Raw genomic sequence first — 57,671 nt, 5'->3', positions numbered from 1 at the left:
GCGTGATCGTGGCGATCAGGTTGCCGTGGTCGTCGTACTGGTAGTTGGTCGCGAACCCGCGCGCGTCCGACGAGCTGATCTTGTTGCCGTGGTCGTCGTAGGCGAAGGTCTGGAGATTGCCCAGCGGATCGGTGACCGACGTGACGCCCAGCGTGACCGGGTCGTAGGTGTAGGTCCAGGTGCCGGCGTCGGCGCTGCCGTAGCCCTTGGTCTCGCTCATCAGCAGGCCGTTGGCGTAGCTCTGCAGATCCTGGTGCCCGGCCGGATCGGTGACCAGCACCTGCCCCGCCGCCAGACCGCCGTTGGGGCCGTAGGTGAACGACGTGGTGTGGCCCATCGGGTCGGTCTGGGTCAGCACCCGCTCGCTGCCGTCGTAGGTCATCGACGTGACCGGCGCGGGATTCGTGGTGACACCGAAGTTCTTCGGCGTGCGCATGGACGTCATCAGATGCGTGCCGGCCTGGTAGCCGTACTGCATGTGGTCGTCGTCCTTGAGCGACGGCGTCCGGGTGGTGCCCACCCCGTAGACGTCGGTGAGGTTGCCGCCGGCGTCGTAGGCGTAGCTGACCTGACGGCCGGCCGTGTCCGAGAGACCGGTGATGTGGTTGCCGGTCCACGTCAGCGTGTACCGGCGGGAGGCCGGGTCGGTGATCGTGGTCAGGTGCCCCGCGCCGTCGTAGCCGAAGGTCAGCGCGTACGGGGGAGAGGCCTTGCTGCCGGCGATGTCGGTTTGCGACTGCATGCGCCCGGAAGCGACGTCGTAGGTGAAGATGTCGCTGCCGCGCCGGGTGTAGGTGTAGGTCGTGCCGTTGCGGGCCAGCGTGGCGTCGTACCGCGGTGCGGACGGGGCGTAGCCGCCGCCGGTCTGCGGCAGGAAGGTGACGGTCGAGCCGTCCTCCTGAGTGATCGTCACATTGCCGGTGGTCGCGTCGGTGGTCGCCGCCGAGTTGTAGTTGAACGTCCAGCCGTAGCCGAACGGCCCGTCGACGGCCAGCTTTCCGTTGGGGCCGGCCGGATCGGCGATCGACTCCGCGTAGGAGCGGGTCAGCGACAGCGGCAGGCGGCCGGTGGTGGACAGGTCGGTGAACGTGTCGCCGAAGTAGCCGGTCGAGGTGTCCACGGGGTCGCCGGCCGTGCGGCGCACGCAGCCGCAGTTGACGAAGGCGGGGTTGCTGCCGCGCGGCGCGTCGATCACGGTCGGCGGGCCGCCGACGACCGCGCCCGCTCCCATCGGGATGAAGGCGATGGCGTCGAACGCGACGTCGAAGTCGGAGTAGTCGATCGCGTTGGTGCCGCCGGTGGTCGGCGACGCGTTGGTCAGCTGGACGTACCCGCCGGGCTGCATGGCGACCGTGGCGATGGTCACCCACTGCTCGGACTGCCAGTCCTGGTTCACCCGGTACTGCCACGGGGCCACGCCGCCGCCCGGATAGATCTTGTAGACCACGTTGGTCGCGGTGGCCCCGATCGACGGGATGTGCAGCTTGATCTTGTAGTTCTGGGCCGAGCCGGACAGGTTCGGCGTCCAGGTGCCGGTGTTGATCAGCGTCTGGTCCGAGCCGGTCTCGGTGTGCGTGAACAGCGAGTGCCCGCCGAGGCCTGCGCCCAGCTGGTGGGTGTCGATCGCGCCGATCGGGTCGCCCTTGGCGTTCGTGCCGTAGCTGTAGGCGAAAGTGCCGCCCTGGGACCAGTTCGGGTTCGAGCAGCCCTGGAGGTTCAGGTCCGGATAGGACTGGGCCTCGTCGACGATGATCGGCGTGCCCCCGCCGCCGAGCTTGGAGAAGTCGACCTGGCAGGACGGCGGCCACGGGTCGGACACCGCGGGCTCGTGGCCGCCGGACGTGCCGTAGTCGCTGGTCGCGCAGGTCTGGGCGCAGTTGGCGATCCACGTCTTCGGCGCGTGCCACCAGCATTCGTAGTCCGACAGCGTGCAGGAGCCGGCGTCAGGCGGGTTCGGGTTGGTCCAACCCGGCTGGCACTTGTTGTCGGCCGGCGTGCAGAAGGTGGCGAAGGCCGGCAACTGCGGCCAGGTGCTGCCGCCGTGATAGCTGGGCTTGGCGTAGGCCGGGTTGCCGCCGCGCAGCAGCGGCGACGCCATCCAGCCCATGATCCGTTCCTGGTACGGCCAGCTGCCGGGATGGGCCGCGTCGGCGTAGGTCAGCTTCAGGTACGGGGCGCGGTTGGGCGGATACACCGGGTTCAGCGGGTTGTTGGCCCAGCCCAGGCCCCAGGTGCCGTCGGGGCCGGTGCAGGTCGGGCTCGGCGTGCAACCGGTGGTGTTGCCGTAGGAGGCGTCCCGCGGCTGGATGCCCGAGTTGTAGGCCCACGCCGCGAAGTACCAGTTCTCCAGGTAGCGCGGGCTGCCGTCGTTGGGGATGATGCCGGCGGCGTAGAGCTTGTTCCAGGTGGTTTGCAGGATCTGCAACGCGTAGGCGATGTTCTCCTGATAGTCCACGGCGACCTTGGTCTGGCCGTTGACGCTGAGGATCTGCCCGGTCGAGGCGGCGTCCATGCCGGTGGTGGCCTGGCCGACGCCGTAGCCGCAGTCCGCGCCGGCGTAGTTGATCGACTTGATGTCGCCGCCGGCGCCGTAGTAATCGGCGATCAGCGGGTCCGAGGCCATGCCCGGCAGGGCGTGCCAGGAGGCCTGGTTCCAGTTGGACTCCTGGGCCATGATCGCCGCGAACACCGAGCGCGGCACCGTGTCCCAGCTGTCCGAGGCCGGGTGGGACAGCGCGATCTTGGGGAAGTTGTCGTTCGGCGCGTACGCGGCCAGGCCGAGGTTGTCGAAGCCGGCTGGGCGGGAGTAGCCGTTGGCGGCGGTCAGCAGGTTCTGCTCGGCCATCTGCGCGGCCCAGTCGATCTGCGCCGGGGACGGTTGCAGGACCTGACGGTTCTCGGCCAGCCTGGGCACGGCGCACTTCGGCGTCTGGGCCGCGGTGGCGTTGGGGGAGGCGGTTTTCGGCGAGGCCTGTGGGGAGGCGGCGGCGTCGCCCTTGGGCTGCGGCTGGCCGGCCGACGCCTGGGTGGACTGCTCAGTGGCCACGCCGTCGGGCTGGAATGCCGACACGGCCGAGGTTTCCGTGCCGCCGGAGGTGGCCCGGTCCCGGGCGACGACCTTGCCGGTACGGGTGGACAGCAGTGTCGGAGTGTCCTTTGTGGCGTCCGCCGCCGCGCCGATCAGGGCATCGCCGTCGAGCGAAGCGCCGGTCGCGCCGCGCGGCAGGGCCTTGGGGTCGGCGAGCACCCGGCCGTCGGCGTGGCTGCCGTTGGCGGCCCCGACGATCACCGTGTGGCCGGCGCGGCCGGGGAAGACCTGGAGCGTGCCGCGGTCGCCGTGCGCGATCTCCGTCAGGGCGCCGGAACGCTCGTGCATCGCCCGGGCCTGCACGTTGTGGTCGGCCGGCAGGTCGACGAGATCGACGCCGCCGTCGGCGGCTGCCCGGACCTCGAACGGCGTGCCGCCGACCGACGCCAGCTTCGAAACCTTGCCGTCCTGGCCGACCTTCACCAGCGCGGAGCCGAGGACGCCGACGACGCCGGCCTCCGCCGGCACCGCCGAGGTCAGCTGGCCGTCGACCTTCGCGGTGCGCAACACCTTGCCCACGGCCAGATCGACCGTGACGACATCGGTCTTCTCCTCGTTGGCGCCGAGCGCCGCGGTGAACGTCGCCTCGTCGCCGACGCCGCATCCCGGGGAGTGGTACTGCGACGCCACCCCGCTGGCCAGCGGGGTCACCTTGCCGCTGCCGAGGTCCACGCCGAACGCGTACGCGCCGTGATCACGAGCAGTAGTCAGGTTCACCGCCGAGATCGGCAGAACCGTGACAGCGGCATACTTTCCGTCACCCGAGACGCACTGGTAGCCGGTCCACGACCGGTCGTCCAGGCCCGCCGGCTTGAGCACGGCGACCTGACGCCAGGCGAAGCCGGTCTTCTCCGTGCCGACCTGGAGGTGATAACCCGACCCGTCGCCGAACCCGTCCAGCAGGACATCGCCCGACTTCGCCGCGTCCGGCCCGAAGTCGCTCGCGCCTCCCGATGCCACCTGCGGCGTCGGCGCTTCGGCCGCCACCGCCTGGACACCCTGCACGTTGCCGACCGCCATGACGGCCGCCAACCCGGCCGCGACGGCCGACCGACCACGCCACCCCGTGAACGATCTCCAGGGTCTGCCGGCACCACGCATCGATCGCGCTCCTCGTCGTCCCGAGGCAGCACGAGCCAGGCCGCCTCATCCCCCCGCTCGGCAGCCCGAGACGGCGAGCAAACGATAAGCGAGCGCCTCACGCCGGGATATACGCCGTCCGGCCCGCTACGAAGGTCGTGAGCCGGACACTTGGCACCACAACGCCCATTCGCGGCAGTCGGTCAGTCCTGCCACCACGACAGAAGAATCGGCCACCGGGACCCCGGCGGTCATCAGCCCGTGCAGCAGGCTCGCGGTCCACGAGGTCCCGACCGGCCCGCCGCCGCCCACAACCAGTGCGGTCATCACAACATTCCTTTCCCCCGCAACACGGGAATCGACGGGATCTCCGGTGCGGCGGCGATGTCCTCCGGCGTCATCCGGAAGCTCTCCGGAAAGGCGTCCCGCTCGGTCCGCCGGGCCGGTTCACTGGTCCGCCAGCTGTACTGGCAGCGTTGGCACAGCAGCACTTCCCACGCCCCGGGGACCGGTGAGGTGTGCAGCGACTCGATGACGTCGTGGGCGCAGCGTGGACACATGGACGGCATCCTCCTGGGATGTCAGCGGCCGGCGGCCAGGTGCCGCAGGCGGGTCAGCCACGCGGCCGTCTCCGGCAGGTCGTGCACCTGGTTGCCGTAGTTGCCCCGGTCGTCGGGGGACACCGGCGTGGTCGCGTCGATGATCAGCTTGTCGACCACGCCGGGGACATCGGCCTGCGGCGCGAGTTCCATCACCGGCGAGTTCGGGATGACGACCAGGTCGTGGGCGGGATTCATCTTGGTCGACAGCGCCCACATCACCTGCGGCAGGGTGAACGGGTCCACGTCCTCGTCCACGACGATCACGGTCGTCGCGTAGCCCAGGCCGTGCGGGGTGGTCAGCACGCGCAGCCCCACCGACCGGGCGAAACCGCCGTACCGCTTGGCCGTCGACACGATCACCACCAAACCGTGGGTGCACATGGCGTTGACCGCCCGCACCTCCGGGAAGTCGGCCTTGAGCTGCCGGTACAGCGGGGCGCAGGTGTTGGCGGCGATCAAGTAGTCGATCTCCGTCGGCGGCATCCCCAGATAGAGGTGCTCGAAGATCGGGTTGTCACGGTAGGAGATCCGATCGACGCGGATCACCGGCATCCGCCGCCCGCCCGAGTAATGCCCGGTGAACTCGCCGAACGGACCCTCGATCTCCCGCCGCCGTCCCTCGATCACACCTTCGATCACGACCTCGCTGCCCCACGGCACCGGCAGGCCGGTCAACGGGGCGGCCACCACCGGCGCCGGTTCCCCGCGCAGCGCGCCGGCCAGCTCGTACTCGTTCTCGTCGTAGCGCATCGGCGTGGCCGCGACGATCGGGATCACCGGCTCGTTGCCGATCGCGATCGCCACCGGCAGGTCCTCGCCCCGCGCCTCGGCCTTGCTCAGGTGCAGGGCGATGTCGTGCACCGGCACGGGTTGCAGCGCCATCTTGGCCCGGCCCTTGACCTGGATCCGGTAGATGCCGACGTTCTGCTTGCCGCTGTGGTCCGGGTCGTCGGGATCCTTGGACACGACCGCGGCCTTGTCGAGGTAGAACCCCGCGTCGCCCTCGTTGAGGCGAACCAGCGGCAGCACCCGGAACAGGTCGACATCCGCCCCGCTGAGGGTGTTGCGCGCCCAGGGCGGGTCGTCGCGCCACTGCGGCTTGACCGGGAACTCGTCCCAGCGCCGCACGAACTCGCGGATCTGCTGCTCGACCCCGGTCTGCTTGGGCAGTCCCAGCGCCAGCGCGTGATTCGCCCACGAGCCGTGCACGTTCATGGCGATCCGGGCGTTGGTGAATCCGTGGACGTTGTCGAAGTACAGCGCGGGCGCGGCGTCCCCCATGCGGCCGGCCGCGTTGGCCGCGGCGGCGATGTCGGGTTCGGGCCGCACCGGCTCGGTGATGCGCAGCAGCTGCCCCTCGTCGTCGAGGGCACGCAGGAAACCGCGCAGATCGTCGTAGGCCATGGTGATTCCTCCGGTTCAGGCGCTCGACGCCCGGGCGGCGTGCATGCCCTGCCAGCGCCTGGCCGCCGGCGCCGGCAGGTCGAACTGGTCGAGCACGCGGGTGACGATGTGGTCCACGATCTCGTCCACTGTGGACGGACGGTGGTAGAAGGCCGGCATCGGCGGCACGATGCGCACGCCCATCCGGGCCAGGGCCAGCATGTTGTCCAGGTGGATCTCGCTCAGCGGGGTCTCCCTGGGCACCAGCGCCAGCGGCTTGTGCTCCTTGAGCACCACGTCCGCGGCCCGGGTGACCAGGGTGTGGCCGTATCCGGCGCGGACGGCGGCCAGCGTCTTCATCGAGCACGGCACGATCACCATGCCGTCGACCCGGAACGAGCCGGACGAGATCGCCGCGGCCTGGTCGTCAGGGCCGTACACCACGTCGGCCAGCGCGCCGATCTCCCGCACCGAGCGGCCGGTCTCCAGTTCGAGGGTGGCGCGAGCCCAGCGGGAGACCACCAGATGGGTTTCCACCTCTGGCATCGCGGCCAGCTGTTCCAGCAGGCGCACGCCCAGCACCGCCCCGGTCGCCCCGGTCATGCCCACGATGAGTCGCACCATCAGCTCCTAGACTTTTTCGGTCGAACCCAGTCGAGGCTATGGTGATCAAGGCGGACTCAACTGGGCAGTCGGAGACACAACATGGTGAAAAACGGTCAACCCGAGATCGCCTCGCTGCCCTACCGGGCCGGCGTCGGGGCCCCGCCGGGCGTGGAGGTGGTGGACTTCGCCGGGCTGGCCGCCCGGGCCGCCGGGCACGGCGTCGACCCCTGGAGCCTGCAACGGCCGGAGTTCCACAAGCTGATCGCGGTCCGGTCCGGGACCCTGCGCTGCTCGCTGGACTTCACCGAGCACGAGCTGCGCCCCGGCAGCTGGCTGTGGGTCCGCCCCGGGCAGGTGCACCGGTACGACTCGGACCTTCGCCGCGCCAAGGGGCGGGTCGTGCTGTTCCTGTCCGGCTTCCTGGACGGCGCCACAGCCGAGATCGCCGGCGTCGACCGCGTGCCGGCCTTGCCGTCCGTGGAGGTCGGGGACGACAGCGCGTGGCCCGTGCTCGACCTGGTGGACGCCGCGTATGTGGAGTGGGCCGAGCGGCCGGCGGAGATCCAGGTCGAGTTGCTACGGCATCTCCTGGCCGTTCTCGTGCTCCGGCTGGCCTTGGCGTCCGGCGACGTCCCCCGGCCGGTCGACGACGCCTTTCGGCGCTTCCACGCCGCCGTCGAACGGGACTTCACCCGCACCCACCGTGTCGCCGACTATGCCGCCGAACTCGGCTACAGCGTGCGCACTCTGACTCGGGCCACTCAGGCCGCCGTGGGCTGCGGCGCCAAGCGCTTCATCGAGGAGCGGGTCCTGCTGGAGGCCAAGCGCCTACTCACCCACACCGACCTGCCCGCCGCGGCCGTCGGTCAGCGGGTCGGTTTCCCCGATGCCACGGCGTTCACGAAGTTCTTCCGTCAGCACGCCGACCAGACGCCGTCGGATTTTCGCCGCCATGGCTCGTGAAGAGCGTCAACGCCGTGTGGCGTTGACGCGTTCCTCATCCGGTCGTGATGTCCGGATACTGCTCACGCCGGGCGGCGGTCAGAGGAAGGTGAACAGCCGGTCGGCGTCGAACCGTGAGATCGGGTTGGTGTAGACCCGTGCCGGGTCGGGATAGCCCAGCGCCAGCAGCACCGTCGTGCTGTGGCCGGCCTCGCGGATCTTGAACGCCTTGTCCACGCTGGTCGGGTCGAATCCCTCCAGCGGCGTGGCCTCGACGCCGAGCTCGGCGGCCGCCATCATGGTCAGGCCCACCGCCATGTAGGTCTGCTTCTCCATCCAGTGGTTGAGGTCCTTGTAGCCGTAGGCCCGCAAGCTGAGGAAGTCTCGGGTCATCGACTCCCAGCGCTGCTGCTTGGCCGGGTCGGGGAACCGGCCGTCGGCCCGCTCCTGGGCGAACACCGCGTCGAGGTGGCTGTCGGGCACGTCGGCCCGGGTGGTCAGGATGATGGTGTGCGAGGCGTTGAGGACCTTCTCGGCGTTGTCCTGGAACCGTTCGCCCAGGTTGTCGGCCAGCCGCTGCTTGCCCTCGGGCGTGGCCAGCACGTAGAAGTGGTTGGGCTGCACGTTCACCGAGGTCGGGGTGGAGCGCAGGAACCCGAGCAGCTGCCGCAGGGTCTGCTCGGGAATGGTCCGGCCGGCGTCGAAGTACCTGGTGAGGTGCTTGGTCATGAGCCTGTCGAGGTTCACCTGAATCTGCCTTGTTCCTTGTGATGGGTGGTCACGGACGGACGCGGATGACGGTCTTGCCCCTGACCCGCATGGCCGGGTCGAACGCGGCGACCGCGTCGTCGAGGGTGGCGACGGCGCCGATGTTCGGCCGCACGCGTCCATCCCGCACCCGCTGGGCGATCTCACCCAGCTGGGCGCGGTCGGGCACGACGACGAAGTCGATCGCCACGCCGTCGGCCGGCCGCGCCTCGGGCGGACCGGTGACGGTGACCAGGGTTCCGCCGGCCCGGATCAGCGCCGCCGAGCGCTTCTGGACTTCGCCGCCGAGTACGTCGAACACGAGGTCGACGCCGCCGATGTCCTCCAGCGAATCACGTTGCAGGTCAACGAATTCATGCGCGCCGAAGTCGAGCGCGGCCGGCCGGCCGGCCGCGCGTCCGGTGCCGATGACGTGCGCGCCGGCCGCACGCGCGAGCTGGGCCGCCATCGATCCGACCGCGCCGGCCGCGCCGTGCACCAGGACGCTCTGCCCGGTCCGAAGGCGGCCGTGGTCGAACAGGCCTTGCCACGCGGTCAGACCCGACATCACGACGCCGGCGCCGTCGGTGAAGTCGACATCGCCCGGCAGGGGCGCGAGGTTGCGCGCCTCCACGACCGTGTACTCGGCCAGCGTGCCGTCGCGGGTCCAGTCCGTGAGGCCGAAAACCCGCTGCCCCACCGACAATCCGGTGGTGCCGTAACCGAGAGCGGTGACGACGCCGGCCAGCTCGTGCCCGGGAATCGACGGCGTCCGATCACGGCCGAGACGGTCGGTCCAGGTCGAGGGCCACTCCAGCTCGTCCCCGGTGAAGCCCGAGGCGTGCACCTCGACCACGACGTCGCCGTAGCTCGCGCCCTCGAGGCCGGCCAGCTTCACCGCATCCGGCTCGGGCCGCTCCACCAGGCTCATGCCGGCCGTCCCGGCCGCCCGGTCCGTCACCACGATCGCCTTCATCTGAACTCCTCACGGACGGACGCGGATGATCGTCTTGCCCTTGACCCGCTCGGTCGGGTTGAACGCGGCGACCGCGTCGTCAAGGGACGCGACGTCGCCGATGAGGGTGCGCAGCCGTCCGTCCCGAACCCGCTGGGCGATCTCACCCAGCTGGGCGCGGTCGGCCTCGACGACGAAGTCGATCGCCACGCCGTCGGCCGGCCGTGCCTCGGGCGGGCCGGCGATGGTTACCAACGTTCGGCCGGCCCGGACCAGGCCCGCCGAGCGCTTCTGGATCTCGCCGCCGAAGATGTCGAACACGAGGTCGACGCCGCCGACATCCTCCAACGAATCGTTCTCGAGGTCGACGAACTCGTGTGCGCCGAAGTCGAGGGCGGTCGGCCGGTCGGCGGCGCGTCCGGCGCCGATGACGTGCGCGCCGGCCTCGCGGGCCAACTGCGTCACCACCGAACCGACTCCGCCGGCCGCGCCGTGCACCAGCACGCTCTGGCCCACCTGGACGCGGCCGTGCACGAACAGCCCCTGCCACGCGGTCAGGCCCGAGATCGGCAGGCTGGCGCCGACCGTGAAGTCGATGTCGCCCGGCAGCGGCGCGAGGTTGCGCGCCTCGACGGCCACGTACTCGGCCAGCGTGCCGTCGCGGGTCCAGTCCGTGAGGCCGAAAACCCGCTGCCCCACCGACAATCCGGTGGTGCCATAACCGAGAGCGCTGACCACGCCGGCCAGCTCGTGCCCGGGGACCGACGGCGTCCGATCACGGTCGAGGCGGTCGGTCCAGGTCGTGCTCCAGACCAGCTCGCCCGGCGTGAACCCGGACGCGTGCACCTCGACCAGCACGTCGTTGCCCGCCGCCGCGGGCCGCGGCCGATCCGCCAGCGTCATCCCGGCCGTTCCCGCGGCCTGATCCGACACCACAATCGCCTTCATCCGAACCCTTCCCGTGTCGATGACCGGCGGCCACCCGATGTGGACCATGTCGTCCGCAATGCTGCTCAGCACAGTCATGCCCAGCCATGTGTCTCGGCCGTGTTGGACCTGATGGTCCAGTTCGTCGAGGCTAGCCCGGGACCGGCCCGGAACCTGGGACCACTTGGCCCCCGCGAACGGGGACCAGTCGGCCGGTCAGCGAAGGGCGCGGACCAGCGCGTCGAGCGCGCCCGACCAGGCGCTGGGGGAGGAGGCGGCGAAGCCGACGGCCACGCCGTCACGGTCCGAAGTGGACCCGGGATGCCGGAAGAACTCCAGGGGCTCGATCGTCACCTGTTCACGGGCCGCGCGCCGCACCAGCTGGGCGCCGGTCCGACCGGGCCGGTGCAGGACGATGTGCAGCCCGGCGGACATCCCGGTCACCCGCGTGGCGGGCGCGTGCCGGCCGAGCAGGTCGACCAGCTGCTGGCGCCGCCGGCGGTACTGCGAGCGCATCGCCCGGATGTGCCGATCGTACGCCCCCGACTCGATGAAGTCGGTCATGGCCAGCTGGTTGACGAACCCGACGGTCTCCTCGGTCTCGCCCTTCTCCGCGGCGATCGGGGCGACCAGGTGGTCGGGCAGGACGAGCCAGCCCAGGCGCAGCCCGGGCGCCAGCGACTTGCTCGCCGTGCCCAGGTAGATCACGTGGTCGTGTTCCAGTCCCTGCAACGCGCCCACGGGCGAGCGGTCGTAGCGGAACTCCCCGTCGTAGTCGTCCTCGATGATCAGCGTGCCCCGACGCCGTGCCCAGTCCACGACCGCCGCCCGCCGGTCGGGATGCAGCGCCACCCCCAATGGGAACTGGTGTGACGGCGTGAGCAGAACCGCGCCCAGATTCGGCATGTCGTCGAGCATCGACACGTCGGCCCCGTCGGCATCCACCGGGATCGGAACGGCATCGATCCCGGCTTTGACCAACGCCTCGCGCTGGGTCTGTAGACCGAACTCCTCGACGCCGACGGTCGTGACCCCGGCCTTCACCAGCGCGGCGGCCACCAGCCGCAGGCCTTCGGCGGCCCCGCTGCACACGACGACGTTGTCCGCCCGCGCCCGCAGCCCCCGGGCCCGAGCCAGATACCGGGCGACGACCTCGCGCAGTTCACGCCGGCCATGCGGATCGGTGTACCCAAACGCCTCGAACGGGGCCGTGCTCACCGTCCGCTTCACCGCCCGGATCCACTCGTCCCGGGGGAACGACGACAGATCCGGTTGCCCGGGACGGAGATTGTGCGCCAGCTGCGGGTGGGCCGCGGGCGGGCGCGGCCGTTCCCGTTCGCCCGCCGACTCGGCCGAGCGCCGCGCCACTTCGGTGCCGGAGCCGTGCACCCCGGTGAGCCAGCCTTCGTTGATCAGCTCCGAGTACACCCGGACCACGGTGTTGCGGCCCAGCCCGAGGTCGGCGGCCAGCGCCCGGCTGGAGGGCAGCCGCGTCCCCGGCGCCAGCCGCCCGCTGCGGATCGCCTCTCGGAAGGCGTCCATGAGCCCCGCTCGCACATTACGGCCGAGGTGGCCGACATGCAGGTCGAGGCCGGACGCTCGTTCGGTCATGTCGGACAACGATACGACTCACGAGTGGGGATCGTTGGCCTGGAGCTGGTCCCCGGTGGTGGAGACGTAGACGACCAGCAGCTTGGCCCGTTCGGTCGTGCTGGCGTTGGCGGCCACGACGTGGTGGGCGCCCGGCTGCTCCGACCAGTTCTGGCCTTGGTGGAAGGTCGTCACCGGCTGGTCGTCGACCTGGCTCCGCACGTCGCCTTGCAGCACGTAGGCGTACACAAAAGCCTGGCCGTGCCGGTGCGGCGGCGCGGCCGCGCCGGGCGGGAAGTCCACGATCTGCGAGGTGAACGTCTTGCCCTCGGCGTTGGGAAGGGCCTGCTGGAGCAGAACATTCACCTCCGGCGGCGACGAGGGGGCCGTGCTGGCTGCGGGCATGCTCCCGTTGGCGGAGCCGCAGGCTGCCGCCCCGGCCAGCACGGCAACGGCCAGCAGCGGACCGGCGATACGCGATGGAACCATGAGTGCTCCCACTAGCGGTTGGTCGACGAAGTAGCGGCAGAATGGACGATTCGGTCCACACTGAGGGGGAACTCGCCCACGGGCGCGAGGGCCAGCAGCAGGGCGGCGGCCGCGGCGGCGAAGACGGAGTTGCTCAGCGGGGCTTCCCAGCCCAGGAACAGCCCCATCGACAGCGCGAATCCGAGCAGCAGCGCCGCCGAGGCCCCGGCCGCAAGGCGCACGAGGACGCCGAGCAGCAAGGCCAGGCCCAGCACCGATTCCGCGGCGGTCGCGCCCCATGCGGCGGCGCTTTGGAGCCCGTCCGGCACGTACGGCGAGAGGGTATGCGTGTAGGCGGTGTACGCGGCGAAATCGCCCCACCCGACCGACGCGGTGTTCGGCGGGCCCCACCAGCCGAACCGATCGGCGACGGCCGAGAGGAACCCGGCGGCCAACGTCAGCCGCGTCACCACCGTCGCGGCCGACCACACGCGTTCCCGTGGGGCGATGGACGGCAAGGATTGCTCACTCGACAACACGACTCCGAAACTAATCCGTTTTCGACCCGGAACCTGGGACCACTTGGCCCCCGTGAACGGGAACCACTCGGGGGGACCGGGTGGTCCACTTCCGCGGCGGCCGTGATCAAACGGGGTAGCCTTGGGCGGGTGAGCAGGCCGGAGAACGCGCGGAGGCTGACGCCACGGGGCGCCGCCACCCGCGCGCGCATCGTGGCCGCCGCGGCCGAGCTGATGTACGTGAAGGGCGTGAACGCGACCACGCTCGACGATGTCCGGGCCGCCAGCAACACCAGCAAGTCCCAGCTCTACAACCACTTCCAGGACAAGGCGGAACTGGTCCGCGCCGTCGTCGCGGCGCGGACCGCGCAGGTCCTCGACCGTGAACGCGGCCACCTCCAGCGCTTGAAGTCGTTGCGTGGCCTGGTCCGCTGGCGCGACGCGCTGGTGCGGCACAACGCGTTGCGCAGCGGCGCCTACGGCTGCGCGCTCGGCTCGATGGCCAGCGAGCTCGCCGACCAGGACGACCAGGCCCGGGCCACGCTCGCCGCGTCTTTCGCCGAGTGGGAAGGGCTGCTCGCCGCCGGCCTGCGGCGGATGCGGGACGGCGGTGTCCTCAGGCCCGACGCCGATCCCGAGCGGCTGGCCACCGGTCTGATGGCCGCATTGCAGGGCGGGTACCTTCTCGCCGAGACCGCACAGGACGTCAGGCCCATGGAGATCGCCCTCGACATGGCGCTCGACCACGTGCGGTCGTTCCGCACGGCGTAGTGGTTCCCGTTCCCGGACGCCAAGTGGGCCCAGGATCCGGGCCGCACCCGGGTTAGCGTCAGCCAACTGGACCATCTCGTCCAGGCAGGCCACGCGAACCACCACAGTGGAGTGATCACCATGTCGGCACGTACAGCCCTGATCACCGGCGGCACCAGCGGTATCGGGAAGGCGACCGCCGAGATTCTGCGCAAGCGCGGCTACCGCGTCGCCGTCACCGGGCAACGCCCCGAGAGCGTCGCCCAGGCCCGGGCCGAGCTGCCCGACGAGGTCCTGGTCCTCCAGGCCGACGCCCGCTCACTGGCCGACACCGACCAGGTCGTGGCCGACGTCGGCGCCCGATTCGGCAGCCTCACCACCCTGTTCCTCAACGCCGGCGTCAGCCGTCCCATGACGCTGGAGACCTACGACGAGGCCGCCTACGACGACGTCTTCGCCGTCAACACCAAGGGCCAGTTCCACACCCTCGTCAAGGCCCTGCCCCTGCTCTCCGACGGCGCCTCCGTCATCGTCACCGTCGGCATCGGGGCCACTCGCAGCCTCACCGGCAACAGCGTCACCGCCGGCTCCCACGGGGCGTTCCTGGCCATGATCCCCACCCTCGCCCTCGAACTCGCCCCCCGCCGCATCCGGATCAACGCCGTCAGCCCCGGCTTCACCGACACCCCCATGACCCGCGCTTCCCTCCGCACGCTCTCCGGCGACGCCGCCGCGGCGATGAGGGCCCTGGCCGAGAAGAACCCGCTCGGCCGCCTCGCCACCCCCGAGGACATCGCCGGCACCGTCGCGTTCCTGGCTTCGGACGACGCCGCCTACGTCACCGGGCAGGAGATCCTCGTCTCCGGCGGCGCCGGCCTGGCCGTCTGACCGCCCTCGGGGCCGGTCCCGACGACCGTTGACCATGCCGCCCCGGCGGGTTCTTCTCAGCGTGCGGGAACCTCAAGGTGCAACGCGGTCTGTAGTCGCTTGTACACGGCTTGGATCCGCGCCTCGTCCACGAAGATCAGCTGGGTGCCGGGCGGCGCCTCCGTCGCGAGCCAGGCCGTCAGGCGGGCCCGGGTGGGCGCGTTCAGCTGGGAGGTGACGCCCAGGAAGGGAGCTCGGCCACCACGGGCCGCCGCCGCGTCGGCGAGCTGGCGTCCGATGCCGGCCAGATTGCGCAGGAATCCCCGCTCGGTGTTGGTCAGGTCGGTGGCGGCCCGGCGATCCCACGCGTTCATTAGCTCGCGCCAGCGGTTCAGGTTGTGCCCCTTGACCTCGAACCCCCGGGTCTGCCCGGTGCGACCGGTCGGCGCGACCTCGAAGTCGATGATCGAGTCGCCCATCTCCACCTGCTTGCCGGAGATGCGATGGCCCGGCACGATGCCGCCGGCGGCCTCCTGTTCGTCCACCGCGAGCTCGGCGGCGATCCCTCGGGTCTTGGTCAACGCCCTGATCACCAGTTCCCGCCGGTCCGCCAGCGGAATCGACAGGTCGGCGGCGGCCAGGGCGGCCCGCCGGAACTCGTTCCACTTGGTGATCGGGTCGGCGCCGAGACGACTGATGTCCTGCGGGGTCAACCCGGTGGTGCGCAACCAGGCCAGGTCGACGGCGTACCGGGTGGGGGCCTTCTGCGCGAACACCCGGACCGCGTCGTCGGAGATGGCGTGCTGCGACACGAGCCACCGCACGTCGGCGAGGTAGGCGATCGGGTTGCCCTCCCGGGTGGCGGCACGCAGGAAGCCGGTGAGCTCGGCCTCCAACGCCGGCCGGGCCCGCAGCACCTGCTCGATCGCCGACAAGAAGGCGTCGACGGAGGCCGGGGCCAGCTCGGCCGCGGCGCGCAGCACGGCCGTGACGTGCTTGGCGGCCTGCGCGTCCCTGGCGGCGATCTGTTGCAGCAGGGGCACCACCCGCTCGGCGGCCGCGGTCCGCTGCCCGGCCGCGGTGAGCGTGGACAATAGGCGGGAACCGGCGACCTCGGCCCGCGCCTGCATGTAAAGGGCGGTGAACCGCTGCGGATCGCGTGGCTGGAGCGCACGCGTTCCATCGGCGAGCGCGACCTCGACCAGCTCGCCCGGGCGTAACCGGCCCCATGCCAGGGTCAGGGCCTCGAACTCCTGGACAGCCCGGCCGAGGGCGCGCGCGCCGGCTTGCCCCACCGCCGCGACGGCCAGCCGGCCGAGCCGACCGACCTCGGTGAGCAGACCCGAGGACAGCAGCCGGTACACATCGCGCGCGACCAGCACGCCCATCGCGATGTCATAGGCGGCAAGGAAATCCCGACCGGCCGCGGTCTGCCCCAGTTCCTGGCGGTAGGCGTCGACCACCTGCATGCTGCCCAGCAGCGCGGCCTGGAAGGCGAACTGGCGGAGGGCGACGCGTCCGCCCTGGGTGGCCGCTTCGGCTCCGAGGGCGGCCAGCCCGGCACGGAACCCGCCCTGCGCGAGTCCCGAGGCGAGCGCGGGGCCGAAGGCTCGCGCCAGCCCGGTTCCGGCCTGCGCCCACATCAGCACCTGCTGGTACTGGGTGATACGGCGGACGGCGATCGCCGTGGCGCCGCCGCCGAGCAGCCCGGCTGCCTCCAGAGCGGTCACGATCTGCGTCTGGGGGCGTGCGCCGACGACCTCGATGCGCACCAGTTCGGTCGGCCGGAACGGGCGTGAGCGGCGTTGCTCACGCAACGGATCCGTCATGCTGTGGCTGACCAGGACCTGGAAGACGATCGCGTTCCGGCCGTCCTGCGCGGGGACGGGCACACCGAAGGCCGCGTGGATGACGCCGGCCGAGTCCTCCCCGAGCTGAAAGGTCTCGATCCGCTGCAACCCGGCCGCGTCGTAGGTCATCGCGCCCAGCGCCCGCACCGTGAACAGCCGGCCGAACACCGCGATGTCGGCGATCGGCATGGACAGCAGGAGGTTCAACAGCGGACCGGCGGAGATACGCTGCTCCAGCCGCGGGAAATCCGCGCTCGACGTCGTGGACAGCACGCGTGCGACCAGCCCGGCGGCGGCGTCAGCGGCCGGCGTGCGGACCGCGATGTCGATCAATGCCACCCGCTGCTCCACCGTGGCCTGCGCGAGCACGTCGAAGTCCAGTCCGAGCACGGCCTGCGCGCGCCGAGGCTCCGGAGTGGACAGTGCCGCGGCCAGGATCTGGCCGCGGTGCGCGGCGTCGCCGGCCGGGAAGTCCGGGCGGAACTCGTTGGCCCTGATGAACACCGTGCCGGGGTGGTACCAGTAGAAGTGGCCGCCCGCGTCGTCCTCGGGCGGGACGATCAACGGGTCGAGTGTCGGGTAGAAGAGGCGGTAGCCGTAGAAACGGCCGTTGCCGCCGGGCACGACGATGCGCAGGCCGAGGTACGGAGCGTTGCGCGTGGCGGTCTCGGCCCGCTCCAGCGTCGGCTCGTCGGCGATGGTGCCGGCGACTCTGAGCTGGAGTCCGCTGCCCGACGCCCAGTAGAACCGTCCGACCACGTCGCCCACGGCGAACTCGGGCCGGGTGTCCGTCACGGTGTAGCCGGCCGACCTGCTCGACCGCAGCTGCATCGCCTTGCGGATCTGCTCTGCCTTCGAGCCGGTCTCGATGAGCAGCCACTCCAGCGCGGTGTGGGTGGTGTTCGAGAACAGGCCCGGTGAGGTGAGACTGCGGCCGGACAGCGCGTCGAGGTAGCGGTCGAAGTACTGCCTGCCCGCCGTGTCGTACAAGGCGGACCGCTGCGACCAGCGCAGGCAGCGTTCGACCAGGTTCCACTCGTCGCTGTCGTTGATGAACCGCTGGGACAGCGTGAGCACCGTCCAGTCCACGTCCGCGGTCAGCGCCGACTCCAGCGCCGACCTGAGCTGGGTGGCCGGACCCGGGGCCAGCCCGCGGCCGTCGCGGATGCGGATCGCCTGTTCCTGCACGCCTTGCGCGGCGTGGGTCTGGGTAGAGGGCACGACGTCGAAGTCCGCCTGCCGTGCCGGCGTGCCGAACAGGCGGTTCGCGATCTGGACGCGGGTGGCGAGCCCGGGGACGACCAGTTGGTCCGGCTCGGCCGCGGCGATGCGGATCGGGAAGTCGGCCGGCACGCCGGTGTCGGCCAGCGGGCCGTCGTCGGGATCGCCGGCGGTGGTGGTCTGCCTGGATCCGGGCGCCGGAATGTCCGGTGAGTCCTCGTCTTCGTCCTGGTCCTGCACGGGCGAGCCGGCGTGGGCGCGGATCCCGGGTAACGGCCGTCCCGCCGCCAGCGCCTCGGTGACCGAACGGGCTTCGTCCTCGGCGGCGACACCCGTGCCCCCGTCAGCAGTTGCCCTGCGCTGTTGCACGACGTGGGTCAGCTCGTGGGCGAGCAGGCCGCGCCCTTTCGGCGTGTCCGGCGCGAATCGGCCCCGGGCGAAGAACATCCCGCCGCCGGTGGTGAACGCCGCGGCATGGCGCTGCTGAGCGGCGGCCGCCGCGTCCGGGCCGTCGTGCACGTGGACGTCGGACAGATCCTCGCCGGTGCCGGCCTCGAAGGCCCGCACCAGCGCGCCGAAAGGAGTCTGTTCGGATTTCGCCGGCTCCTCGTGCGCGTGCACGTCAACCCTCGGTCGTCCAGTCCGGGCGCGGGAGCCGCACTCCGAGGCCCTCCGCGAAGTCGTACGGGTCGCCGGCCCGGATCCCGGTGGGCCGCCCGTCCCGGAACTCGTCGATTCCCTCGACCGCGTCCTCGTAGACGTCGTGCGGCCGCAGGGCGTACACCGGCTTCCGGTAGCCGGCCGACAACCACACGCCCAGCTCGTGGTCGGCCTCGGTCAACATCGGGTCCATTGTGGACACCGCCGAGTACCCGCCCGAGCCTGCGTGGAAGGCCAGCACACCCTCCGCCGGCGGATCGGCGTCATCCGCCGTCCACATGCCCAGCACGGCGGGCCGAGCGAGCTCCGGCGGCGCCGGAACCAGCACGATCCAGATCGGCAGGCGACTCGACATGGCCGCAGCGTAGGACCGCCTCCGTCGCCCGGCCGTCACCGGCCGGTCACCCTCGGCCGTTCGGGTGAACCGAGCCTCCGCCTGAAATGCCGCCGGCATGACCGGGAGCCTTCCACTGCCTGCCGGGGCACTGCACGACGGCGCGCGATCGGCCCCGGATGATGCGGGCGATGATCCGCGCGAGCGCTGTTTCGCTGCTTTTCCGGTATGGCGGGGCATCTGGCTCGTCCGCGGCCGCCCAGAGAGCCCGTGGCGGGCCATCTCCTCGCGCGACGGCGCGGTGCTGGTCCGCCGGCGAACGTCCACCTGAAGCCGAAGTCGTGGCCGCTGGGTTCAGCAGCAGTCCTCGCCGCGCCAGGCCTCGACGCCTTCGCGGACGGCCAGTGCGGCGATGCCCAGGGCGATTGCCGGGTCCAGCCACCACAGGCCGAACAGGGTGTTGGCGAGCAGGCCGACCAGGACGCCGGCGGCGAGGTAGGCGCAGAGCAGGTTCTGCGTGCCCTCGCCGGCGGTGGCGGCGGAGTCGAGGCGGACGGCGAGGCGTTTCTTGGCCAGGCCGAGTAGGGGCATGACGATGAGGCTGGCGATCGACAGGGCGATGCCGAGGAGGCTGGTGGCGGCGGCCCGGCCGGCCAGGAGGGTGGTGATCGCGTCATAGGCGATGTAGGGGGCCAGCAGGAAGAAGGTGACGGCGACGGCCTTGTGCGCGCGGGCCTCGGCGGTCGCGGAGAGGGTGCGGGCGCCGGTGAAGCGCCAGACGACGATCACGCTGGCCAGGCCTTCGATGACGGAGTCGAGGCCGAAGCCCAGCAGGGCGGCGGAGCCGGCGATGATCGCGGCGGTGATGGCGATCGCGCCCTCGGCGGCCATGTAGGCCAGCGACAACCAGGACAGCAGGCGGGCGTGCCCGGCGGCGCGATGCCAGTCGGAGTCCCGTTCGACCGGGGCGCAGCAGGTGTCGTGCGCCTGCTCCGTCATGACGGGTCCTCCGTGCAGGTGCCGTAGTTGGGGCAGAGCGCGACCGCATTGCCGGTCGCGGCCAGCACGGTCTCGGCGGCGGCGAACATCTCGATCAGCGCCGGCTGGGTGAGCCGGAACAGCGAGGCGCGGCCGACGGGCTCGGAGTCGACCAGGCCGCAGTCGCGCAGGCAGGCCAGGTGCTTGGACACGGTCGACTGGGCCAGCCCGAGCACGTCGACGAGGTCCACCACCCGGGCCGGCCCGACGGCCAGCCGGCGCAGGATCGACAGTCGGCCCGGGTCGCCCAACGACCGGAACAGGGCGGCGGCGGGCGCGAGCCCTGCCCGCTCCACCTCGGCATCCGTAGCTATTATCGACACGAGACGATGATAGCGGCAGAAGGTGCGTGGCTTGACCTTCGAGTCGAGTCGAAGGTCTACCGTGCCGGCATGGACAGCCTCCGGATCTCCCAGCTGGCCGAACGGGTCGGGGTGCGGCCGACGACGCTGCGGTTCTACGAGCAGGCCGGCCTGCTGCCGGCGCGCCGGTCGGAGTCGGGGTATCGGCTCTACGGCGAGGACGCGGTGGAGCGACTGGGGTTCATCGGCGCGGGCAAGCGGCTCGGCCTGCCGCTGGAGGAGATCCGCGAGCTGTTGCGGGTCTGGGAGGAAGGTCTGTGCGTGGACGTGCGGGCAAGCCTGCGGCCGATGGTGCTGGCCCGGATCGCCGACGCCGAGCAGCGGGCCGCCGAGTCGGCGGCGTTCACCGGGCGGCTGCGGGCGGCGCTGGCCGAGATCGACGGGCCACCCCGGCCCGGCCGCTGCGAGCCGGGGTGCGGGTACCTGGGTGATCGCGACGACGTCACACCGATCGCGTGCACGCTCACCGGCGGGGACAGGGCCGAGCGGTTGGAGCGGTGGCGACGGGTGCTGAGCAATGCGCATGGCCGAGAGGTGATTGCCGGCGGTTTGCGGATCCAGTTGCCGGCCACGCTGGCCAGTGAGGTCGCGGAGCTGGCCGCGGCCGAGCAGCGATGCTGTGCCTTTTTCGACATGTCCCTGCATTTCGTCGACGGACAGCTTCGGCTGGAGGTCCGTGCGCCGGCGGAGGCCGCGCCGTTGGTGGCCGAGGTGTTCGGGCGGCCTGTGTTCCAGGCAGAAGGAATGAGAGGAGTCGTCATGTAGGCCGCCCTACGGCGTGACCACCGGGCGGCCGTCGTGAGTTCAGGGGAAAACCCTGATGGCGTAGTGCCCGGCGGCAGGCATGCTGGAGGGGTCAAGGGGACAGCCACAGTTCGAGGAGAGTCATGAGCGAATCCAAGTCCGAGCACGCCCGCACCACCGTCGACTCGGTGGTCGACGCCGTTCGCGGGCTGGTCAGCGAGGGCATCAACCGTCGCGTGGTCGTGCGGAACAACAAGGACGACGTGGTGCTGGAGGTGCCGGCGGCGCTCGGACTGGTCGCGGCCCTGGTCGCCCCGGTGGCGACCACGGTCGGCGCCGGCGTCGCCCTGGTCGGCAAGTGCGACATCAAGATCGAGGACCGCCGGAAGGCCGGCGCCCAGCCCGCGACGACGGTCGACGCCGAGCGGGCGTAACGGCCGGCGCCGGCCACTGGGGGCCTCGCTGGATCTGTGGGCGCCTTTCCGGCCGCTCCCGAGGTCGATCTCGGGAGCGGCCGGCGACACTGCCCGGGACAGCGAGTGATGGCTGTCACGAGCGCCGGGTGGGCGGGGACACGAGGTGCTGGGTCTGCTGCTGTTCGTCGTCGCGGATCTCTTCGGCGATCGGGAGGACACGCCGGAGATCCGCGGTGGGCACGAACAGCACGCCGTCGTCGTCGGCCAGCACGGTGTCCTGGCGGCTGACGGTGTGCGCGCCGACCACGGCCGAGGAGAGCGGGTCGGGGTGATCGACGACGGCGCGCTGGGCCCGGCAGGGGATGGAGCCGAGGCTGAAGACCGGCAGACCGATCTCCCGGACCTCGGTGGTGTCCCGGTGCAGGCCCCACACGACGATGCCGGCCAGCCCGGCGCCCAGAGCGTGGGCCGCCATCAGGTCGCCGACGCACGCCTCGTCGAGCCGGCCGCCGTTGTCCACCACCAGCACGTCGCCGGGGGCGGCGGCGTCGATGGCGGAGCGCAGCAGCCGGGCGCTGCCGCCGAACCGGATCGGGGCGACGGGGCCGGCGAGCCGGGTGCCGGGCCGCACCGGATGGGTTCCGGTCGGGCCGAACCGCGGTGGCACCCCGGCCCGGACGCAGGCGTCGGCCACGTGCGCGGTGGTGACGCCGGCCAGTCGGTCCACAATGGACTGATCAGCGGGTGCGGACATGGTGCAACCACCCGTCCACGTCGGCCGAGCGGCCCTGCTGCACGTCCATCAGGGCCCGGCGCAACCGCGCCGTCACCGGACCCATCCCGCCGTCGCCGACGGCGAAGTCGCCGTCGCGGTCGCGAACCGCGCCGACCGGGGTAACCACGGCCGCGGTGCCGCAGGCGAACACCTCGCTGATCGCCCCGGACGCACAGTCGGCGCGCCACTGGTCCACCGACAGTTTGGTCTCGGCCACCCCGTATCCGAGGCGCGCGGCGATGCGCAGCAGCGAGTCGCGGGTGACGCCGGGAAGGAGGGTGCCGGTGAGCGGACTGGTGAGGATGGTGTTGCCCCGTACGAAGAACAGGTTCATCCCACCCATCTCCTCGATCCAGCGGTGCTCCGCCGAGTCGAGCCACACCACCTGGGCGCAGCCGGCCTCCTGGGCGGCGCGCTGCGCCACGAACGACGGCCCGTAGTTGGCGGCGCACTTCACGTCGCCGGTGCCGCCGGGCATGGCGCGGGTGTGCTCGCGGGAGACCAGCACCGACACCGCCTCGACCTTGTCGCCGAAGAAGCCGCCGGCGACGAACGCCATCACCAGGAACCGGTAGTTCTCCGACGGGCGCAGCATCAGGTTGACGTCGGTGCCGAACATCAGCGGCCGCAGGTAGATGCTGTGGTCGGGGTCGTCGGACAGCTCGCCCTGGTCGGCGGCGACGACCTGGTCCACGCCGTCGAGGTAAAGCTGTTCGGGCAGCGCCGGCATGGCCAGGCGGGCGGCGGACCGGTTGAAGCGGCGGGCGTTGTCCAGCGGACGGAACACCGCGACGCCGCCGTCGGGCTGGCGGAACGCCTTCATCCCCTCGAAGATCACCTGGGCGTAGTGCAGGCCGATGGTCGCCGGGTGCAGGGAAAGATCGGCCAGCGGCAGCAGCTGGCCGTCGTGCCAGCCGCGGTCGGGGGAGTAGCTCAGTGAGTACATGCTCGGGGTGAAAGCGGCGCCGTGGCCGGGGCTGGTCTTGGCAGTGGGTTCGAGCAGGGCGGTCATCGCGGGGTCCCTTCCAGTTGCGGAAACGTCGGTTCAGAAGCGTTGGGGTGCCACAGGTCCTCGGCGTCGAGCTCGGCGGGCCGGTACTTGCCCATGGCGCTGACCAGCAGCCGCAGCTCCAGGGCCAGCGCCTCGACCAGCCGAACAAGGCCCCGCGAGGGGTCCTCGTGCACGGCGATCAGCGCGGCCCGGCCCAGGCCGGTGGCCCGGGCCCCGGCGGCCAGGCACTTGGCGGCGCGCAGGCCCTCCCAGACCCGCCCGGTCACGAGCAGACAGCCGGCCGGCACGCCGATTCGGCGCAGGCACTCGGCCAGCGGCAGGCCGACCCCGCCGAGGAACGCGGTCGGGGCCCAGCCGGTGCCGCCCTCGGCGCCGTCCACGGTGACGGCGTCCGCGCCGGCGGCCCAGGCCACCGCGGCGGCGTGGGCGATGTCGCGGCCGGGGTGCAGCTTCACCCAGGCCTTGGCCCGGGGGAAGTTGTTGCGCATCAAGCGGATCTGCTGGCGGAGGATCTCATCGGTGAAGGTGCCGGGGCTCGCGCAGCGCAGCACCCGGTCGGCGTCCGCGCCGAACACCGGCTCCAGGGCGAACTGCTCGGCCAACCGGTCGGCGGCCTCGGCGGCGACCACGGTCATCCCGCCCAGCCCCGGCTTGGCGCCCTGGCCGACCTTCAGCTCGAACGCGAGCCGGCCGGACTCCAGCAGCGGCAGCGCCGACGGGTCGCTGTAGACGAGGTTCCACACCTCGGCGTCGGCGTCCTCGGTGCTCTGCTGCACGGCGACCCCGCCCACCCCGTCGGCGACGCTGTCGGCGTAGGCGGCGATCCGGTCCCGCAGCCCGCGGCCGCCGGCGTCGTCGAGCCGGCCATAACCGTTGACCGGCACCACGTTCTCCCCGACGACCATCGGGATGCCCAGTTCGCCGGCCTGCCGGGCGGCGGCCGTGCCCAGGTTGACGCTGGCGACCTGGGTGGAGCCGAACGCCGACAGGTACAGCGGCAGGGCGGCGCGGAACCCCCCGACCTCGGTGGCGAGGTCCACGTCGGAGTGCAGCGGCTCCCGGGCCAGGTCGATCAGCTTCTCCAGCCGGCGTGGCATGAACACCGGTGGCACCATCCGGGCGGCGTCCAGCGCGTCCGGCGGGGCCGACTCGGGGCTGGCCCCGAGCAGCGCGTGCCCGTAGTCGGCCTGATCGGGGAAGACGGCCGCGCCGCCGCGGCGGGCCCGGTCGCGCACCAGGTCCTCGGGAAAACCGCCCGCGTGCAGGGTGCTCACGGCGCCACCACTCCCGGCACCTTCGGGAAGGCCACGGTCTGCCAGGCGTGGTCGACACCGGCGATGTAGCGGGTGACCCGTTGCAGACCGAGGCCGAACCCGGCCGACGCGGGGATGCCCTCGCGGACCATGTCCAGGTACCAGCGGTACTTCGACGGGTTCTCGCCGGTCTCCCGCATCCGGGCGATGATCGCGCCGTAGTCGTGCTCGCGCTCGCCGCCGCTGGCCAGCTCGCCGTAGCCCTCCGGGGCCAGCAGGTCGAAGTTGCGCAGGTAGCCGGGCTGCTCCGGGTTCTCGCGGTCGTAGAAGCCGCGCGATCCCTTGGGATAGTCGGTGACGAAGAACGGCCGGCTGGACTTGGCCGACAGCAGCGCCTCGCCCTGCCAGTCGATCTCGGCGTCCGGGTTCTGCCGGTGCCCGATCTCGGCCAGGTCGCTGATCGCCTGGGCGTGCGTGCGGGACTCGAAGCGCTCGGCCAGCAGGTCGGCGAACGCGTCCGGGTCCCGGCCGAGCAGATCGAGCTCGGCGCGCGCGGTCTCGATCACCCGGCGCACCATGGCCCGCACCGCCCCCTCGGCCACGGCCATCGCCTCGGTGCGCGACGCGCCGGACAGCTCGACGTCGATCTGGTGGAACTCGGCCAGGTGCCGGCTGGTGTTGGCGGTCTCCAGCGGTTCCAGGCGCACGTTGGGCGCGATGCAGAAGATCCGGTCGAACGTGGTCAGCGCGGCCTGCTTGTAGAGGATCGCGCTGGTCATCATCTTGTACCGGTGGCCGTAGTAGTCGACGTCGACCTGCTTGGCCCCGCGGGCGCCGGGATCGGTGACCGGGCCGATGATCGGCAGCAGCACCTCGGTGCAGCCCTGCTCGGTCAGGTACGCGCGGGCCGCGTCCAGCATGACGTGCTGGACGCGCAGCGCCGCCCGGGTGGTCTCGGCGGTGAGGTGCTCACGCGGGCTGCCGGGCAGCTCGGGGGCGGAGTCGGTGCGCATCAGATCCATGACGGGGATTCCTTGTCTGGTAGGCGATTCAGGTGAGCACGCACTCGCGCTCCAGCGCGGCGTCGTCGAACTTGCGTTCCAAATAGGACAGTGCTTGCAGCAGTTGGCCGGAGGTGTTGGGCTCGCCGCCGGTCTCGGCCAGCCCGCGCAGCGGCAGGCCGCCGATGCGGGTCCATTGCAAGCGGCCGGCGCCGTCCACTGTGGCCCGGGTCCGGCCGGCGTTGTCCGGGTGCAGGCAGTACGGCACGTCCAGCAGCCCGGTGGTCACCGCCCGGGCCAGGCCGGCCCCGAGGTCGGCATCCAACTCCAGCACCGCTTCCACGATCGCCGTGGCCTGCGCGGCGATTCCGGTGTCCTCGGGCGTTGTCCGTGTCGAGGGCTGCGCGGCCGCGGCGGCCGCGGCAATCCTCAGCGCATCGACGTTTTCCTCGACGGTGGGGATGCGATGGGCTTCGGCGACGGTCTTGACGATCAGCCGTTCGGCCCCGCCCCGCACGCTCATCCGCGCCGCCTCGGCCAGCAGAGCCGCGGCCCCGCCCGGCGTCCGGGGGAACGACCCCATGAAGGTGTAGACCACGACGTGCCAGTCGGTGTCGGGCAGGAACCGCGCGGCCAGCTCCCGCAGGGCCCGCAGCGCCTCGGCGTCCTGGCCGGGGTGGGTCTGCTGGGCGTAGCTCAGCGACACGCTGTCCACCCCGAGCCGACGGAAGAACACCGCCTCCAGCAGGCTGATCGCCACCAGCAGCGCCGGCGGGCACAGCTGGGCCATCATGCAGCCGCCGAACGTCTCCAGGTGCGGGCGCCGGCCGGTGGACCGCAACTCGGCCAGCATCCGGGTGGACTCGGTCCAGGCCCGCACCGACTCCTCGACCGGCACCCGGCTGTAGGGCAGGCAGTAGGAGATCGGGCCGCCCTCGGTGGCGTCCAGCCCGGCGGCGATCAGCGCGGCCACGATCCGTTGCGGCCGGGGCGAACCGTGCCGAACCTGCACCGGGAAGTCCGGGCCGAGCAGCCCATCGAGCACCGACCGGGTGACCGCGAGCGGATGGTCCACGATCGGATACCCGTTGAGCTGCTTGCCTTCCGCGAACGCGGCCCGCACGCTGTCGTGCTCGCCGACCCGGGTGAAGCTGTCCAGGGTGAGCGTGCCGACGGCCCGTACCCCGGCGGCGCGGGTGGCGGCCAGGCCGGCGCGCATCCGCGCCGGGTCGCCGAACCCCATCCGCGGCTGCACCACCAGCTCGCCCGCGCGGGCGGCGGCGGCCACGAAGCCGCCGAACCCGGTCACGCCCGCACCCGCGCGGCCAGTCTGTCCACATAGGACCGGAACGGGGCGATGCCGCCGTGGTCCTCGAAGACCTCGTCGACGCCGGCGGCCCGCAGCCGGTCGGCCTGCGAGTCGCCGCGCGGCCCGTCGATGCCCAGCTTGCCGCCGATCACGACGGCGGTCGCGGCCAGCTCCGGGCGGGCCCGCAGCGCGCGGACCACCCGCTCGCCGTCCTGCCAGCCGTGGCCGTTGACCGAGCCGAGCACCACCAGGTCGGGGTCGTGCCGCAGGCACTGCTCGACCAGCATGTCGTCGGGCACGCACGCGCCGAGGTTGCGCACCCGGTGGCCGCGCTCCTCCAGGAACAGTTGCAGGTACACCAGGTTCCACGTGTGCGCGTCCGAGGCCAGGCCGCTGACCAGCACGTCGAGCGGCGGGTTGTCGGGGGATCTCGGGTCTGCCAGTTCCATGATCGAACCTCGTCGGATCGGTCGCCGGCCGGTCCGGCGAAGTCGTTGTGGCCCAAACCGTAGGAACCGCGGCCGGTCGCCGGCGGCAGCACGATCGGCAGCTCACCGGCGGTTGCCGGCGGCCGGAGCGCCGCCGGGCTGCCGGCCGAACTGCCGGTTCCGACCACCTGACCCGCCTAGCTTTGTGCGCTGTCAGCACGAAGCGAGGAGCAGCGGATGACCCTCACCGAGGCCAGGCCCACCCAGCCCCGCCGGTTCGGCGGAGTGCTGCGCCAGCACGACTTCCGCATGTTGTGGGTGGGCGAGACGACCAGCCGGCTGGGCACCACCGTCACCGGGATCGCGGTCCCGCTGATCGCCGTGACCTCCCTGCACGCCAGCACCTTCCTGATGGGCGTGCTCGACGCGGTGGCCTGGCTGCCGTGGCTGCTGATCGGGCTGCCGGCCGGCGCGCTGATCGACCGCCTGCCCCGCCGGCGCACCATGCTGGTCTGCGACGCGGTGTCCGCGCTGCTGCTGCTCAGCGTGCCGGTGGTGGCCGTGTTCGGCACGCTCACCATGACCCAGCTGGTGGTGGTGGCCCTGCTGGTCGGGGTGGCCACGGTCTTCTTCACCACCGCCTACCAGGCGTTTCTGCCGTCGGTGGTGGCCAAGGAGGACCTGGCCGAGGGCAACGCCAAGCTCCAGGCCAGCGACCAGGCCGCCACCATCGCCGGGCCCGGCCTGGGCGGCGTGATCACGCAGGCGGTGGGCGCGGCATCGGGCCTGCTGGTCGACGTGGCCTCGTTCGCCGTGTCCGCGGTGTGCCTGCTGCGGATCCGGGCCAGGGAGGAGAAACCGGTCGTCAAGCAACGCCGGCCGCTGCTGACCGATGTGCGTGAAGGCCTGATGTTCGTGATCCGCGACCGCTACCTGCGGGTGCTGACCGCGTGCGCGGCGATCGACAACTTCGTGCTCACCGGGACCCACGCGCTGCTGGTGGTGTTCCTGGTCCGCACGGTGCAGACGCCGCCGAGCGCGGTCGGGTTCCTGCTCGCCGCGGACGCCATCGGCGGCATTCTCGGCGCGCTGGTCGCCACCCGGCTGGCCCGCCGGTTCGGCACCGGTCGCGGGCTGCTCATCGCCACCGTCGGCACGACCCCGTTCGGGCTGCTCGTCCCGCTCACCGACGGCGGCTGGACGCTGGCGTTGTTCATGGTGGGCCTGCTGGTGCCGGCCGCCGGCACGGTGGCCGGCAATGTGATCGCCAACGTCTTCCGGCAGAAGCACACCCCGCCGGACCTGCTCGGCCGGGTCTACACCAGCGCCCGGTTCGTGCAGTTCGGCGTGATCCCGCTCGGCGCGCTGCTCGGCGGCCTCGCCGGCGCCGAGCTCGGCGTGCGGCCCGCGCTGTGGCTGCTGCTCGGCCTGGGCGTGCTGGGCCGCTGCGTCCGGCTGATCGGCCCGCTGGCCCGCGGCCGCGACCTGCCCACGACCCCCGTTACCCGATAGCTCAACCACTGTTTGGGAGGCGAACCGAGATGACCAACCCGTTCGAGCACGAGGACGGCAGCTACCTGGTCCTGGTCAACACCGAGAACCAGCACTCGCTGTGGCCCGCGCACATCGACGTCCCGGCCGGCTGGCGCACCGCGCACGGCCCGGACACCCGCAAGGCCTGCCTCGACCACGTGGAGGCGAACTGGACCGACCTGCGCCCGGCCAGCCTCGCGGCCGCCCGCGGCTGACCCCCTCGCCAAGACCAGAGACCGGGATGGGACCCATGAACGCCGACACGCTCACCGCGCTGCTCCAGGCGCAGGCCGCCGCCAGCCCCGCGGCCACAGCCGTGGTCTTCGAGGGCGCAGAGATCGACTACGCCGGGTTGCACGCCAAGGCCGACCGGCTGGCGCACCGCCTGGTCGCCGCCGGCGCGGGGCCGGAGTCGGTCGTCGCGGTCGTGGTTCCCCGCTCGGTGGAGCTGGTGGTGGCGCAGCTGGCCGTGCTCAAGACCGGCGCGGCCTACCTGCCGGTCGACCCGGACTACCCGGCCGACCGGATCGGCTACATGCTCACCGACGCCGCGCCGCTGCGGGTGCTCACCGTGTCGGCACTCGCCGCGGCGTTGCCGGAGGTGGCGCCGGTGATCCGGCTCGATGAGCCGGACGACGGCACGTATCCCGTTCCCGAGCCGGTGTCCTTGTCGTCGCAGCACCCGGCGTACCTGATCTACACCTCCGGCTCCACCGGCCGCCCCAAGGGCGTGGTGGTCAGCCACGGCGCGATCGTGAACCTGCTGCTGTGGATGCAGGACCAGCACCGGCTCGGCGCGGACGACCGGGTGCTGCTCAAGGCCCCGTCCGGGTTCGACGTGTCGGTGCGGGAGACCTTCTGGCCGCTGGTCGCCGGCGCTGCGTTGGTGGTGGCCAAGCCGGGCGGGCATCGGGATCCCGCTTACCTGGCCGAGTTGATGCGCCGCGAGCGGGTCACGACCGTCCACTTTGTACCGTCGATGTTGCAGGCGTTCGTCCGCGAGCCGGCGGCCCGGGCGTGCACGAGCCTGCGGCAGGTGCTCAGCGGCGGCGAGGCGCTGCCGACGGAGCTGCGGGCGCGGTTCCACGAGCTGCTGGACGCCGACCTGCTCAACGTCTACGGCCCGACCGAGGCCGCCGTGCACGTGACCCGCTGGCGCTGCGTTCCCGAGCCGGGGGCGACCTCGGTGCCGATCGGATCGCCGGTGTGGAACACGCGTCTGCACGTCCTGGACGCCAACCTCGCGCCGGTCGAGGTTGGCGTGGTCGGCGAGCTGTACCTGGCCGGGGCGCAGTTGGCCCGCGGCTACCACAATCGGCCCGGGCTGACGGCCGAGCGGTTCGTCGCGGATCCGTTCGGTGGCGGGCGGATGTACCGCACCGGCGACCTGGTGCGCTGGCGCGAGGACGGCGTGCTCGACTACGTCGGCCGCGCCGACGCGCAGGTCAAGGTCCGGGGCCTGCGCATCGAACTGGGCGAGATCGAGGCCGTGCTGACCGAACACGCCACGGTCGACGAGACGGCGGTGATCGTCCGCGAGGACCGGCCGGGCGACAAGCGAATCGTCGCCTACGTCGTGCCGGCCGGCGTGGTGGACGAGGACGCGCTGCGGGACCATCTCGCCGCTGCCCTGCCGGCCTACATGGTGCCGGCGGCGTTCGTGATCCTTTCTACACTTCCCTTGACCCCCAACGGGAAGCTGGACCGCCGGGCGCTGCCGGCCCCGGTGTTCTCCGGTTCCGGCACCGGCCGTGCGCCGAGCACTGAGCGCGAGGCGGTGCTGTGCCGGCTCATCTCCGAGGTGCTCGGCGTCACGGATGTGGCTGCCGACGACAGCTTCGTCGGGCTGGGCGGGGACAGCATCGTCGCTATCCGCCTGGTCACGCTGGCTCGTCAGGCCGGCCTGCGGCTGTCCCCGGGTGACGTGCTCCGTCACCGGACGGCCGAGGCAATGGCGTTGTACGCCAAGGAAATCGACGCCGCGACCGAGGCGCCGCCGACCGACGACGGCACCGGCCCGCTGCGGCCGACGCCGATCATGCGCCGGCTGCGGGAACGCGGCGGCCCGGTCGACAGCTTCAACCAGACCGTCCTCGTGCAGACCCCGGCCGGGCTGCGTCAGGATCAGCTGACCGCCATCCTGCAAGCCCTCATCGACACCCACGATGCCTTGCGCCTCAAGGTGTCCCGTGACTGGGACATCGAGGTCACCCCGATCGGCTCGGTGCTCGCGGCTGAGTGCCTCGACCGAGTCGAGGTCACCGGCGACTGGCCGCTGGAGCACGTGGCCGCCGCCCGCCGCCAGCTGTCGCCGGCCGACGGCGTCATGATCCGCGCGGTGTGGTTCGACGCCGGCGCCGAGCGGGCCGGGCGGCTGGCGGTGGTGATCAACCACATGGCCGTGGACGGCGTCTCCTGGCGGATCCTGCTCGACGACCTGGCCGCCGCCTGGCGGTTCGTGGCCGCCGGTCGGGAGATCAGGCTGGCTGCCGTCGGCACGTCGTTCCGCCGCTGGTCGGAGCTCCTGCACGCGGACGTGCCCACTCGCCGGGCGGAGCTGCCGCACTGGCGCGACACCCTGCGCACGCCAAGCCCCGGCATCGGCGGCCGGCCGCTCGACCCGGCCGTGGACGTGGAGACCGAGGAGTGCCGGCTCACCCTGGAACTGCCCGCCGACGTGACCGAGGCGCTGCTGTCGGCGGTGCCGGCCGCGTTCGGCTGTGCCGTCAACGACGTGCTGCTCACCGGGCTCGCCCTGGCGGTGGCCCAGTGGCGCGGGCCGGGCGCGGTGCTGGTCGAGGTCGAGGGGCACGGCCGCGAGGAGCTGCCGGGCCGGCCCACCGACCTGTCCCGCACCGTCGGCTGGTTCACCACCGTGTTCCCGGTCCGGTTGGATCCCGGCGACGCCCCGGCGGCCGACGTGCTGGCCGGCGGCCCATCGGTCGGCGCGGCGCTCAAGCGGATCAAGGAACAGCTGTTCTCGGTGCCGGACAAGGGAATCGGCTTCGGCTCGCTGCGCAGGCTGGACCCGGAGTCCGCCGCCACCCTGGCCGTCTACCAGCGGCCCGAACTGGGCTTCAACTACCTCGGCCGGTTCCCCGCCTGCCGGGCCGGCGACTTCGCCATCGCCCCGGAACTGCCGGTCGGCCTGGACGACGCCGAGCCGGGAATGCCGATGGCCCATGGCATCGAGGTCAACGCGGCCACCTACGACACCGCCGCCGGGCCGGTGCTGCGGGCCACCTGGACCTGGGCGGCCGGCGTGCACTCCAGGGCCGCCGCGCGGGACCTGGCCCGGGCCTGGTTCCAGGTGCTGCCGGCCATCGTCGAGCACACGCGGCGCCCCGGTGCCGGCGGCCTGACCCCGTCCGACCTGTCCCTCCTGGACTTCAGCCAGGAGGAGCTGGACGAGGTCGAAGCCGACCTCGGCGTCCTCTGACCCCACCCGATCCGCCCCGACACCCAGCCCAGGAGATGGTTCAGGTGGCACAGTCACCGCAGGCGAAGACCCAGTCCGCGATCGAGGACATCCTCCCGCTCTCCCCGTTGCAGGAGGGGCTGCTCTTCCACGCCCAGTACGACCGCGAGGCGCGCAGCCTGTATCTGACCCAGTCGGTCGTCGAGCTGCGCGGCCCGCTGGACCGCGACCGGCTGCGCGCGGCGGCCGAGGAGCTGTTGCGCCGCCACGCCACCCTGCGGGCCAGCTTCCGCACCCGCAAGACCGGCGAGCCGATCCAGGTGGTGCGGCGGGACGTGCCGGTGCAGTGGGCGGAGGTCGACTACAGCGACCTGCCTGCCGACGAGGCCGTGGCCCGGTCGGACGAGTTCGTGACGGCGGACTGGGATCGCGGCTTCGACATCGGCGACGCGTCGCTGATCCGCTTCACCCTGGTCGATCTGGGCCGGCAGAGCTGGCGGCTGATCCGCACCGCGCACCACATCCTGGTCGACGGCTGGTCCACCGCGCTGATGTACCGCGAGCTGTTCCAGCTTTACGGCGGGGGACCGGTGGGCCCGGTGCGGCCGTTCAAGGACTACCTGCGGTGGCTGGCCGGCCGTGACGCCGAGGCGGCGCGAAACGCTTGGGGCTCGGTGCTTTCCGGGGTGACGGGGCCGACCTGGGTGGCCCCGCCGACCGAGGGCGTGCCGGTGGGCCGGCCGGAACTGGTGTCGGCCGAGGTGCCCGGCGAGCTGGTGGCGGCCCTGCGGGACCGGGCCCGCGACTGCGATGTCACCCTCAACACGCTGTTCCAGACGGCGTGGGCGGTGGTGGTCGGGCAGCTGACCGGCCGTCGGGACGTGGTGTTCGGGTCCACGGTCAGCGGCCGCCCGGCCGACCTGCCCGGCGTGGACGAGATGATCGGCCTGTTCATCAACACCGTGCCGGTGCGGGTCGATCTGCACGGCGCGTCGACCGTGCGCGCGGTGGCCGGCGCGGTGCAGGAGCAGCGGCTGAGCCTGCTCGACCACGACCACCTGGGCCTGGCCGACATCCAGCGGGCCGCCGACGCCGAGCAGGCCCTGTTCGACACGACCGTGGTGTTCGACAACTTCCCGGCGACCGACAACCGGCTGGCCATCCCCGGCGGGCCGGAGATCGACGGCATCACCTTCCGGGACATGGCCCACTATCCGCTCAGCCTGGTGGTCGAGCCGGGGGAGCGGTTCGAGGTCAGGCTGCTGTTCCGGCCGGAGATCCTGGACCGGGCCGCCGTGCGTTCGGTGGCCGACCGGCTGGTGCGCGTGCTGACGGCGTTCGCGTCCACTGTGGACGAACCGCTGGCTCGGCTGGACCTGTTGTCCGAGGCCGAACGCCGAGTGGTGGAGAGCCTCAACGAGACCACGCCGAACTTCCCGATGCTCGGCGTGCACGAGGTGTTCGCCGCCCAGGCCGCGCGTACCCCGGACGCCACGGCGCTGGTGTACGAGGACGCGCGGATGACCTACGGCGAGCTCAACGCGGCGGCGAACCGGCTCGCCGACCACCTGGCCCTCACTCGCGGTGATCTTGTCGCCGTGCGCCTGGAACGTGATCTGGACCTGGTGATCGCCGTGCTGGCCGTGCTCAAGGCCGGCGGCGGCTACACGCTGATCGACCCGCGCTTCCCGGCCGCCCGCGTGGAGCGGATCATCGCCGAGTCCCGGCCGGCGCTGGTTCTCGACGCCGCGTACCTGGCCGAGCACGCGGAGGCTATTGCCTTGGCGTCACTGGAGAATCCGGTTGCCGTGGCCGGTCCGGACGACCTGGCGTGTGTCATGTTCACCTCCGGCTCCACCGGTCGCCCCAAGGGCGTCGCCGCCCCGCACCGGGCCATCGTCGCCACCATGATGGGCCAGTCGTTCGCCGAGTTCGGTCCGGGTGAGGTGGTGTTGCAGTGTGCCCCGGTTTCGTGGGACGCGTTCGCGTTGGAGTTGTTCGGTGCGTTGTTGTTTGGTGGTACGGCTGTGTTGCAGCCGGGGCAGAGTCCGGAGCCGGCGGTGATCGCTCGGTTGATCGCTGAGCATTCGATCACCACTGTGCATGTGTCGGCGAGTTTGTTGAACTTCTTGCTGGATGAGTATCCGGGTGTGTTCGATGGTGTGCGGCAGGTGATGACCGGTGGTGAGGCTGCCTCGGTGTCGCACATTGCTCAGGCGTTGAAGCGGTATCCGGGGCTGCGGTTGGTGAACGGGTATTCGCCGGTGGAGAACATGATCTTCACGCTGTGCCACACGATGGTCGTGGCCGACACCGAACAGCCGTCGATCCCGCTCGGCAAACCGCTGTCCGGCAAGCACCTGCACCTGCTCGACCCCGAACTGCGGCCGGTGCCGCCGGGCGTGGTCGGCGAACTGTACCTGTCCGGCGAGGGCATCGCGCACGGCTACCTCGGGCAGCCGAGGCTGACCGCGGAACGGTTCGTCGCCAATCCCCATGGCGTGCCGGGCGAACGCATGTACCGCAGTGGCGACCTCGGGCTGCTGCGCCCGGACGGGACCCTGGAGTTCCTCGGCCGCGGCGACCACCAGGTCAAGATCCGTGGTTTCCGGGTGGAGCCGGCGGAGATCGAGACCGCCATCGCCGCCCACCCGGGCGTGGTCCGGGTGGCCGTGGTCGTCCGCGAGGACCGGCCGGGGGACAAGCGGCTCGCCGCCTACGTCATCGGCTCCGTGACGCCGGCTGACCTGCGGCGGCACACCGCGGAACGGCTGCCCGAGCACTTGGTGCCGGCCGCCTTCGTGCCCATGGCCGAGTTCCCCATGACGGCCAGCGGCAAGCTGGACCGGTCCGCGCTGCCCGCCCCGGACGCCGCCGGCGCCTCCGACGCCCGGGGTCCGCGCACCGCCTCCGAAGAAATCCTGTGTGGACTGTTCGCTGACATCCTGGGCCTGCCCCGGGTCGGCGTCGACGACGACTTCTTCGCGCTGGGAGGGCATTCCCTGCTCGCCGCCCGTCTGATCAGCCGCATCCGCACCGCGCTCGGCGCGGAGCTGGGCCTGCGGGACCTGTTCGCCGCCCCGACCGCCGCCGGCATCGCGGGCCGGCTGGACACCGCGGCCGCCGCCCGGCCGGTGCTGCGCCCGGTGCCGCGCACCGAGCGGTTGCCGCTGTCGTTCGCGCAGCAGCGTCTCTGGTTCGCCGACGCCCTGGACGGCCCTGGTGCGACGTACTCGGTGCCGATGGCCATCCGGCTGCGCGGCGGCGTCGACATTCCGGCGCTCACCGCCGCGCTGGGCGATGTCGTCGACCGGCACGAGGCGCTGCGGACCATCCACCCGGCCGCCGATGGTGAGCCATACCAGCTGATCCTGCCCGACGCCAGGCCCGAACTCGACGTGATCACGGTGTCGGCGGCGGACCTCGATGACGCCGTCCGTGAGGCGGCGCGCCTGGTGCAGGACGTCACCCGGGACCTGCCCCTGCACGCGACGCTGTTCACCGCCGACGGCACTGAGGAATCGGTGCTGCTGCTGGTGATGCACCACATCGCCACCGACGGCTGGTCCACCGGCATCCTGCTGCGCGATCTCGGCACCGCCTACACCGCGCGGATCGATGGTGCCGCGCCCGCATGGTCGCCGCTGCCGATCCAGTACGCCGACTACGCCGTGTGGCAGCGGGAACTGTTGGCGGACAACAGTATCGCCGACCAGCTCGACCACTGGGCCGGCGCGTTGGCCGGGCTGCCCGAGGAACTCGCGCTGCCCACGGACCGCCCGCGTCCGGCCACCGCCAGCCATCGCGGCGACTCTGTTCCTGTCGCCCTGCCGGCCGAGCTGCACGCCGGGATAGTCCAGCTGGCCCGCGCCCACCAGGTCACCGTGTTCATGGTGGTGCAGGCCGCGTTCGCCGCCCTGCTGTCCCGCCTCGGCGCGGGCACCGACGTGCCGCTGGGCACGGTCGTGGCCGGCCGCTCGGACGAGGCGCTGGACGACCTCGTCGGGTTCTTCGTCAACAGCCTCGTGCTGCGCACGGATGTGTCCGGCGACCCCACGTTCGCCGAGCTGCTGGCCCGGGTCCGCGAGACCGACCTGTCCGCGTTCGCCCACCAGGAACTGCCGTTCGACCGCCTCGTCGAGCACGTCAACCCGGCGCGCTCGCTGGCCCGGCACCCGCTGTTCCAGGTCATACTGGTGTTGCAGAACAACGCCGACGCCACGCTGGCCCTGCCCGGGATCGAGGCCGCCGTCGAGCACATCGGCATCGGGGCCGCGAAGTTCGACCTGACCGTCAACCTGCACGAGACCCACGACGCCGCCGGCGCCCCGGCCGGCATTGGCGGCGCGGTCGTGTTCGCCACCGATCTGTTCGACGCCGACACCGCGCGGGCCCTGGCCGGCCGGCTCGGCGAGGTTCTGGCGTCGGTAGTGGCCGACCCGGCGACCCGCGTCGGGGCGCTGGCGATCCTGGACGCCGCCGAACGCGACCGCATGATCGTCGAGTGGAACGACACGGCCACCGACTACCCGTCCGACGCCACGATCCACGCGCTGTTCGAGCGCTGCGCCGACCGCACGCCCACGCATGTGGCCCTGGTGTTCGACGGCGTGCCGATGTCCTACCGGGAGCTGGACGAGCGGGCCAACCGGCTGGCCAATCACCTTGCCGCCCAAGGGATCGGCGTGGGCGATCTGGTCGCCGTGCAGGTCCCGCGCGGATTCGACCTGGTCGTCGGCCTGGTGGGGGTGCTGAAGTCCGGCGCCGGCTACGTGCCGGTCGACGTGTCGCATCCGGCCGACCGGATCGAGTCGATCCTGCGCGAGGCTGCCGTCCGGCTCGTCGTGGACGCCGAGGTCATCGCGGCGAGCGCCGCCGCCCCGGCGACGCGGCCGGCCGTGCCGGTGACCGCCGACGACGTGGCGACTGTCCTGTTCACCTCCGGCTCTTCCGGTGTCCCCAAGGGCGTCGCGTCCCCGCACCGGGCGACCGTCCGCACTTTCCTCGGTCAGTCCTATGTGGACTTCACCGCCGACATCGTGACCCTCCAGTGCGCCCCGGTGTCCTGGGACGGCCTGTCCCTGGAGCTGTGGCCGGCGCTGCTGCACGGCGGCACCTGCGTGCTGGCCCCCGGCGCGACGCCCGACCCGGCGGTGATCGCCCGGCTGGTGCCCGAGCACGGCGTCACCACAATGTGGTTGTCCGCCGGCCTCTTCGCGGTCGTGCTGGACGAATACCCCGAAGTTTTCGGCACGCTGCGCCAGGTGATGACCGGTGGCGAGGCCCCGTCGGTGGCGCACGTCCTCCGCGCCCGCCGCGAGTTCCCGCACCTGCGGCTGGTGCACGGCTACGGCCCGGTGGAGAGCATGGTCTTCACCAACTGCCACCAGGTCACCGACGGCACCACGCTGCCGGTCGGCGCACCGATCGCCAACACCCGCGTGTACGTGCTTGACGGCGAACTCCGCCCGGTGCCGCCGGGTGTCGTGGGCGAGCTGTACGCGGCGGGCGACGGCCTGGCCCTCGGGTACGCCAACCGATTCGCGCTGACCGCCGAACGCTTCGTGGCGGATCCTTTTGGCTCTGGTGCGCGGATGTACCGCACCGGCGACCTCGCGCGTTGGACCCGTGACGGCGTGGTCGAGGTCTGCGGCCGGGCCGACGACCAGGTCAAGATCCGTGGCTTCCGGATCGAGCTGGGTGAGGTGGAGGCGGCGGTCGTCGACCATCCCGGCGTCGGCAAGGCGGCCGTGGTCGTCCGCGAGGACCGCCCCGGCGACAAGCGCCTCGTCGCCTACGTGGTCGGCGCCGTGGAGCCGGCGGCGGTCCGCGAGCACGTGGCGGCCTCGCTGCCGTCGTACATGGTGCCGTCGGCGGTGGTGGTGCTCGATGCGTTGCCACTGACCCCGAACGGCAAGCTGGACCGCCGCGCCCTGCCGGCCCCCGACCTGGCCGCCGGCGGTCGTGGTCCCCGCACCCCGGTTGAGGAGGTGCTGTGCGGGCTGTTCGCCGAGCTGCTGGGCGTGGAGCGGGTCGGCATCGACGACGACTTCTTCGACCTGGGCGGCCATTCGCTGCTCGCCACCCGTCTGGTCAGCCGGGTCCGCACCGCGCTGGGCGTGGAGCTGTCGGTCCGGGACCTGTTCACCACCCCGACCGTGGCTGGCCTGGCCCGCGCCCTGGACACGGCGGCCGCCGCCCGTCCCGCGCTGACCCCGTCGCCCCGCGTCGACCCGGTGCCGCTGTCGTTCGCCCAGAGCCGGCTGTGGTTCATCGACCAGTTCGAAGGCCCCAGCGCCACCTACAACGTCGCGTGGGCGCTGCGGATGACTGGCGAGCTGGACCCCACTGCGCTCACTGAGGCCCTGCACGACGTCATGGCCCGCCACGAGGCGCTGCGCACTGTGTTCCCGACGACCGGAGACGAGCCGTGCCAACGGATTCTCGCCCCTGAGCAGGCTCGGATCACGGTCGCGCTGCGGGATGTGCCCGCCGCCGAGCTGACCGACGCCCTGCGGTCTGGGGCGAGCCACACCTTCGACTTGGCCGCCGAACCGCCCGTGCACGCCGAACTGCTGCGCACCGGCGACACCGAACACGCGCTTCTGGTTGTGGTGCACCATATCGCCGCCGACGGCTGGTCCATGGGGCCGCTGATGCGCGACCTGTCCGCCGCCTATACGGCCCGTCTCGCCGGCCAGGCCCCGGACTGGGCGGCGCTGCCCGTGCAGTATGCGGATTACGCGCTGTGGCAACGAGAACTGTTGAACAACGGTGAGGAGCTGGCCTTCTGGTCGCACGCGCTTGACGGCCTGCCGGAGGAGCTGGCCCTGCCGACCGACCGTGCACGGCCCGCGACACCGACCTTTGCCGGCGAGTCGCTGGCGCTGACCTGGGACGCCGGCCTCCACGCCGATCTGCTGACACTGGCCCGCCGGCACGGGTCGACCCTGTTCATGGTGCTGCACGCCGCCGTCGCCGCGCTGCTGACCCGGCACGGCGCGGGCACCGACGTGCCGATCGGCACCGTGGTGGCCGGTCGTTCCGATGAGGCGCTGGACGACCTGGTCGGGTTCTTCGTCAACAGCCTGGTGCTGCGCACCGACGTATCCGGCGATCCGACCTTCGTCGAGCTGCTCGACCGGGTGCGGCGCACCGACCTGGCCGCGTTCGCCCACCAGGACCTGCCGTTCGAGCGGCTGGTGGAACAGCTGAACCCGGTCCGCGACCCGGCCCGGCACCCGCTGTTCCAGGTGATGCTGGTGCTGGCCAATTCCGGATCGGCCGCGCCGGTTCTGTCCGGCCTCGCGGTCACGGCCGCGCCGGTTCGCACCGGCAGCGCCAAGTTCGACCTCACGCTGTCGTTCGCGGAGCGGCACGACGCCGAGGGCGCGCCGGCCGGTCTGGGCGTGGACATCGAGTACGCCGTCGACCTGTTCGACCGCGCCACCGCCGAGGGTTTGCTGGCTCGCCTCGGTGAACTGGTCCGCGCTTTGGTTGCCACGCCTGATCTCCCGGTGAGCGCCTTGCCGGTGCTCACCGTCGACGAACGCGCTCGGCTGGCCGGCTGGCAGGGCACGAGCGCGCCGCTGCCGGAAGGCTCGCTGGTGCAGCTGTTCGAGGACCGGGTCGGTGCCCGGCCCGACGCGACCGCCTTGGTGTTCAACGACATTCGGATCTCCTACGGCGAGCTCAACGCCCAGGCCAATCGCGTGGCCCGCCGCATGGTGGCCGACGGCGTCACCCCCGGCGCTCTGGTCGCGGTGTGGCTGGAGCGGGGACCCGAGCTGGTCGTGTCGCTGCTGGCCGCGCTCAAGGCCGGGGCCGGCTACACCCTGGTCGACCCGGAACTGCCGGCGGACCGCATCCAGGCGGTTCTGTCCGATGTGGACCCAGCGCTGGTGGTCACCGCCGGGTACGTCGCCGAAGCCGATGCCTCTGTGGACAACCTGGACCTGGTTGTGTCGCCGGAGTCGGTGGCGTGCATGATGTTCACCTCCGGTTCGACCGGTCGGCCCAAGGGGGTTGTGACATCGCACCGAGCTCTGGTGGGGACGTACTTGGCGCAGTCCTATGTGGACTTTGGGCCGGACGAGGTGTTCCTCCAGTGTTCCCCGGTGTCGTGGGACGGGTTCGGCCTGGAGCTGTTCGGGGCGCTGCTGCACGGCGCGACCTGTGTGCTCCAGCCGGGCCAACGGCCTGAGCCGGCCGTCATCGCCGGCCTGGTGGCCGAACACGGCGTGACGATGCTCCAGCTGTCGGCGACCCTGTTCAACTTCCTGCTGGACGAACACCCCGACACCTACCGCACGGTCCGGTGGGCGGTGACCGGCGGTGAGTCGGCGTCCCCGGCGCACGTGACCAGGGCGCTGGAGCAGTTCCCCGGTCTGCGGGTGGGCAATGGTTACGGCCCGGCCGAGAGCATGGGCTTCACGACGTATCAGGCTGTCGAGACAGTTGAGGGCAGCACTGTCCCGATTGGACGGCCGATCGCCAACAAGCGGACCTACGTCCTCGACGCCGCGCTGAACCCGGTGCCGCCGGGGGTCACTGGCGAGATCTATGTGGCCGGAATCGGCCTGGCGTATGGGTATCTGGGCCAGGCCGCCGCCAGCGCGCAGCGGTTCGTCGCGGATCCGTTCGGTGGCCCGGGGGAGCGGATGTATCGCACCGGCGACCTCGGATACTGGCGGCGGGACGGTCAGCTGGAGTTCGTCGGCCGCAGCGACGACCAGGTCAAGATCCGGGGCTTCCGGGTCGAGCCCGGTGAGATCGAGGCGGTGATCGCCCGACACCCGGCGGTCAGCCAGGTCGCCGTGATCGCCCGAGACGGGCAACTGGTCGCCTACGTCGTCACCACGGATGCGGCCGACCTGCGGGCCCACACCGCACACCTGTTGCCGCAGCACATGGTTCCATCGGCGTTCGTCACTCTCACGGAGCTGCCGCGCACGGCCAACGGCAAGCTGGACCGCCGCGCGCTGCCCGACCCGGAGCTCATCACCGGCGCCGGCCGGGCCCCGCGCAGCCCGCGCGAAGAGGTGCTGTGCGGCCTGTTCGCCGACGTCCTCGGGCTGGCCTCGGTCGGGGTCGAGGACGACTTCTTCGCCCTGGGCGGGCATTCCCTGCTCGCCGCCAAGCTGACCACCCGCATCCGGGCCGCGCTCGGGGCGGACCTGACCGTCGCCGCGTTGTTCCGCGAGCCGACGGTGGCCGGGCTGGCCCGCCGCCTCGACGAGCTTGCCGGTCCGGCGACCACACGGCCAACGCTGCGGCGGGTCGAGCCCGACGGCCCGGTTCCGCTGTCGTTCGCCCAGCAGCGCCTGTGGTTCCTCGACCGCGTGCAGCACGACGCCAGCTACCTGGTGCCGCTGGTGTTCCGGCTGGAAGGACCGGTTGACGTCCCCGCCCTGCGGGCGGCGCTGGCCGACCTGGTGGCCCGGCACGAGCCGCTGCGCACGGTGTACCCGGCGGTCGACGGCGTGCCGCATCAGCAGGTGTTGGCCGACGCGGTCCCGGTGCTGGCCGAGGAACCGCCCGGAGACATCGCCGCCCAACGGTTCGGTCTGGCCACGGAGCTGCCGGTACGGGCGTTCCTGCACCGGACTGGCCCGTGCGAGCACGAGTTCGTCCTGCTGCTGCACCACATCGCCACCGATGGCGGCTCGCTTCGTCCGATGCTGACCGACCTCGCCACCGCCTACCGGGCCCGCCTGGCCGGCGTCGAACCGGAGTGGACGCCGCTGCCGGTCCGCTACACCGACTACGCCGTGTGGCAGCGGGATCTGTTGGCCGGCAGCGACGGTCTCGACCACTGGACGACCGCCCTGGCCGGGCTGCCCGAGGAGCTCGCACTGCCGACCGACCGGCCGCGCCCAGCCGTGGCCAGCCACGACGGCGGCCTGGTCGACCTCGCCATCGATGCCGACCTGCACGCCAACCTGCGCGCGGTGGCCCGTGCTCACCACGTCACCGTGTTCATGGTGGTACAGGCGGCTTTCGCCGCCCTGCTGTCCCGTCTCGGCGCGGGCACCGACATCCCGGTCGGCACGGTCGTCGCCGGCCGCACCGACGAGGCGCTCGACGATCTGGTCGGGTTCTTCGTCAACAGCCTCGTGCTGCGGACCGACGTCGCCGGCGACCCCACGTTCGCCGAGCTGCTGAACCGGGTGCGGGAAACCGACCTCGCGGCGTTCGCGCACCAGGAGGTGCCGTTCGACCAGCTGGTGGAGGCGATCAACCCGGCGCGCAGCCTGGCCCGGCACCCACTGTTCCAGGTGCTGCTGGTCCAGCAGGACGGCGCGGCCGCCACCTTCGACCTGCCCGGCGTGACCGCGACGCCGGTCGCCGCCGGCAACGAGTCGGCGAAGTTCGACCTGGCCGTCGCGTTCACCGAGCACCAGGACAGCATCACGGGCAAGATCGAATACGCCACCGACCTGTTCGACGAGTCGGCCGTGCGCGCCATCGCCGCGCGCCTTGTCCGCCTGCTGCGCAGCGCCGTGGCCAATCCCACGACCCGGATCGGCGCGCTGGACGTGCTCACCGACGCCGAGCGTCGGCAGGTGTTGGTCGAGTGGAACGACACCGCCACCGACTACCCGGCCGACACCTGCGTGCACCACGTCTTCGAGGGCCACGCCCATCGCACGCCCGACGCCACCGCCCTGGTGTTCGAGGGCGCCAGTCTCAAGTACCGAGAGGTCGACGAGCGGGCCAACCAGCTGGCCCACCACCTGATCGCTCAAGGCACCACGCCGGGCCAGATCGTCGGCGTCTACGTGCACCGTGGTCCCGACCTGGTGATCGCGATCCTGGCCGCGCTCAAGGCCGGGGCCGCCTACCTGCCGCTGGACCCGTCGCATCCGGCCGACCGCATCGAGACCGTCCTGGCCGAGGCCGGCGCCCGGATCGTGGCCACCACCAGCGACCTCGCGGCGTTCCTGCCCGAGACCGTCGAGCCGGTGCGGCTCGACCTTGGCCTCACCGGCCCTCGCACGGCCCCGGCTGTCCCGGTCACCGCCGAGGACCCGGTGTCGGTGCTGTTCACCTCCGGCTCGACCGGCCGTCCCAAGGGGGTGCTGTCCCCGCACCGCTCGGTGCTTCGGACCTTCCTCGGACAGTCCTATATGGACCTCGGCCCGCAGGTGATCACCTTGCAGTGCGCCCCGGTCTCCTGGGACGGGCTGGCGTTGGAGCTGTGGCCGGCGCTGCTGCACGGCGGCACCTGCGTGCTCGCCCCCGGCCAGACCCCCGATCCGGCGGTGATCGCCCGCTTGGTCGCCGAGCACGGCATCACCACGTTGTGGCTGTCGGCCGGCCTGTTCGCGGTCATGGCCGACGAGTATCCGCACGTGTTCACGGCCATCGACCAGGTCCTCACCGGCGGCGAAGCACCGTCGCTGGGACAGGTGCTGGCCGTTCGCGCGGCCAACCAGAACCTGCGGATGGTGCACGGCTACGGCCCGGTGGAGAGCATGGTCTTCACCAACACCCACCAGATCACCGGGTCCGACGCCGACCACCCGGTGCTGCCGGTCGGCGGCCCGCTGGCCAACACCCAGGTGTACGTCCTCGACGGCCGCCTGGCCCCGGTCCCGCCGGGTGTGGTGGGCGAGCTGTACGTCGCCGGCGACGGCCTGGCCCACGGCTACGTCAACCGCACCGAGCTGACCGCGCAACGGTTCGTGGCCTGCCCCTTCGCCGACGGCGGCCGCATGTACCGCACCGGCGACCTGGTCCGCTGGACCACTGCCGGCGAGGTCGAGTTCGTCGGCCGCGCCGACGACCAGGTCAAGATCCGCGGCTTCCGGGTGGAGCTGGGCGAGATCGAGGCCGTGCTGCGCGCCCACCCGGCGGTCGGCCGGGCCGCGGTGTTGGTCCGCGAGGACCGGCCCGGCGAGAAGCGGCTGGTCGGCTACGCCATTGCCGAAGCGACCCCCGACGAGCTGCGGCGGCACATCGCCGCCGTGCTGCCCGACTACATGGTGCCGGCAGCGGTGCTGGTGCTGGACGAGTTCCCGTTGACCCCCAACGGAAAGCTGGACCGCCGCGCCCTGCCCGCCCCCGACCGCGGCAGCGGCGTCCCGCACCGGGGCCCGCGAACCGGGACCGAGTCGGTGCTGTGCGAGCTGTTCGCGGACCTGCTCGGTGTCGACGTCGTCGGCATCGACGACGGGTTCTTCGACCTCGGCGGCCACTCGCTGCTGGCCACCCGCCTGATCAGCCGGATCCGCGGCCGCCTCGGGGTGGAGCTTTCGGTCCGTGACCTGTTCGCCGCCCCGACTGTGGCCGGCCTTGCCGGCGTTGTGGCGGAAACCGGTGCTGCGCAACGACCTGCGCTGATCCCGGCCGAGCGGCCGGCGCTTGTGCCGCCGTCCTACGCACAGCAGCGACTGCTGTTCCTGGACAGCGTCGAAGACAGCCCGGCCTACAATGTGCCGATCGCGCTGCGGCTGCGCGGCACGGTCGACCCGGCGGCGCTGGCCGCCGCCCTGACTGACGTCGTCGGCCGACACGAGGCCCTGCGTACCGTGTTCCCCGAGCACGACGGCGTCCGCCACCAGCACGTTCTGCCCCCGCAACCGATCGCCGTCGACACCGGCGAGGTGACCGAGGCGGAGCTGCCGGCACGCCTGACCGCGTTGGCCCGCGCCGGTTTCGACCTGGCGGGGGAGCTCCCACTGCGGGCGACCCTGCTCACCCTCGGCACTGACGAGCACGTGTTCGCCCTGGTGCTGCACCACATCGCCGGTGACGGCTGGTCGATGGGTCCGCTGCTGCGTGACCTGTCCGACGCCTACTCCGCCCGGCTGGCTGGGCAGGCCCCGGACTGGTCCCCGCTGCCCGTGCAGTACGCGGATTACGCGCTGTGGCAACGGGATCTGCTCGGCACCACCGACCAGCCCACCGAGCTCTGCGCCACGCAGCTCGACTACTGGCGGACCGCGCTGGACGACAGCCCCGAGCAGTTGCCGCTGCCCACCGACCGGCCGCGTCCGGCCGTCGCGTCCCACGGGGGCGACACCGTGCCCCTGGCCCTGGACGCCGACCTGCACACTCGCCTGCTGGCACTGGCCCGCGCCCATGGGGTCACGCTGTTCATGGTGCTGCAAGCCGGGTTCGCCGCGGTGCTGGCGCGATCCGGCGCCGGGACGGACATCCCGATCGGCACTCCCGTCGCCGGCCGGTCCGACGACGCGCTGGACGACCTGGTCGGGTTCTTCGTCAACACCCTGGTGCTGCGCACCGACGTCTCCGGCGCGCCTACCTTCACCGACCTGTTGGAGCGGGTCCGGGAGACCGACCTGGCCGCGTTCGCCCATCAGGACGTGCCGTTCGAGCAGTTGGTTGAGGCGATCAACCCGGCCCGCAGCTTGGCCCGGCATCCACTGTTCCAGGTGATGCTGGTGCTCCAGAACAACGCCCGCGCCGACCTCCGGTTCGCCGGGTTCGACGCGGCGGTGGAACCGATGGGCACCGACGCCGCCAAGTTCGACCTCACCCTCGGGCTGTGCGAGGAAGTCGACGAACAGGGCGCCCCGGCCGGCATCACCGGCGCCCTGGAGTTCGCCACCGACCTGTTCGACCCGAACACCGCAGCCGCCCTGGTGGATCGCCTGGGCCGGCTGCTCACCGCGGTCGCCGAGTCGCCGGAGACCCCGGTCGGCGCGGTCGACCTGCTCGACCCCGAACTGCGCCAACGGATGCTGGTCGAGTGGAACGACACCACAGTCCACATCGGACCTGAGGTCTGCACCCACGAGGTGTTCCAGGCCCAGGTCGCGCGCACCCCCGAGGCCCTGGCGCTGGTGTTCGAGTCCGAGCGGATCACCTACGCTGAGCTGAACGCCGCCGCGAACCGGCTGGCGCACCACCTGCTGGCCGAGGGCGTCGATCCGGGCGAGCTGGTCGGCGTGCACCTCGACCGTGGGGTGGAGCTGGTCGTCGCCGTACTGGCCGTGCTCAAGGCCGGCGGCGGGTACGCCATGCTGGACACGGCGTTCCCGGCCGATCGCATCGCGGCCCTGGTCGCCGAGACCGGCGCGCGAATCGTTATCGACAAGGCCTATCTGGCTGCGGCCGATCTCTCGGGCCGGCCGGTGACCGACCCCGCGCCCACCGCTGTCCCCGGTGACATCGCGTGTGTCATGTTCACCTCCGGCTCCACCGGTCGCCCCAAGGGCGTGCTGGCCCCGCACCGCGCGCTGGTCGGCACGTTCCTCGGCCAGTCGTTCGCCGACTTCGGTCCGGGTGAGGTGGTGTTGCAGTGCGCCCCGGTTTCGTGGGACGCGTTCGCGTTGGAGTTGTTCGGGGCGTTGTTGTTCGGTGGTACGGCTGTGTTGCAGCCGGGGCAGAGTCCGGAGCCGGCGGTGATCGCTCGGTTGATCGCTGAGCATTCGATCACCACTGTGCATGTGTCGGCGAGTTTGTTGAATTTCTTGCTGGATGAGTATCCGGGTGTGTTCGTTGGTGTGCGGCAGGTGATGACCGGTGGTGAGGCTGCCTCGGTGTCGCACATTGCCCAGGCGTTGAAGCGGTATCCGGGGATCCGGTTGGTGAACGGGTATTCGCCGGTGGAGAACATGATCTTCACCCTGTGCCACACGATGGTCGTGGCCGACACCGAGCGGACCGCGATCCCGGTCGGCCGGCCCATCGCCAACAAGCGGGTGTACGTGCTCGACGACACCCTGCGGCCGGTGCCGCCCGGCGTGGCCGGCGAGCTCTACATGGCCGGCGTCGGCATGGCCGACGGCTACCTGCACCAGTCCGGCCTGACCGCGACCCGGTTCGTGGCCAACCCGTACGGCGAGCCCGGCGAACGCATGTACCGCACCGGCGACCTGGTCCGCTGGTCGGCCGACGGGGTGCTGGACTTCCTCGGCCGCGTCGACCACCAGGTCAAGATCCGCGGCTTCCGGGTCGAGCCCGGCGACGTGGAGACGGTGATCGGCCGGCTGCCCGGGGTGGCCCAGGTGGCGGTGCTGGTCCGCGAGGACCGGCCGGGGGACAAGCGGCTCGTCGCCTACGTCGCCGGCACGCCGGCCCCCGACCCGGCCCGGCTGCGGGCCCAGGTGGCCGATCAGCTCCCCGATTACCTTGTCCCGTCGGCCTTCGTGCCGGTCGACGCGCTGCCCCGCACCGCCAACGGCAAGCTGGACCGGCGCGCCCTGCCGGCCCCCGACCTGACCACGTCGCCGGCCGGGCGCGCCCCGCGCACCGCCGCCGAGGAAATCCTCTGTGGACTGTTCGCCGAGGTGCTCGGGCTGCCCGAGGTCGGGGTGGACGACGGGTTCTTCGACCTGGGCGGACATTCGCTGCTCGCCGCGAAGCTGATCAGCCGGGTCCGCGCGGTGCTCGGGGCCGAGCTGGGCATCCGGGACATCTTCGCCGAACCCACCGTCGCCGGCCTGGTCGGCCGGCTCGGCGGGCGGGCCCGGCCGGCCCTGCGCCCAGCCGAGCATCGTCCGGAGGAGCTGCCGCTTTCCTTTGCCCAGCAGCGGCTGTGGTTCCTCAACCGGGTCGACGAGGGCGCCACCTACAACGTCCCGGTCGCCCTGCGCCTGCGCGGCGCGGTCGATCCGGCGGCGCTGCGGGCCGCGATCACCGACGTGGCCGACCGGCACGAGGCCCTGCGCACGGTCTTCCCGACCGTCGACGACCGGCCGGTGCAACGGATCGCAACTGCGGCGGTGGACCTCACCGAGATCGACCTCGACGGCGCCGACCCGACGGCAGCGGTCGACGCAGCCATCGGCGAATCCTTCGACCTGACAAGGGATCTCCCGCTGCGGGCCCGGCTGTTCCGGGTGACCGATCACGACCACGTGCTGCTGCTGGTCCTGCACCACATCGCCGGTGACGGCTGGTCGATGGGCCCGCTGACGCGCGACTTGTCCACCGCCTACACCGCGCGGCTGGCCGGGCAGGCCCCGGACTGGGCCACGCTGCCCGTGCAGTATGCGGATTACGCGCTGTGGCAACGAGAGCTGCTCGGGGCCGAGGACGACCCGGACAGCCTGCTGGCCGAGCAGATCGGGTTCTGGCGGAAGGCTCTCGACGGGCTGCCCGACGAGCTCGATCTGCTCACCGACCGACCCCGCCCGGCCGCCGCGTCGTACCGCGGTGACCTGGTGCCGTTGAGGCTCGATGCCGAGGCGCACGCCCGCCTGCTCAGCCTGGCCCGGGCGAACGGCGCGACGCTGTTCATGGTGCTCCAGGCCGCTTTCGCCGCCGTGCTGGCGCGATCCGGCGCGGGCCCGGACGTCCCGATCGGCACCCCGGTCGCCGGCCGTTCCGATGACGCGCTGGACGACCTGGTCGGCTTCTTCGTCAACAGCCTGGTGCTGCGCACCGACGTCTCCGGCGATCCCACGTTCGCCGAGCTGCTGGCCCGCGTCCGGGAAGCCGACCTGTCGGCCTTCGCCCACCAGGACGTGCCTTTCGAGCAGCTGGTGGAGACGATCAACCCGGTCCGCAGCCTGGCCCGGCACCCGCTGTTCCAGGTGATGCTGGTGCTCCAGAACAACGCCCGCGGCGAGCTGGCGCTGGGCGACCTGGCCGTCACCGAGCACCCGTTCGGCACCCGCTCGGCCAAGTTCGACCTCACCGCCGCACTCGGCGAGCACTGGGACGAAACCGGTGCGCCGGCCGGGATCGCCGGTGCGCTGGAGTTCGCGACTGACCTGTTCGACGCCGCCACCGCCCAGGCGCTGGGCGACCGGCTGACCCGGCTGCTCACCGCCGTGGCCGAGCACCCGGACCTGCGGGTCGGCCAGATCGACCTGCTCTCGACCGCCGAGCGCGAGCAACTGCTGCACGCGCCCTCGGTCGAACTGCCGCACCGCACGGCCCACGAGCTGTTTGAAGCCCGGGCGGCCGCCGCACCGGACTCGGTCGCCATCGTGTTCGAGGGCGCACGGCTCACCTACGGCCAACTCGACGCGCGGTCCAACCGGCTGGCCCGGTGCCTGGTGACCGACGGGGTCACCCCGGGTGCGCTGGTCGCGGTCCGGCTCGAACGGGGGCTCGACCTGGTCGTCTCGGTGCTGGCCGCGCTCAAGGCCGGGGCCGGCTACACCCTGATCGACCCGGAGCTGCCCGAAGACCGGATCGCCGCCGTGCTCGCCGACACCAACCCGGCAACGGTGATCACCGAGGACTACCTTGGCTCGGCCCCGATCGACGCCCACTCGGTGGCCCCGCTCGGCCTGCCCGTGTCGCCGGAGTCGGTGGCGTGCGTGATGTTCACCTCGGGTTCGACCGGACGTCCGAAGGGCGTCGTGACGTCACATCGGGCTCTGGTCGGGACCTATCTGGCGCAGTCCTATGTGGACTTCGGGCCGGACGAGGTGTTCCTCCAGTGCTCTCCGGTGTCGTGGGACGGGTTCGGCCTGGAGCTGTTCGGCGCGCTGCTGCACGGGGCCACATGTGTGCTCCAGGCCGGGCAGCGCCCGGAGCCGGCGGCGATCGCGAAGCTGGTGGCCGAGCACGACGTCACGATGCTCCAGCTGTCCGCGACCCTGTTCAACTTCCTGCTCGACGAACACCCGCACACGTTCGAGGGCCTGCGGTGGGCGGTGACCGGCGGCGAGCCGGCGTCCCCGACCCACGTGGCCCGAGCGCTGGCGCAGTTCCCCGGCCTGCGGGTGGGCAACGGTTACGGCCCGGCCGAGAGTATGGGCTTCACGACGTACCAAGCAGTCGAGACGGTTGAGGGTAGCACTGTCCCGATTGGACGGTCGATCACCAACAAGCGGACCTATGTCCTCGACGCCGCCCTGAACCCGGTGCCGCCGGGCGTCATCGGCGAGATCTACGTGGCCGGAATCGGCCTGGCACATGGCTATCTCGGTCAGACCGGCGCCACCGCCCAGCGGTTCGTCGCCGATCCGCACAGCGGGCCGGGGGAGCGGATGTACCGCACCGGCGACCTCGGATTCTGGCGTCGCACCGGGGAGTTGGAGTTCGTCGGCCGCAGCGACGACCAGGTCAAGATCCGCGGCTTCCGGGTCGAGCCCGGCGAGGTCGAAGCGGCGATCGCCCGGCACCCCGAGGTCACGCAGGTCGCGGTCATCGCCCGGGACCACCGGCTCGTCGCCTACGTGGTCATGCCGCTCGACGCCGACCCGTCCGAGCTGCGGGCCCACACCGCCGCCCTGCTGCCGCACCACATGGTGCCGAGCGCCTTCGTCCCGATGAACGAGTTGCCCCGAACCGCCAACGGCAAGCTCGACCGGCGCGCCCTGCCGGAGCCCGTGGTCGCGGTCCGTCCCGACGGCCAGCCGCCGCGCAACCAACGGGAGCGAGACCTGTGCGAGCACTTCGCCGAGGTCCTCGGCCTGACGACGGTGGGCGTGCACGACAACTTCTTCGAACTGGGCGGGCATTCCCTGCTCGCGGCCCGGCTCGTCGGGGCGATCAACCGGCGGCTGGGCTCCGCTCTCAGCGTGCGCAGCGTGTTCACCGCCCCCACGGTGGCCGAACTCGCCGCGCTCACCGGCGACACCGACGAGAAGGCTCTCGCCGTGGTCCTGCCGATCCGGCCGGCCGGCCGCCGGGAGCCGCTGTTCTGCATCCACCCGGCCGCCGGCATCAGCTGGGTCTACTCGGGCCTGGCCCGCCACATCGAGGACCGTCCGCTGTACGGCCTCCAGTCGCCGGGCCTCACCGAACCGGCGTCGGCCGGATCGGTCGAGGCACTGGCCCGGCGCTACGCCGCGGAGATCCGCCGAGTCCAGCCCGAAGGGCCGTACCACCTGCTCGGCTGGTCATTCGGCGGCCTGGTCGCCCAGGCGGTCGCCGCCGTCCTCCAGGACGTCGCCCTGCTGGCGGTGCTGGACGGCTACCCGGCCGACCACCCGGCCGAGGCCGAAGCGCCCACCGGCGCCCAGGCCCTGGCCGCGCTGCTCGACTCGCTCGGCTGCCCCACGCGGGCCACCGACGAGGACGAACTCCTCGACGTCGCCGCGCGGCCCGACAGCCCGCTCGCGGCGTTCGACCGGGACACCACCCGAGCCATCGCCGGCGTGTTCGCCGACAACGTCGCGCTGGCCGCCCGGCACAAGCCCACCACCTACGACGGCGACCTGCTGCTGTTCGTCGCCACTGTCGGCAAGGACGCCGACGCCCCAACCCCGGCCGCCTGGACGCCTCACGTCATCGGCGCGATCGAGGTCCACTCCATCGACTGCGCGCACGGGGCCATGACCCGCGCCGACGCGCTGGCCGCGATCGCCCCCGTGCTCGCCGCCCGCCTGAGCTGAGCCAACACCCCACCTGAACGAGGAGAAGAGCCATGACCGCCACCCTGGGCACCGCCACCGCCACCGACATCGTCCTGCACTACTACGAGCTGGTGGACGCCGGCGACGTGACTGGCCTGGTCAACCTGTTCACCCCCGAGGCCACCTACTGCCGCCCCGGCTACGAGCCGATGGTCGGGCACGCCGCGCTGGAGCGCTTCTACGGCGGCGAGCGGATCATCCGGTCCGGCCGGCACACCGTGACCACCGTCGTCGCCCACGGCGAGCAGGTGGCGGTCAACGGGAACTTCGACGGGGAGCTGCTGGACGGCCGCGAGGTGCACCTGCGGTTCGCCGACTTCTTCCTGATGAGCGGCGACGGCCGTTTCACCCGCCGGGACACGTTCTTCTTCGCCCCCCTGGTGTGAGGGTGTGCCCCGGGGCGTGACCACAACGGTCACGCCCCGGGTACCTCCTCCAGGTACCGAAACCGCCGCTGGCTCAGCAGCAGCGCCCGGTCGGAGAGGGTGAAGACGTCCGCGAACTCCACATCCGCGACGGCGCCGCGGTACCGGCCGATGGCCACCACGCAGCTGCCGCTGCCGATCACCTGGTGCACCTCGTGCCGGCCGGCCAGACCGCCCACGGCCCGCACCGCCTCGGCCCGGCCAAGCGCCGGACCAGCGCCGATGCCGTACACCGCCATGTCCTCGTCGAGCACCGAGGTGTAGGCGTCCCACTCGCCCTCGTCGAGGTAGGCGTACGACAGCCGCACATGGTCGAGCCCCGCGGCTGTCGTCGCCGCGCTCGGCCGAAGCTGGCGATCTCCCTTGCTCATACCCGCTCCAGTGGAAGGTCGGAACACCTGCCCGACCATGCTCCCGTCCACCGCCATCCCGCCGGCAATCAGCGCGCTATCACGGCGTTAAACGGAGCAATGCGCCGGAGGTACGCCGACGACCGGCCCAAGGGCCGCCCGAAAGGGCGTTTGCGCAGCCCGCATGGGCCTCATACATTGTCCCGACTGCGAGAAGATCGAAGTTCGGACGGCATTTACGGCATGGTGATGACGCGGTGGCTACTGGGGGCACACCGGGTCCGGACGGGAATGCGGCGAATGCGGCATTCAGAATCCTGGGCCCGATCGAGATAGAGGGACCCGCGGGCGTGGTGCACGTGCCGCCGGGCCGTCAGCAGGTCATCCTGGCCCTGCTGCTGGTCGAGGCCGACCACATCGTGAGCACCGACCACATCGTGGACGTGCTGTGGGACGACCAGCCGCCGGACACGGCCCGCACCCAGGTGCAGATCTGCGTGTCCCGGCTGCGCAAGACCCTGACCCAGGGCGGCCTGCCCGCCACCATCGACACCCGTCCACCCGGCTACCGCCTGCGGATTCCCGACGACAGCCTGGACGCGCACGCCTTCAGCGCCGAGGTCGGCGAGGCCAGGGTGCTGGCCCGCGAAGGACAGACCGCGCGGGCCGCCGCCCTGCTGCGCGCCGCGGTGGCCCGCTGGCGCGGCCCGTGCCTGCACGGCCTGCCCAACCGCGCGCTGCGCGCCCGCGCGCTGCGGCTGGACGAGGAACGGCTGGGCGCGACCGAGGACTACCTCGAACTCGAGCTGGACCTGGGCGGACACCACCAGCTGATCGGCGAGATCGGCCGGCTGGTGCAGGAGAACCCGCTGCGCGAGCGGCTGCGCGGACTGCTGATGACCGCCCTGCACCGGGCCGGCCGGCAGGCCGAGTCGCTCGACGTCTACCGCCGCGGCCGGGCCCTGCTGATCGACGAGCTCGGCCTGGAGCCGGGGCCGGAGCTGCGGTCCCTGGAGTCGGCCATCCTCGCCGGAGCCGACGAACTACGGCCGGCGCCGGAGGTCCCGGTGGTGGCCCTGGCCGAACCCGTGCCCGAACAGCCCCGCATGGAACGGCCCCGGCAGCTGCCGGCCGACACCGCCGACTTCGTCGGCCACGACGAGCTGATCGCCACCGCCGAGTCCGTGCTCACCGGCGGCGACCGGGCCATCGGCGTGGTGGTGGTCATCGGCCGTCCCGGGGTCGGCAAGAGCACCGTGGCCACCCACATCGGACACCGGGTCGCCGAGCGGCACTACCCGGACGGACAGCTCTACTGCGACCTGCGCGGCACCGGCGGCGACGCCGAAGGGGCCGTCGACGTGCTCGGCCGGTTCCTGCTGGCGCTGGGCATCCCCGGCCCGATGATCCCCGACGGCCTGGCCGGCCGGGTCGAGATGTACCGGACGCTGCTGGCCGAGCGGCGTGTGCTGGTGGTGCTGGACGACGCGGTCAGCGAGCGGCAGGTGGCGCCGCTGCTCCCGGGCAGCAGCAGCTGCGCGGTGCTGATCACCAGCCGCACCCGGCTCACCGGCGTCCCCGGGGCCCGACAGCTCGAACTCGACGTGCTCGACCACGAGCACGCGCTGGCGCTGCTGCGCCGGGTGGTCGGCGCGGAGCGGGTGGACCGTGAGGTGGAGTCGGCGTCGGCGCTGGTGCGGACCGTCGGCGGGCTGCCGCTGGCGCTGCGGATCATCGCCGCCCGGCTGGCCGCGCGGCCGCACTGGTCGCTGGCGTCGATGGTGCACCGGCTGGCCAGCGAGCGGCGCCGGCTGGACGAGCTGGCCCACGGCGAGATGACGGTGCGGGCCAGCCTGTCGCTGACCCACGATGGCCTTGACCCCCGGTCGCGGCGCCTGTTCGGGCTGCTCAGCCTGGCCGGCGGCAGCACCCTGCCGGGCTGGCTGGCCGGGGCGGTGCTCGACGACGACCACCCGTTCCCGTCCGACCTGCTCGAACCGCTGGTGGACGTGCAGATGCTGGACGTCGCCGCGGTCGAGGCCACCGGCGAGTTCCGCTACCGGTTCCAGGACATGGTGCGGCTGTTCGCCGGCGAGCGGCTGGCCGCCGAGGTCGACCCGGCCGACCACGCCGGCGCGGTGCGGCGGATGGTCGGCGGCTGGCTCGCGCTGGCCGAACGCGCGCACCGGAAGGTCTACGGCGGGGACTACGTGGTGCTGCACGGCGCCGGTCCCCGCTGGCTGCCGCCCGCCGACTACGTCGACCAGGTGCTGGCCGACCCGCTGGACTGGATGGCGGGCGAGCAGGCCAACCTGTGCGCGGCCATCGCGCAGGCGGCCAAGTGGGGCCTGGACGAACTGTGCTGGGACTTGGCGGTTTCGGCCGCGACCCTGTGTGAAATGCGAGGCTACCTCGCCGACTGGCAGCGCACCCACGACGACGCGTTGACCGCGACCCGGGCCGCCGGCAACACCCGCGGCACCGCGGCGTTGCTCGGATCCCTTGGCACACTGCACATCTACCGGCGCGAGTACCCGCGTTCCCGCGAGACGCTGACCGAGGCGCTGGGCCTGTTCCACGCGCTCGACGACGCGCGCGGACTCGGCCTGTGCCGCCGCGACCTGGCGCTACTGGCCCGTTACGACGGCGACGGCGACCGGGCCATGGAGCTGTACGGGCAGGCGCTGGTCGACTTCGGCCGGGTCGAGGACATCGTCGGCCGGGCGTCGGTGCTCACCCAGCGGGCCCAGATCCTGGCCCAGCGCGGGGAACGCGACGTGGCCGGCGCGGATCTCACCGAGGCGATGGCGATCTACCGGTCGGTCGACTACAGCGGCGGCATCGCGCACACCCAACGCCGGATCGGCCAGTTGCAGGCCCAGGCCGGGGAGTACGACCAGGCGACCCGCACGCTCGGCGAGGTGCTGGAGATGGTGCGGCAGAACCGGGACGTCATCGGCGAGGGGCACCTGCTGTGCAACCTGGCCGAGGTCAACGCGGCCGCGCGGCGTTACGACCTGGCGCGGCTCTACTACGAGCAGGCGCTGGCGCGGCGGGAGAACATCATGGACCACGCCGGCGCGGCGTCGGTCCGGGTGGCGCTGGCCGAGGTGCTGACCCGACTGGACCAGCCCGGCCTGGCCGCCGACCTGCTGACCCGGGCCGTGTCGGCTTTCGGTGAGCTGGGCGACGATCGCGGCGTGGTCACCGCGAAGCGCGCCCTGCGCGGGCTCGCCGGGTCGACCGGCGGCGCCGCGCTGGAAGTCGCCGACGCTTCCTGAGCACACCTCAGTCCCACGGGTCGCTGTCCGCGCCGACGAAGGTCGAGGCGGCGACCGAGGTGTGCGCGGGCTGGGTCGCGGCGTCGGCGATTCCGGTCAGGACGACCAGCGCGGCGGTGGCGGCGAGGGTGGCGGCGGCGGTGCGGGCGAGGACCGTGCGGATCATCTTCGGCTCCTGGGGGTTCGGGCGTTTCCGGGCTGATGCCAATGACGCTACGAACCGTTCGAATCCGCGTGCTATCCCGTTGTTTATCCCCTGACTATCATGGCGGCGCGCCTGGCTATCACGGGCGCTGGCCAGCGGCTTTCCGGCTTAGGTGCGGGATGTCGGCGGGATAGCGGAATGGGTTGACATCGTTTTCGAACGCGGATCCGACGCGTTCGCCGAAAACAACCCGTGGGGGTCGTGATGATCGAGTACGCCGTCGCCGGGGGCGTCGAGGAGGAGTTCGGATCGCTGCTGCGCCGGCTGCGCACCAACACCGGGCTGACCCAGCGGATGCTGGCCGACCTGTCCACCATCAGCGAGCGCGCCATCCGGGACCTGGAGCAGAGCCGCGCCCGGCCGCGCACCGACACCGTGCGGCTGATCGCCGAGGCGTTACGGCTGGGCAGACGAGCCAGAGCGGGGCTGGAGCTGGCGGCCAACCACGGCCGACCGCTGCGCCCCACCCTCGACGCCGTGACCGCCGTCCCGCCGGTGGCGCTCGACGCCATTATCGGACGGGACAGCGAAATCGGTGCGGTGACTGCGGAACTGGCCGGTGGCGTCAGCCGACTGGTGGTGCTGCGCGGGCTGCCCGGCGTGGGAAAGACCCGGCTGGCCGTGGAAATCGCCCGTGGCCTGCACAGCCGATCACGACTGCCGGTGCTTTGGTGCACGTCTCCGACGGCCGGCGCGGCGGCGGCGGTGGGCCGGACCAGATCGGACGACTGGCTGGCGCGACTGCTGGACACCGCGAGTCGGGCGCTGTTCGACCCGACTGCCGCCGACGACCTGGCCGAGGTGGCGGAGGCCATCGCCGACCGGGATGCGTTGCTGGTCCTCGACGGCGGCACTCCTCGTGCCGACGCCGTGCTGTGGCTGTTGGGGGAGTGCGCCCGGCTGCGGGTGCTGGTCACCACCACCGATCCTGAGTCGCTGCCTGGTGAGCGCGCCTTCCTGCTCGGACCGCTGGCCGTCCCCGAGGACGAGGTGAGCGATCCTCGCATGATTGCTGCCGTGCCGGCGGTTCGCCTGCTCCTGACCCACCTCGACCGGATCCGCCCCGGCTGCGGTCAGACGCGGGACGAGGCCGCCCTCGTCGCCGCCGTCTGCGCCGCCGTCGACGGTCTCCCGCCCGCGCTCGCCGCCGTCGCCTCCTGGCACGCCGTCTACGATCTGCCCACCCTGCTGGACATCCTGCGCGCCGACCCGGCCGCCCTGCTCGACCCGTCCCTACTGTCCCAAGTGGACTCACACCTCGCCCTGCTGTCCCCCGGCGACCGGGCCGCACTGTCCACACTGGCCGACTTCACCCCCGACGCCAGCCTGCCCGAGCTCGCGTCCGCGACCGGTCTCAGCGTCGCCGCCACCGGACAGGTCCTTCGCAGCCTGATCCTGCACGGCGTCATCCGCGTCCGCCAGACCACCACCGGTTCCCGCTTCCAGATCCTATCCCTCGTCCGCGCCCGGTCGCAGGAATCACCTTGTGCCGCATAGGAATCGGCACCCTTGACCCCGCACTCGGCACCGGCCCGCCCCTGCTGGCGTTGTTCGTGCTCGACGACGTCCCCACCCTGACCGTGCTTCCCGCGCTCCCCACCCCCCACGTCCCCCGCGCCGCCGCCTGGGCACTGAACTCCCTCGGCCATCCCCACCACGGCGGCCGCCTCATCCTCATCGCCGACCCGCCCCCGACCCCCACCCCACTAGCCCAACTCCGCGAATGCCTCGTAGCCATCATGGCCGTCGACGACGCCCTCGCCGGCGGCCACCGCCCCGCCCCAACCCCCGGCACCGGCCTCGCCGAGCGCACCCTTCACACACCCGCCGCCCTCGCTGCTCTCGCCACTTCCACCGGCATCGTCCTAGGTTGAGTGGTTCGACTGAGCGGTTCGATTGAGCGGTTCGATTGAGCGGTTCGACGGGCAGGTCGGCTTTGGGCGGTACGGGGCACCGGCTGCGGCACCTCGCTGGTCTTGGGCTCATTGCGGGCGCGGTGCCGGTGTGTTTTTGGTCGGCTCTTCTGGTGGTTGCGGGTGTGGTTCGGGTGCCCGCGCCGCGCGGTTGCCGTGGGGTGGGGTTTGCGGTGAGGGGTTGGGGTTTTTGTGTGGTTGGGGGTGGGGTGGGGGCTGTTTTGTGGGTGGGGTTTTTGTGTGGTTGGGGGTGGGGTGGGGCGGTGGGTTGGTGGCTCCGGGTGGATTTTGTGTGGAGTCCTCTGGGCGATGGCGTATCGAGGCGCTATCG

The 57,671-nt window shown here is 72.0% G+C and carries 36 protein-coding genes (1 of these 36 running past the window's edge); 13 read left to right on the top strand and 23 right to left on the bottom strand.

The window, feature by feature from the left end; genetic code table 11:
• The 5 genes from ACIG5F_RS40015 to ACIG5F_RS39995 all read right to left on the bottom strand — a co-directional run.
• Nucleotides 1–4,108: the 5' portion of an RHS repeat-associated core domain-containing protein gene (locus ACIG5F_RS40015; protein WP_396525304.1), read on the bottom strand. It extends 2,726 nt beyond the left edge of the window; 4,108 of the gene's 6,834 nt are visible here — the first part of the coding sequence; its start codon is at nucleotides 4,106–4,108; its stop codon lies off the left edge, out of view.
• A gap of 207 nt (nucleotides 4,109–4,315) precedes the next feature.
• Complete coding sequence (locus ACIG5F_RS40010; protein ID WP_396525303.1) at nucleotides 4,316–4,495, bottom strand: hypothetical protein; 180 nt, start codon at nucleotides 4,493–4,495, stop codon at nucleotides 4,316–4,318.
• Nucleotides 4,495–4,728 carry a non-oxidative hydroxyarylic acid decarboxylases subunit D gene (locus ACIG5F_RS40005; RefSeq protein ID WP_396525302.1) on the bottom strand — a complete coding sequence of 78 codons (234 nt, stop codon included), beginning with the start codon at nucleotides 4,726–4,728 and terminating at the stop codon, nucleotides 4,495–4,497. Before ACIG5F_RS40005 ends, ACIG5F_RS40010 begins: the two co-directional genes overlap by 1 nt.
• A gap of 21 nt (nucleotides 4,729–4,749) precedes the next feature.
• Entirely contained in the window at nucleotides 4,750–6,174 is a 1,425-nt protein-coding gene (locus tag ACIG5F_RS40000) for a non-oxidative hydroxyarylic acid decarboxylases subunit C (RefSeq protein ID WP_396525301.1), read from the bottom strand.
• Nucleotides 6,175–6,189: 15 nt separating this feature from the next.
• Nucleotides 6,190–6,774 carry a UbiX family flavin prenyltransferase gene (locus tag ACIG5F_RS39995; RefSeq protein ID WP_396525300.1) on the bottom strand — a complete coding sequence of 195 codons (585 nt, stop codon included), beginning with the start codon at nucleotides 6,772–6,774 and terminating at the stop codon, nucleotides 6,190–6,192.
• Nucleotides 6,775–6,858: 84 nt separating this feature from the next.
• Between ACIG5F_RS39995 and ACIG5F_RS39990 the strand changes: the two genes are divergently transcribed.
• Nucleotides 6,859–7,722: a helix-turn-helix domain-containing protein gene (locus ACIG5F_RS39990; protein WP_396525299.1), complete on the top strand. Its 864-nt coding sequence runs from the start codon at nucleotides 6,859–6,861 to the stop codon at nucleotides 7,720–7,722.
• Between the two features lie 78 nt (nucleotides 7,723–7,800).
• On the opposite strand, the gene ACIG5F_RS39985 is transcribed toward ACIG5F_RS39990, so the two are convergent.
• The 6 genes from ACIG5F_RS39985 to ACIG5F_RS39960 form a co-directional block, all read right to left on the bottom strand.
• Nucleotides 7,801–8,448 carry a nitroreductase family protein gene (locus ACIG5F_RS39985; RefSeq protein ID WP_396525298.1) on the bottom strand — a complete coding sequence of 216 codons (648 nt, stop codon included), beginning with the start codon at nucleotides 8,446–8,448 and terminating at the stop codon, nucleotides 7,801–7,803.
• Between the two features lie 31 nt (nucleotides 8,449–8,479).
• Nucleotides 8,480–9,424 (bottom strand): NADP-dependent oxidoreductase, encoded by a 945-nt coding sequence (locus tag ACIG5F_RS39980; protein ID WP_396525297.1) that lies wholly within the window; start codon nucleotides 9,422–9,424, stop codon nucleotides 8,480–8,482.
• 9 nt (nucleotides 9,425–9,433) lie between these two features.
• Nucleotides 9,434–10,351 (bottom strand): NADP-dependent oxidoreductase, encoded by a 918-nt coding sequence (locus tag ACIG5F_RS39975; protein ID WP_396525353.1) that lies wholly within the window; start codon nucleotides 10,349–10,351, stop codon nucleotides 9,434–9,436.
• A gap of 195 nt (nucleotides 10,352–10,546) precedes the next feature.
• Nucleotides 10,547–11,941, bottom strand: a complete 1,395-nt coding sequence (locus ACIG5F_RS39970; protein ID WP_396525296.1) for a PLP-dependent aminotransferase family protein — start codon at nucleotides 11,939–11,941, stop codon at nucleotides 10,547–10,549.
• An 18-nt stretch (nucleotides 11,942–11,959) separates the two neighbouring features.
• Nucleotides 11,960–12,409, bottom strand: a complete 450-nt coding sequence (locus ACIG5F_RS39965; RefSeq protein ID WP_396525295.1) for a cupin domain-containing protein — start codon at nucleotides 12,407–12,409, stop codon at nucleotides 11,960–11,962.
• Nucleotides 12,410–12,420: 11 nt separating this feature from the next.
• Nucleotides 12,421–12,927, bottom strand: coding sequence for a hypothetical protein (locus ACIG5F_RS39960; protein ID WP_396525294.1), 507 nt, complete (start codon nucleotides 12,925–12,927; stop codon nucleotides 12,421–12,423).
• A 129-nt stretch (nucleotides 12,928–13,056) separates the two neighbouring features.
• Here ACIG5F_RS39960 and ACIG5F_RS39955 point away from each other — a divergent pair, with 129 nt between their 5' ends.
• Together ACIG5F_RS39955 and ACIG5F_RS39950 are read left to right on the top strand one after the other, a co-directional pair.
• Nucleotides 13,057–13,677: a TetR/AcrR family transcriptional regulator gene (locus ACIG5F_RS39955; protein WP_396525293.1), complete on the top strand. Its 621-nt coding sequence runs from the start codon at nucleotides 13,057–13,059 to the stop codon at nucleotides 13,675–13,677.
• A gap of 120 nt (nucleotides 13,678–13,797) precedes the next feature.
• Nucleotides 13,798–14,544 (top strand): SDR family oxidoreductase, encoded by a 747-nt coding sequence (locus ACIG5F_RS39950; protein ID WP_396525292.1) that lies wholly within the window; start codon nucleotides 13,798–13,800, stop codon nucleotides 14,542–14,544.
• 56 nt (nucleotides 14,545–14,600) lie between these two features.
• Here ACIG5F_RS39950 and ACIG5F_RS39945 read toward each other — a convergent pair whose 3' ends face one another.
• The 4 genes from ACIG5F_RS39945 to ACIG5F_RS39930 all read right to left on the bottom strand — a co-directional run bounded on the left by ACIG5F_RS39945 (nucleotide 14,601) and on the right by ACIG5F_RS39930 (nucleotide 19,949).
• Entirely contained in the window at nucleotides 14,601–18,215 is a 3,615-nt protein-coding gene (locus ACIG5F_RS39945) for a DUF4157 domain-containing protein (protein ID WP_396525291.1), read from the bottom strand.
• A gap of 1 nt (nucleotide 18,216) precedes the next feature.
• Nucleotides 18,217–18,609 carry a hypothetical protein gene (locus ACIG5F_RS39940; protein WP_396525290.1) on the bottom strand — a complete coding sequence of 131 codons (393 nt, stop codon included), beginning with the start codon at nucleotides 18,607–18,609 and terminating at the stop codon, nucleotides 18,217–18,219.
• 333 nt (nucleotides 18,610–18,942) lie between these two features.
• Nucleotides 18,943–19,587 carry a cobalt transporter gene (locus ACIG5F_RS39935; protein WP_396525289.1) on the bottom strand — a complete coding sequence of 215 codons (645 nt, stop codon included), beginning with the start codon at nucleotides 19,585–19,587 and terminating at the stop codon, nucleotides 18,943–18,945.
• Entirely contained in the window at nucleotides 19,584–19,949 is a 366-nt protein-coding gene (locus ACIG5F_RS39930; protein ID WP_396525288.1) for an ArsR/SmtB family transcription factor, read from the bottom strand. The genes ACIG5F_RS39935 and ACIG5F_RS39930 overlap by 4 nt, the downstream gene beginning before the upstream one ends.
• A gap of 69 nt (nucleotides 19,950–20,018) precedes the next feature.
• Here ACIG5F_RS39930 and ACIG5F_RS39925 point away from each other — a divergent pair, with 69 nt between their 5' ends.
• Nucleotides 20,019–20,753 carry a MerR family transcriptional regulator gene (locus ACIG5F_RS39925; RefSeq protein ID WP_396525287.1) on the top strand — a complete coding sequence of 245 codons (735 nt, stop codon included), beginning with the start codon at nucleotides 20,019–20,021 and terminating at the stop codon, nucleotides 20,751–20,753.
• Nucleotides 20,754–20,875: 122 nt separating this feature from the next.
• Nucleotides 20,876–21,166, top strand: coding sequence for a DUF4342 domain-containing protein (locus tag ACIG5F_RS39920; protein ID WP_396525286.1), 291 nt, complete (start codon nucleotides 20,876–20,878; stop codon nucleotides 21,164–21,166).
• A gap of 115 nt (nucleotides 21,167–21,281) precedes the next feature.
• Here ACIG5F_RS39920 and ACIG5F_RS39915 read toward each other — a convergent pair whose 3' ends face one another.
• Genes ACIG5F_RS39915 through ACIG5F_RS39890 form a run of 6 tightly spaced genes read right to left on the bottom strand, consistent with a single transcriptional unit; the run spans nucleotide 21,282 to nucleotide 26,947 of the window.
• Complete coding sequence (locus ACIG5F_RS39915) at nucleotides 21,282–21,902, bottom strand: RraA family protein (RefSeq protein WP_396525285.1); 621 nt, start codon at nucleotides 21,900–21,902, stop codon at nucleotides 21,282–21,284.
• The gene (locus ACIG5F_RS39910) at nucleotides 21,886–22,935 is read right to left on the bottom strand and encodes a branched-chain amino acid aminotransferase (protein WP_396525284.1); all 1,050 of its coding nucleotides are present in this window, start codon (nucleotides 22,933–22,935) and stop codon (nucleotides 21,886–21,888) included. The genes ACIG5F_RS39915 and ACIG5F_RS39910 overlap by 17 nt, the downstream gene beginning before the upstream one ends.
• Nucleotides 22,932–24,209, bottom strand: coding sequence for a glutamate synthase-related protein (locus ACIG5F_RS39905; protein ID WP_396525283.1), 1,278 nt, complete (start codon nucleotides 24,207–24,209; stop codon nucleotides 22,932–22,934). Before ACIG5F_RS39905 ends, ACIG5F_RS39910 begins: the two co-directional genes overlap by 4 nt.
• Entirely contained in the window at nucleotides 24,206–25,210 is a 1,005-nt protein-coding gene (locus ACIG5F_RS39900) for an asparagine synthetase A (RefSeq protein WP_396525282.1), read from the bottom strand. The genes ACIG5F_RS39905 and ACIG5F_RS39900 overlap by 4 nt, the downstream gene beginning before the upstream one ends.
• 28 nt (nucleotides 25,211–25,238) lie before the next feature.
• Nucleotides 25,239–26,498 (bottom strand): methylaspartate mutase, encoded by a 1,260-nt coding sequence (locus tag ACIG5F_RS39895; protein ID WP_396525281.1) that lies wholly within the window; start codon nucleotides 26,496–26,498, stop codon nucleotides 25,239–25,241.
• Nucleotides 26,495–26,947 carry a cobalamin B12-binding domain-containing protein gene (locus ACIG5F_RS39890; RefSeq protein WP_396525280.1) on the bottom strand — a complete coding sequence of 151 codons (453 nt, stop codon included), beginning with the start codon at nucleotides 26,945–26,947 and terminating at the stop codon, nucleotides 26,495–26,497. The genes ACIG5F_RS39895 and ACIG5F_RS39890 overlap by 4 nt, the downstream gene beginning before the upstream one ends.
• Before the next feature lie 216 nt (nucleotides 26,948–27,163).
• Here ACIG5F_RS39890 and ACIG5F_RS39885 point away from each other — a divergent pair, with 216 nt between their 5' ends.
• Genes ACIG5F_RS39885 through ACIG5F_RS39865 form a run of 5 tightly spaced genes read left to right on the top strand, consistent with a single transcriptional unit; the run spans nucleotide 27,164 to nucleotide 51,552 of the window.
• Nucleotides 27,164–28,438, top strand: a complete 1,275-nt coding sequence (locus ACIG5F_RS39885) for an MFS transporter (protein WP_396525279.1) — start codon at nucleotides 27,164–27,166, stop codon at nucleotides 28,436–28,438.
• 29 nt (nucleotides 28,439–28,467) lie between these two features.
• Nucleotides 28,468–28,674, top strand: a complete 207-nt coding sequence (locus ACIG5F_RS39880) for an MbtH family protein (protein WP_396525278.1) — start codon at nucleotides 28,468–28,470, stop codon at nucleotides 28,672–28,674.
• Between the two features lie 35 nt (nucleotides 28,675–28,709).
• Nucleotides 28,710–31,898, top strand: a complete 3,189-nt coding sequence (locus ACIG5F_RS39875; protein WP_396525277.1) for an amino acid adenylation domain-containing protein — start codon at nucleotides 28,710–28,712, stop codon at nucleotides 31,896–31,898.
• Between the two features lie 35 nt (nucleotides 31,899–31,933).
• Nucleotides 31,934–51,145, top strand: coding sequence for a non-ribosomal peptide synthase/polyketide synthase (locus ACIG5F_RS39870; RefSeq protein ID WP_396525276.1), 19,212 nt, complete (start codon nucleotides 31,934–31,936; stop codon nucleotides 51,143–51,145).
• Nucleotides 51,146–51,177: 32 nt separating this feature from the next.
• The gene (locus tag ACIG5F_RS39865) at nucleotides 51,178–51,552 is read left to right on the top strand and encodes a nuclear transport factor 2 family protein (RefSeq protein WP_396525275.1); all 375 of its coding nucleotides are present in this window, start codon (nucleotides 51,178–51,180) and stop codon (nucleotides 51,550–51,552) included.
• A gap of 29 nt (nucleotides 51,553–51,581) precedes the next feature.
• On the opposite strand, the gene ACIG5F_RS39860 is transcribed toward ACIG5F_RS39865, so the two are convergent.
• Nucleotides 51,582–51,962 carry a nuclear transport factor 2 family protein gene (locus ACIG5F_RS39860; protein WP_396525274.1) on the bottom strand — a complete coding sequence of 127 codons (381 nt, stop codon included), beginning with the start codon at nucleotides 51,960–51,962 and terminating at the stop codon, nucleotides 51,582–51,584.
• A gap of 329 nt (nucleotides 51,963–52,291) precedes the next feature.
• Between ACIG5F_RS39860 and ACIG5F_RS39855 the strand changes: the two genes are divergently transcribed.
• A complete protein-coding gene (locus tag ACIG5F_RS39855) occupies nucleotides 52,292–55,222 on the top strand; it encodes an AfsR/SARP family transcriptional regulator (protein ID WP_396525273.1) in 2,931 nt (976 codons plus the stop codon).
• Between the two features lie 7 nt (nucleotides 55,223–55,229).
• Here ACIG5F_RS39855 and ACIG5F_RS39850 read toward each other — a convergent pair whose 3' ends face one another.
• Nucleotides 55,230–55,388, bottom strand: coding sequence for a hypothetical protein (locus ACIG5F_RS39850; protein WP_396525272.1), 159 nt, complete (start codon nucleotides 55,386–55,388; stop codon nucleotides 55,230–55,232).
• A 243-nt stretch (nucleotides 55,389–55,631) separates the two neighbouring features.
• On the opposite strand from ACIG5F_RS39850, the gene ACIG5F_RS39845 reads away from it, so the two are divergent.
• Both ACIG5F_RS39845 and ACIG5F_RS39840 read left to right on the top strand, forming a co-directional pair.
• Nucleotides 55,632–56,924 carry a helix-turn-helix domain-containing protein gene (locus tag ACIG5F_RS39845; protein WP_396525271.1) on the top strand — a complete coding sequence of 431 codons (1,293 nt, stop codon included), beginning with the start codon at nucleotides 55,632–55,634 and terminating at the stop codon, nucleotides 56,922–56,924.
• Nucleotides 56,912–57,301 (top strand): hypothetical protein, encoded by a 390-nt coding sequence (locus ACIG5F_RS39840; RefSeq protein ID WP_396525270.1) that lies wholly within the window; start codon nucleotides 56,912–56,914, stop codon nucleotides 57,299–57,301. The genes ACIG5F_RS39845 and ACIG5F_RS39840 overlap by 13 nt, the downstream gene beginning before the upstream one ends.
• Nucleotides 57,302–57,671: the final 370 nt, after the last annotated feature.

The sequence above is a fragment of the Kutzneria sp. NPDC052558 genome, from assembly GCF_044547355.1.
GTDB lineage: Bacteria > Actinomycetota > Actinomycetes > Mycobacteriales > Pseudonocardiaceae > Kutzneria.
This window is presented reverse-complemented; position numbering and strand designations above follow the sequence as displayed.

Bases quoted from the DNA above. Each gene is read 5' to 3' on its own strand.
- ACIG5F_RS40010 (WP_396525303.1), bottom strand. From the start codon at position 4,495: ATGACCGCACTGGTTGTGGGCGGCGGCGGGCCGGTCGGGACCTCGTGG.
- ACIG5F_RS40005 (WP_396525302.1), bottom strand. From the start codon at position 4,728: ATGTGTCCACGCTGCGCCCACGACGTCATCGAGTCGCTGCACACCTCA.
- ACIG5F_RS40000 (WP_396525301.1), bottom strand. From the start codon at position 6,174: ATGGCCTACGACGATCTGCGCGGTTTCCTGCGTGCCCTCGACGACGAG.
- ACIG5F_RS39990 (WP_396525299.1), top strand. From the start codon at position 6,859: ATGGTGAAAAACGGTCAACCCGAGATCGCCTCGCTGCCCTACCGGGCC.
- ACIG5F_RS39980 (WP_396525297.1), bottom strand. From the start codon at position 9,424: ATGAAGGCGATCGTGGTGACGGACCGGGCGGCCGGGACGGCCGGCATG.
- ACIG5F_RS39975 (WP_396525353.1), bottom strand. From the start codon at position 10,351: ATGAAGGCGATTGTGGTGTCGGATCAGGCCGCGGGAACGGCCGGGATG.
- ACIG5F_RS39970 (WP_396525296.1), bottom strand. From the start codon at position 11,941: ATGACCGAACGAGCGTCCGGCCTCGACCTGCATGTCGGCCACCTCGGC.
- ACIG5F_RS39965 (WP_396525295.1), bottom strand. From the start codon at position 12,409: ATGGTTCCATCGCGTATCGCCGGTCCGCTGCTGGCCGTTGCCGTGCTG.
- ACIG5F_RS39950 (WP_396525292.1), top strand. From the start codon at position 13,798: ATGTCGGCACGTACAGCCCTGATCACCGGCGGCACCAGCGGTATCGGG.
- ACIG5F_RS39940 (WP_396525290.1), bottom strand. From the start codon at position 18,609: ATGTCGAGTCGCCTGCCGATCTGGATCGTGCTGGTTCCGGCGCCGCCG.
- ACIG5F_RS39935 (WP_396525289.1), bottom strand. From the start codon at position 19,587: ATGACGGAGCAGGCGCACGACACCTGCTGCGCCCCGGTCGAACGGGAC.
- ACIG5F_RS39925 (WP_396525287.1), top strand. From the start codon at position 20,019: ATGGACAGCCTCCGGATCTCCCAGCTGGCCGAACGGGTCGGGGTGCGG.
- ACIG5F_RS39920 (WP_396525286.1), top strand. From the start codon at position 20,876: ATGAGCGAATCCAAGTCCGAGCACGCCCGCACCACCGTCGACTCGGTG.
- ACIG5F_RS39915 (WP_396525285.1), bottom strand. From the start codon at position 21,902: ATGTCCGCACCCGCTGATCAGTCCATTGTGGACCGACTGGCCGGCGTC.
- ACIG5F_RS39910 (WP_396525284.1), bottom strand. From the start codon at position 22,935: ATGACCGCCCTGCTCGAACCCACTGCCAAGACCAGCCCCGGCCACGGC.
- ACIG5F_RS39900 (WP_396525282.1), bottom strand. From the start codon at position 25,210: ATGGATCTGATGCGCACCGACTCCGCCCCCGAGCTGCCCGGCAGCCCG.
- ACIG5F_RS39890 (WP_396525280.1), bottom strand. From the start codon at position 26,947: ATGGAACTGGCAGACCCGAGATCCCCCGACAACCCGCCGCTCGACGTG.
- ACIG5F_RS39885 (WP_396525279.1), top strand. From the start codon at position 27,164: ATGACCCTCACCGAGGCCAGGCCCACCCAGCCCCGCCGGTTCGGCGGA.
- ACIG5F_RS39880 (WP_396525278.1), top strand. From the start codon at position 28,468: ATGACCAACCCGTTCGAGCACGAGGACGGCAGCTACCTGGTCCTGGTC.
- ACIG5F_RS39875 (WP_396525277.1), top strand. From the start codon at position 28,710: ATGAACGCCGACACGCTCACCGCGCTGCTCCAGGCGCAGGCCGCCGCC.
- ACIG5F_RS39870 (WP_396525276.1), top strand. From the start codon at position 31,934: ATGGTTCAGGTGGCACAGTCACCGCAGGCGAAGACCCAGTCCGCGATC.
- ACIG5F_RS39865 (WP_396525275.1), top strand. From the start codon at position 51,178: ATGACCGCCACCCTGGGCACCGCCACCGCCACCGACATCGTCCTGCAC.
- ACIG5F_RS39860 (WP_396525274.1), bottom strand. From the start codon at position 51,962: ATGAGCAAGGGAGATCGCCAGCTTCGGCCGAGCGCGGCGACGACAGCC.
- ACIG5F_RS39850 (WP_396525272.1), bottom strand. From the start codon at position 55,388: ATGATCCGCACGGTCCTCGCCCGCACCGCCGCCGCCACCCTCGCCGCC.
- ACIG5F_RS39845 (WP_396525271.1), top strand. From the start codon at position 55,632: ATGATCGAGTACGCCGTCGCCGGGGGCGTCGAGGAGGAGTTCGGATCG.